Annotated in this window: 55 protein-coding genes and 1 tRNA gene (2 of these 56 cut by a window edge); 35 read left to right on the forward strand and 21 right to left on the reverse strand. The window is 70.2% G+C overall.

Translation table 11 applies throughout. The annotated features are described in order from the left end of the window. On the reverse strand, nt 1–324 hold the 5' portion of the coding sequence (locus ACWD0F_RS21465; RefSeq protein ID WP_449878006.1) for a universal stress protein. The gene continues 135 nt to the left of window position 1, outside the view; the window shows 324 of its 459 coding nt (coding positions 1–324); the start codon lies at nt 322–324; its stop codon lies off the left edge, out of view. Between the two features lie 84 nt (nt 325–408). Between ACWD0F_RS21465 and ACWD0F_RS21470 the strand changes: the two genes are divergently transcribed. Next, nucleotides 409–774: a hypothetical protein gene (locus ACWD0F_RS21470; RefSeq protein ID WP_449878008.1), complete on the forward strand. Its 366-nt coding sequence runs from the start codon at nt 409–411 to the stop codon at nt 772–774. On the opposite strand, the gene ACWD0F_RS21475 is transcribed toward ACWD0F_RS21470, so the two are convergent. Beyond that, nucleotides 735–1364, reverse strand: coding sequence for a DUF998 domain-containing protein (locus ACWD0F_RS21475; protein ID WP_449878010.1), 630 nt, complete (start codon nt 1362–1364; stop codon nt 735–737). The genes ACWD0F_RS21470 and ACWD0F_RS21475 overlap by 40 nt on opposite strands. 196 nt (nt 1365–1560) lie before the next feature. Here ACWD0F_RS21475 and ACWD0F_RS21480 point away from each other — a divergent pair, with 196 nt between their 5' ends. Then, complete coding sequence (locus ACWD0F_RS21480) at nt 1561–2535, forward strand: aldo/keto reductase (RefSeq protein WP_449878012.1); 975 nt, start codon at nt 1561–1563, stop codon at nt 2533–2535. Nucleotides 2536–2542: 7 nt separating this feature from the next. On the opposite strand, the gene ACWD0F_RS21485 is transcribed toward ACWD0F_RS21480, so the two are convergent. After that, nucleotides 2543–3487, reverse strand: a complete 945-nt coding sequence (locus tag ACWD0F_RS21485; RefSeq protein WP_449878013.1) for an anti-sigma factor RsbA family regulatory protein — start codon at nt 3485–3487, stop codon at nt 2543–2545. Nucleotides 3488–3667: 180 nt separating this feature from the next. Between ACWD0F_RS21485 and ACWD0F_RS21490 the strand changes: the two genes are divergently transcribed. After that, on the forward strand, nt 3668–4222 hold the full coding sequence (locus ACWD0F_RS21490) for a DUF1707 SHOCT-like domain-containing protein (RefSeq protein ID WP_449878014.1): 555 nt from the start codon (nt 3668–3670) through the stop codon (nt 4220–4222). Here ACWD0F_RS21490 and ACWD0F_RS21495 read toward each other — a convergent pair. After that, nucleotides 4192–5304 (reverse strand): aromatic ring-hydroxylating oxygenase subunit alpha, encoded by a 1113-nt coding sequence (locus tag ACWD0F_RS21495; RefSeq protein WP_449878016.1) that lies wholly within the window; start codon nt 5302–5304, stop codon nt 4192–4194. The genes ACWD0F_RS21490 and ACWD0F_RS21495 overlap by 31 nt on opposite strands. Before the next feature lie 243 nt (nt 5305–5547). Between ACWD0F_RS21495 and ACWD0F_RS21500 the strand changes: the two genes are divergently transcribed. After that, nucleotides 5548–5922 (forward strand): hypothetical protein, encoded by a 375-nt coding sequence (locus tag ACWD0F_RS21500; protein WP_449878018.1) that lies wholly within the window; start codon nt 5548–5550, stop codon nt 5920–5922. A gap of 91 nt (nt 5923–6013) precedes the next feature. Continuing rightward, nucleotides 6014–7477 (forward strand): DUF2079 domain-containing protein, encoded by a 1464-nt coding sequence (locus tag ACWD0F_RS21505; RefSeq protein ID WP_449878020.1) that lies wholly within the window; start codon nt 6014–6016, stop codon nt 7475–7477. Nucleotides 7478–7500: 23 nt separating this feature from the next. Here ACWD0F_RS21505 and ACWD0F_RS21510 read toward each other — a convergent pair whose 3' ends face one another. Further along, nucleotides 7501–8586 (reverse strand): glycosyltransferase, encoded by a 1086-nt coding sequence (locus ACWD0F_RS21510; protein WP_449878022.1) that lies wholly within the window; start codon nt 8584–8586, stop codon nt 7501–7503. Nucleotides 8587–8624: 38 nt separating this feature from the next. Between ACWD0F_RS21510 and ACWD0F_RS21515 the strand changes: the two genes are divergently transcribed. The 3 genes from ACWD0F_RS21515 to ACWD0F_RS21525 all read left to right on the forward strand — a co-directional run bounded on the left by ACWD0F_RS21515 (nt 8625) and on the right by ACWD0F_RS21525 (nt 14055). After that, nucleotides 8625–9443: a PIG-L family deacetylase gene (locus ACWD0F_RS21515; RefSeq protein ID WP_449878024.1), complete on the forward strand. Its 819-nt coding sequence runs from the start codon at nt 8625–8627 to the stop codon at nt 9441–9443. A 49-nt stretch (nt 9444–9492) separates the two neighbouring features. After that, a complete protein-coding gene (locus tag ACWD0F_RS21520; protein ID WP_449878026.1) occupies nt 9493–10554 on the forward strand; it encodes a lysylphosphatidylglycerol synthase domain-containing protein in 1062 nt (353 codons plus the stop codon). A gap of 78 nt (nt 10555–10632) precedes the next feature. After that, nucleotides 10633–14055 (forward strand): BTAD domain-containing putative transcriptional regulator, encoded by a 3423-nt coding sequence (locus ACWD0F_RS21525; protein ID WP_449878028.1) that lies wholly within the window; start codon nt 10633–10635, stop codon nt 14053–14055. On the opposite strand, the gene ACWD0F_RS21530 is transcribed toward ACWD0F_RS21525, so the two are convergent. Beyond that, on the reverse strand, nt 14024–14548 hold the full coding sequence (locus ACWD0F_RS21530) for a hypothetical protein (RefSeq protein ID WP_449878030.1): 525 nt from the start codon (nt 14546–14548) through the stop codon (nt 14024–14026). The two genes, ACWD0F_RS21525 and ACWD0F_RS21530, sit on opposite strands and share 32 nt — an antisense overlap. A gap of 162 nt (nt 14549–14710) precedes the next feature. On the opposite strand from ACWD0F_RS21530, the gene ACWD0F_RS21535 reads away from it, so the two are divergent. After that, nucleotides 14711–15226 (forward strand): DedA family protein, encoded by a 516-nt coding sequence (locus ACWD0F_RS21535; RefSeq protein WP_449878032.1) that lies wholly within the window; start codon nt 14711–14713, stop codon nt 15224–15226. Here ACWD0F_RS21535 and ACWD0F_RS21540 read toward each other — a convergent pair. Continuing rightward, nucleotides 15223–15408, reverse strand: a complete 186-nt coding sequence (locus tag ACWD0F_RS21540; protein WP_449878034.1) for a YegP family protein — start codon at nt 15406–15408, stop codon at nt 15223–15225. The genes ACWD0F_RS21535 and ACWD0F_RS21540 overlap by 4 nt on opposite strands. A 110-nt stretch (nt 15409–15518) precedes the next feature. Here ACWD0F_RS21540 and ACWD0F_RS21545 point away from each other — a divergent pair, with 110 nt between their 5' ends. Further along, on the forward strand, nt 15519–16370 hold the full coding sequence (locus ACWD0F_RS21545; protein WP_449878036.1) for a D-alanyl-D-alanine carboxypeptidase family protein: 852 nt from the start codon (nt 15519–15521) through the stop codon (nt 16368–16370). 6 nt (nt 16371–16376) lie between these two features. Here the strand turns inward: ACWD0F_RS21545 and ACWD0F_RS21550 are convergent, their stop codons facing one another. Beyond that, a complete protein-coding gene (locus ACWD0F_RS21550; protein WP_449878037.1) occupies nt 16377–16964 on the reverse strand; it encodes a hypothetical protein in 588 nt (195 codons plus the stop codon). A 154-nt stretch (nt 16965–17118) separates the two neighbouring features. Here ACWD0F_RS21550 and ACWD0F_RS21555 point away from each other — a divergent pair, with 154 nt between their 5' ends. Next, nucleotides 17119–17412, forward strand: a complete 294-nt coding sequence (locus tag ACWD0F_RS21555) for a hypothetical protein (protein ID WP_449878039.1) — start codon at nt 17119–17121, stop codon at nt 17410–17412. 14 nt (nt 17413–17426) lie between these two features. Here the strand turns inward: ACWD0F_RS21555 and ACWD0F_RS21560 are convergent, their stop codons facing one another. From ACWD0F_RS21560 to ACWD0F_RS21570, 3 genes are all read right to left on the reverse strand, one after another. Then, entirely contained in the window at nt 17427–17678 is a 252-nt protein-coding gene (locus tag ACWD0F_RS21560; protein WP_449878041.1) for a DUF4235 domain-containing protein, read from the reverse strand. A gap of 161 nt (nt 17679–17839) precedes the next feature. Further along, the gene (locus ACWD0F_RS21565) at nt 17840–18202 is read right to left on the reverse strand and encodes a DUF1036 domain-containing protein (protein WP_449878043.1); all 363 of its coding nucleotides are present in this window, start codon (nt 18200–18202) and stop codon (nt 17840–17842) included. Between the two features lie 3 nt (nt 18203–18205). Further along, nucleotides 18206–18406, reverse strand: a complete 201-nt coding sequence (locus ACWD0F_RS21570; RefSeq protein ID WP_449878045.1) for a hypothetical protein — start codon at nt 18404–18406, stop codon at nt 18206–18208. Between the two features lie 307 nt (nt 18407–18713). On the opposite strand from ACWD0F_RS21570, the gene ACWD0F_RS21575 reads away from it, so the two are divergent. Both ACWD0F_RS21575 and ACWD0F_RS21580 read left to right on the forward strand, forming a co-directional pair. Next, nucleotides 18714–18956 carry a hypothetical protein gene (locus ACWD0F_RS21575; RefSeq protein WP_449878047.1) on the forward strand — a complete coding sequence of 81 codons (243 nt, stop codon included), beginning with the start codon at nt 18714–18716 and terminating at the stop codon, nt 18954–18956. Then, a complete protein-coding gene (locus ACWD0F_RS21580) occupies nt 18953–19312 on the forward strand; it encodes a hypothetical protein (protein ID WP_449878048.1) in 360 nt (119 codons plus the stop codon). Before ACWD0F_RS21575 ends, ACWD0F_RS21580 begins: the two co-directional genes overlap by 4 nt. A 76-nt stretch (nt 19313–19388) precedes the next feature. On the opposite strand, the gene ACWD0F_RS21585 is transcribed toward ACWD0F_RS21580, so the two are convergent. Both ACWD0F_RS21585 and ACWD0F_RS21590 read right to left on the reverse strand, forming a co-directional pair. After that, nucleotides 19389–20195, reverse strand: a complete 807-nt coding sequence (locus ACWD0F_RS21585) for a TrmH family RNA methyltransferase (protein ID WP_449878050.1) — start codon at nt 20193–20195, stop codon at nt 19389–19391. After that, entirely contained in the window at nt 20188–20958 is a 771-nt protein-coding gene (locus ACWD0F_RS21590; protein ID WP_449878052.1) for a DUF4184 family protein, read from the reverse strand. The genes ACWD0F_RS21585 and ACWD0F_RS21590 overlap by 8 nt, the downstream gene beginning before the upstream one ends. 160 nt (nt 20959–21118) lie before the next feature. On the opposite strand from ACWD0F_RS21590, the gene ACWD0F_RS21595 reads away from it, so the two are divergent. The 11 genes from ACWD0F_RS21595 to ACWD0F_RS21645 all read left to right on the forward strand — a co-directional run bounded on the left by ACWD0F_RS21595 (nt 21119) and on the right by ACWD0F_RS21645 (nt 35506). After that, entirely contained in the window at nt 21119–21757 is a 639-nt protein-coding gene (locus ACWD0F_RS21595; protein WP_449878054.1) for a hypothetical protein, read from the forward strand. 225 nt (nt 21758–21982) lie between these two features. Further along, nucleotides 21983–23665: a substrate-binding domain-containing protein gene (locus ACWD0F_RS21600; protein ID WP_449878056.1), complete on the forward strand. Its 1683-nt coding sequence runs from the start codon at nt 21983–21985 to the stop codon at nt 23663–23665. Between the two features lie 127 nt (nt 23666–23792). Next, a complete protein-coding gene (locus tag ACWD0F_RS21605; protein ID WP_449878057.1) occupies nt 23793–25346 on the forward strand; it encodes a sigma factor in 1554 nt (517 codons plus the stop codon). Between the two features lie 308 nt (nt 25347–25654). After that, nucleotides 25655–26023, forward strand: coding sequence for a hypothetical protein (locus tag ACWD0F_RS21610; protein WP_449878058.1), 369 nt, complete (start codon nt 25655–25657; stop codon nt 26021–26023). Continuing rightward, the gene (locus ACWD0F_RS21615) at nt 26020–27150 is read left to right on the forward strand and encodes a GNAT family N-acetyltransferase (protein ID WP_449878060.1); all 1131 of its coding nucleotides are present in this window, start codon (nt 26020–26022) and stop codon (nt 27148–27150) included. Before ACWD0F_RS21610 ends, ACWD0F_RS21615 begins: the two co-directional genes overlap by 4 nt. A 262-nt stretch (nt 27151–27412) precedes the next feature. Beyond that, nucleotides 27413–28132 (forward strand): glycosyltransferase family 2 protein, encoded by a 720-nt coding sequence (locus ACWD0F_RS21620; RefSeq protein WP_449878061.1) that lies wholly within the window; start codon nt 27413–27415, stop codon nt 28130–28132. 11 nt (nt 28133–28143) lie between these two features. Continuing rightward, nucleotides 28144–29085 carry a glycosyltransferase family 2 protein gene (locus ACWD0F_RS21625; RefSeq protein WP_449878062.1) on the forward strand — a complete coding sequence of 314 codons (942 nt, stop codon included), beginning with the start codon at nt 28144–28146 and terminating at the stop codon, nt 29083–29085. Next, the gene (locus ACWD0F_RS21630; protein WP_449878063.1) at nt 29082–29885 is read left to right on the forward strand and encodes a polysaccharide deacetylase family protein; all 804 of its coding nucleotides are present in this window, start codon (nt 29082–29084) and stop codon (nt 29883–29885) included. Before ACWD0F_RS21625 ends, ACWD0F_RS21630 begins: the two co-directional genes overlap by 4 nt. Further along, nucleotides 29878–31194 (forward strand): lipopolysaccharide biosynthesis protein, encoded by a 1317-nt coding sequence (locus tag ACWD0F_RS21635; RefSeq protein WP_449878064.1) that lies wholly within the window; start codon nt 29878–29880, stop codon nt 31192–31194. Before ACWD0F_RS21630 ends, ACWD0F_RS21635 begins: the two co-directional genes overlap by 8 nt. Before the next feature lie 716 nt (nt 31195–31910). Continuing rightward, nucleotides 31911–34271, forward strand: a complete 2361-nt coding sequence (locus tag ACWD0F_RS21640) for a hypothetical protein (RefSeq protein ID WP_449878065.1) — start codon at nt 31911–31913, stop codon at nt 34269–34271. A 68-nt stretch (nt 34272–34339) separates the two neighbouring features. Then, nucleotides 34340–35506 carry a DUF418 domain-containing protein gene (locus tag ACWD0F_RS21645; RefSeq protein ID WP_449878066.1) on the forward strand — a complete coding sequence of 389 codons (1167 nt, stop codon included), beginning with the start codon at nt 34340–34342 and terminating at the stop codon, nt 35504–35506. Between the two features lie 13 nt (nt 35507–35519). On the opposite strand, the gene ACWD0F_RS21650 is transcribed toward ACWD0F_RS21645, so the two are convergent. From ACWD0F_RS21650 to ACWD0F_RS21660, 3 genes are all read right to left on the reverse strand, one after another. Beyond that, on the reverse strand, nt 35520–36908 hold the full coding sequence (locus ACWD0F_RS21650) for a GH39 family glycosyl hydrolase (protein ID WP_449878067.1): 1389 nt from the start codon (nt 36906–36908) through the stop codon (nt 35520–35522). Between the two features lie 141 nt (nt 36909–37049). Further along, nucleotides 37050–37802 carry an SDR family oxidoreductase gene (locus ACWD0F_RS21655; protein ID WP_449878069.1) on the reverse strand — a complete coding sequence of 251 codons (753 nt, stop codon included), beginning with the start codon at nt 37800–37802 and terminating at the stop codon, nt 37050–37052. A gap of 16 nt (nt 37803–37818) precedes the next feature. After that, the gene (locus ACWD0F_RS21660) at nt 37819–38844 is read right to left on the reverse strand and encodes a phosphotransferase family protein (RefSeq protein WP_449878071.1); all 1026 of its coding nucleotides are present in this window, start codon (nt 38842–38844) and stop codon (nt 37819–37821) included. A gap of 300 nt (nt 38845–39144) precedes the next feature. On the opposite strand from ACWD0F_RS21660, the gene ACWD0F_RS21665 reads away from it, so the two are divergent. Then, complete coding sequence (locus tag ACWD0F_RS21665) at nt 39145–40083, forward strand: GNAT family N-acetyltransferase (RefSeq protein WP_449878073.1); 939 nt, start codon at nt 39145–39147, stop codon at nt 40081–40083. Continuing rightward, nucleotides 40080–41201 carry a DegT/DnrJ/EryC1/StrS family aminotransferase gene (locus ACWD0F_RS21670; protein WP_449878074.1) on the forward strand — a complete coding sequence of 374 codons (1122 nt, stop codon included), beginning with the start codon at nt 40080–40082 and terminating at the stop codon, nt 41199–41201. The genes ACWD0F_RS21665 and ACWD0F_RS21670 overlap by 4 nt, the downstream gene beginning before the upstream one ends. Here the strand turns inward: ACWD0F_RS21670 and pdxR are convergent. Further along, nucleotides 41182–42582: a MocR-like pyridoxine biosynthesis transcription factor PdxR gene (pdxR, locus tag ACWD0F_RS21675; protein WP_449878076.1), complete on the reverse strand. Its 1401-nt coding sequence runs from the start codon at nt 42580–42582 to the stop codon at nt 41182–41184. The two genes, ACWD0F_RS21670 and pdxR, sit on opposite strands and share 20 nt — an antisense overlap. 71 nt (nt 42583–42653) lie before the next feature. Between pdxR and ACWD0F_RS21680 the strand changes: the two genes are divergently transcribed. From ACWD0F_RS21680 to ACWD0F_RS21720, 9 genes are all read left to right on the forward strand, one after another. After that, on the forward strand, nt 42654–43292 hold the full coding sequence (locus ACWD0F_RS21680) for a pyridoxamine 5'-phosphate oxidase family protein (protein ID WP_449878078.1): 639 nt from the start codon (nt 42654–42656) through the stop codon (nt 43290–43292). An 85-nt stretch (nt 43293–43377) separates the two neighbouring features. Further along, nucleotides 43378–45858 carry a protein kinase domain-containing protein gene (locus ACWD0F_RS21685; protein ID WP_449878080.1) on the forward strand — a complete coding sequence of 827 codons (2481 nt, stop codon included), beginning with the start codon at nt 43378–43380 and terminating at the stop codon, nt 45856–45858. Between the two features lie 112 nt (nt 45859–45970). Beyond that, entirely contained in the window at nt 45971–47650 is a 1680-nt protein-coding gene (locus ACWD0F_RS21690; RefSeq protein ID WP_449878082.1) for a serine/threonine-protein kinase, read from the forward strand. 22 nt (nt 47651–47672) lie between these two features. Next, the gene (locus tag ACWD0F_RS21695; protein ID WP_449878084.1) at nt 47673–49028 is read left to right on the forward strand and encodes a hypothetical protein; all 1356 of its coding nucleotides are present in this window, start codon (nt 47673–47675) and stop codon (nt 49026–49028) included. Between the two features lie 49 nt (nt 49029–49077). After that, complete coding sequence (locus ACWD0F_RS21700; RefSeq protein WP_449878086.1) at nt 49078–50394, forward strand: DUF2510 domain-containing protein; 1317 nt, start codon at nt 49078–49080, stop codon at nt 50392–50394. A gap of 67 nt (nt 50395–50461) precedes the next feature. Then, on the forward strand, nt 50462–51055 hold the full coding sequence (gene orn, locus ACWD0F_RS21705) for an oligoribonuclease (protein ID WP_449878088.1): 594 nt from the start codon (nt 50462–50464) through the stop codon (nt 51053–51055). A gap of 68 nt (nt 51056–51123) precedes the next feature. After that, a tRNA-His gene (locus ACWD0F_RS21710) sits at nt 51124–51199 on the forward strand. Nucleotides 51200–51354: 155 nt separating this feature from the next. Next, nucleotides 51355–51579, forward strand: coding sequence for a helix-turn-helix domain-containing protein (locus ACWD0F_RS21715; RefSeq protein WP_449878090.1), 225 nt, complete (start codon nt 51355–51357; stop codon nt 51577–51579). Between the two features lie 277 nt (nt 51580–51856). Then, complete coding sequence (locus tag ACWD0F_RS21720) at nt 51857–53077, forward strand: NAD(P)/FAD-dependent oxidoreductase (protein WP_449878092.1); 1221 nt, start codon at nt 51857–51859, stop codon at nt 53075–53077. Nucleotides 53078–53104: 27 nt separating this feature from the next. Here ACWD0F_RS21720 and lat read toward each other — a convergent pair whose 3' ends face one another. The 4 genes from lat to trhA form a co-directional block, all read right to left on the reverse strand. After that, nucleotides 53105–54379: an L-lysine 6-transaminase gene (gene lat, locus ACWD0F_RS21725; protein ID WP_449878094.1), complete on the reverse strand. Its 1275-nt coding sequence runs from the start codon at nt 54377–54379 to the stop codon at nt 53105–53107. A 98-nt stretch (nt 54380–54477) separates the two neighbouring features. Beyond that, complete coding sequence (locus tag ACWD0F_RS21730) at nt 54478–55017, reverse strand: HdeD family acid-resistance protein (protein ID WP_449878096.1); 540 nt, start codon at nt 55015–55017, stop codon at nt 54478–54480. Between the two features lie 47 nt (nt 55018–55064). After that, on the reverse strand, nt 55065–55430 hold the full coding sequence (locus tag ACWD0F_RS21735; protein WP_449878098.1) for a PPOX class F420-dependent oxidoreductase: 366 nt from the start codon (nt 55428–55430) through the stop codon (nt 55065–55067). Continuing rightward, on the reverse strand, nt 55427–55858 hold the 3' portion of the coding sequence (gene trhA, locus ACWD0F_RS21740; protein WP_449878100.1) for a PAQR family membrane homeostasis protein TrhA. Its footprint extends 216 nt past the window's final position; only the last 432 of its 648 coding nucleotides appear in the window; its start codon lies beyond the right edge, outside the window; its stop codon occupies nt 55427–55429. The genes ACWD0F_RS21735 and trhA overlap by 4 nt, the downstream gene beginning before the upstream one ends.

The raw sequence follows: 55858 nt of genomic DNA on the forward strand, positions 1-55858 counted from the left end.
GTCGATCTCGTCGGCCACGTCGACGATCGTCGACCACACGGCCACCGAGTCCACGTCGCAGCGGGGCACCGCGTCCAGCCCCGCCTCACGGGCCAGCTCGGCGCCGTGCTTGGCGAGCTCGCTCATCGCCTGCCCGATCGCCTCGTCCTCGGCCCCGGACTGGTCGATGGTCACCATGAGACCGGCGGAGGCCCGGGCGGAGGTCATCGCCAGCCGCTCCCACACCGTCAGCACGATCGCGGACTGGCCCCGCAGGAGCTCTCCCGCGTAGGTGATCGCGGCCTTGGCGTCGTCGGACCCGTCATAAGCGATCAAAATCGTCATTCCAGCCACTCCTTTATCAAGGTCAGGCTGTACCTCTTTCCCGGGCGGTCCGTTTCACGCCTGTGTCCGGGGTAGCCGCTTCTCATGGCCGTCACAGAATTCCATGACCTGCCTCTGGCGGAGCGCGACCAGGAGTGGGGCGCCGCCGAGGCGGACAAACGGGTGCGCGAGTGGGCCGGCGCCGAGGACAAGCCGAACGCGAAGTATCGCCGGGCCTTCGTCTGGTACGACGCCGACGACGCCGACGAGTTCGGAGCGTACAAGCTGCCGATCGCCGACGTCGTGGACGGGAAGCTGAAGGCGGTGCCCCGGGCCGTGTTCGCCGCTGCGGCGGTCATGGACGGCGCCCGTGGCGGGATCAAGATCCCGAAGAAGGACGTCGGTCCGGTCAAGGAGCACCTGGCGCGTCACTACGCCAAGATGGGCGAGGCACCGCCCTGGGAGCGCTGAGCGCGCGGCTTGAGCATCGACAGCCCGGCCAGCGCCAGCACCCCGATCTCGGTGACGACCACGGCCCGCTGGGTCAGCCCGGCGGGGATGTCGTCGTTGGTGAGCGGGATGCCGAGCATCCGCAGCACGTACGGGATCACCACCAGCAGCAGCGCGCCCAGTGCCAGCCCGCTGAGGACGCGCACCGCCCTGGCGTACCTGATCCGGGCCCTGGCCAGCAGCAGTCCGGCGACGGGCATCACCAGGAAGGCGGCGAAGGCGGCGTACCGGTGGATGCCGCCCGACATCGACAGCGGCACGCCGGGCCGGTCGGTCGGGAACGCCCCGATCAGGAACATGCTCGTCCCCCACGCCAGCAGCAGCACGACGACCCAGCGGCTCATCCTGGCCCGGCGCAGCGCCTCGGCGATCAAAGCGGAGCCCACGGCGAACAACGTCAGGGAGGCGGGCAGCAGCCAGCCGGACGCCTGGAAGGCGTACTCGCTGATGACGCTGTGCAGCGGGTCGAGGTCGGACTCCGCGTGCAGGGTGAGCATGGCGCCGGCGCCGGCGCCGATGGCCGTGAATCCGCTGACGAGTAATTCCTTCATGTCTCAAAGCTCGTGGAACACGGCGTCGCGGAGTATCGGAGATGGACCGGAAAGGGCCCTGAAGGATCCCCTGATGCCTGGGTCGCAGCGGCCCCTGAGAGGACCGGGTGACCTGCGCGGACACGACCCTGGGTAGGGTCTCCCCCCTCAGGGTGGGGGTGGGCCGCACTAAGAGATCATCACTGAAGGGGCAAGCATGAACACACGCACTCTCGGGCAAGGCGGCCCGCAGGTCTCCGCGCTCGGCCTCGGCTGCATGGGCATGTCCGAGTTCTACGGCCAGGGCGACGAGAAGGAGTCGACGGCGGTCATCAACCGTGCCCTCGACCTCGGCGTGACCTTCCTGGACACCGCCGACATGTACGGCAACGGAGCCAACGAGGAGCTGGTCGGCCGGGCCATCAAGGGCCGGCGCGACGAGGTGGTGCTGGCCACCAAGTTCGGCATCAAGCGCGAGGGCGCGGGCCGCCGGGTCGAGAACAGCCCGGCCTACATCAGGTCGGCGTGCGACGCCTCGCTGCGCCGCCTCGGCGTGGAGCACATCGACGTCTACTACATGCACCGCCGCGACCCGGCAGTGCCGATCGAGGAGTCGGTCGGCGCCATGTCCGAGCTGGTCGAGCAGGGCAAGGTGGGCCATCTCGGGCTGTCGGAGGTGAGCGCGGAGACGCTGCGGCAGGCGGTCGCCACGCATCCGATCGCGGCGCTGCAGAGCGAATACTCCCTGTTCACCAGGGGTCTGGAGGCCGAGATCCTGCCGGCGGCCAGAGAGCTGGGGACCGCGCTGGTGGCGTACTCGCCGATCAGCCGCGGGCTGCTGACCGGCGTGCTGCCGAGCGCGGAGGAGCTGCCCGCCGACGACTTCCGCCGCCACATGCCGCGCAACATCGGCGAGAACGCCGAGCACAACCGGGCGCTGGCCGCCGAGGTACGGACGATCGCCGACGCGTCCGGCCTCACCGCGGCGCAACTCGCGCTGGCCTGGCTGCTCGCCCAGGGCGACGACATCGTGCCGATCCCGGGCACCAAACGGCTGCGCTATCTGGAGGAGAACACCGCCGCCGCGGACGTCACGCTGACGTCCGAGCAGCTCGACGCCCTGGCGGCCGCCGTGCCCGCGGACGCCGTGCGCGGGGCCCGCTATCCCAGCATGGGCGAGATCGAGCGCTGAGGAGCCTTCAAGTAGCCGGCGGGCCGGCCGATCGCGGAATGTCGAAGTAGACGCGGATCGCGGTCGCGCCGGCCCTGGTGTGCACGCGGACGAGGTCGCTGAGCAGGTTGACGATGAGCAGCCCGCGCGAGCCCGCGTCGCGCGGGTCGACCGGCCGGCGGCCCACGAGCGGGTCGGTGATGTGCCCCGCGTCGCTGATCTCGCACACCAGCCGGTCACCCTCGGACCAGACCCGGAGCAGGCCGGAGCCGCCGCCGTGGTCGAGGCTGTTGGCGCCGAGCTCGGCCACCGTCAGCCGGATGTCGTCGAGCCTGTCGCTGCCGAAGCCCAGCGCGGCGGCCTCCCACGCGGCCAGGTTGCGCACCGCGGACAGGTTGCCGGCGTCGAACCGCAACTCCGCGAACCCGGCCGGCTCGTCGAACGGCCGGTTGTGCGCGAGGACCACCTCGTCCGGGTCATAGCCGGGGCTGGCCCACTCGTTCACGCAGTCGCGCAACACGGGGTGGGTGAGCTCCGCCTCGCGCAGGACCTCGGCGGTCAGGCGCTCGGCGTCGTACGGGCACAGGATGGTCACGTGCCGGCCGGTGAACGAGAGGTTGATCAGCGCCTCATGCTGGGCGGCCGCCGAATATTCCGTCGGGGTGCGCTCGGGCCAGATCGGCTCGCCGATGATGCGCACGTGCCGGTCGAGGTGCTGGTCGGCGAACTCGCGCAGCACCCCGGGGATGATCCGCCCCGGATTGCGCCCCGCGTGCCCCATGTCGAGCAGGCGCACCGCGGCGGCGTCCCGGCCGAGCGCGGTCTCGATCAGGGCCAGGTTGGCGGCGGGAACGGCGACCGCGACGGGCTCGCCGTTCGCCAGGCCCTCGCGGATGAAGGCGGTCGTGGCAGCGACGTACTCGCCGGCGTCTCGATAGAAGAGCGCCGGGTGCACGAAAGTTTCTGCCGACATCGCATTCACGCTACCCAAGGATGAGGACTTCACGGCAATCTGCTGGGTACCTAATATCTTGTGAAGAGAGTGCAGGTCATCCGCCGCCCCCGTCCCGCGATCCTTCCGGCCCCCCTTGATCTTCGGACCCCTTCCGGGCGACGACTCCCGTTCTGAGCGCCAGGAACCTATGCTCAGGATATGTCCGAATTGCAGATGCGGGTCTCCGACGAGGACCGGGAGCGCACCACGCAGCAGTTGCAGCGCGCGTTCACCGAGGGTCGGCTCACGCAGCCCGAGCTCGAAGACCGGGTCGAAGCGGCCCTCACGGCGAAGACCTATGGCGACCTGCTGGGCCTGATCAACGATCTCCCCGCCGACCAGCCGATCGCCGACGAGGTGGTCGAGCTGGAGTCGAAGAACGGTGCCATCAAGCGCACCGGCGACTGGGCCGTCCCCCGGCGGTTGCGGGTCGGCTCCAAGTACGGCAGCGTCGAGCTCGACCTGTCCGAGGCCCTGCTGGCGCATCCGGTCGTGGACATCGAGCTGGACCTGACGTACGGCTCCGCCAAGATCATCATGCCGGACGGCGGCGCGGTCAACGTCGACGCCTTCCGCAGCGAATGGGGCCACGTCTCGACCGCCGGCGTGCCGAGCAGGTCGCGCACCGGCGCCACCCTCGTGGTGATCAGCGGCCGGGCGAAGTACGGCGGCCTCACGGTGCGCTATCCGCGTAAGCGCTGGTTCACCCACTGATGGAACAGGGCGATGTGGTGCTCGCTCGGCACGAGCACCCCGCCCTCCCGGTAGGCCCGTGACGACATGCCGGGCTGGGTCCGCTCGCACGCGTCGAAGTCCTGCTCGTTGACCCGGTGGAACAGCTCGACCGACGCGCTCAGGTCGGCCCCCGAGGCGATCACGCCGGGATGATAGAGCCAGTCGCACTCCACCACCGTCCGGTCGGCCGCGAGCGGGATCATGCGGTGCAGGATCACGTGGTCGGGCACCAGGTTGACGAACACCTGCGGCTTGATGGTGATCGCGTAGTAGCGGCGATCCTGGTCCGGTGAGACGTCGGGCAGCTTGCCGAAGCCCGGCCTGCCGTCGACGGTGAAGCCCTCGGCGCGCTCGGCGAACTCGGCGCCGTGGCCCACGTAGTACTGGGCCGCGAAGCCGCCGGCGAACTCGGGCAGCACGGCGGTCAGCTCGGGGTGGATCGTGGCGCAGTGGTAGCACTCCATGAAGTTCTCGACGATGAGCTTCCAGTTGGCCTTGACGTCGTAGACGATCCGGCGGCCGAGGGTGAGCTCGCCGACGTGGTAGCGCTCGATGGCGGCGGGGTCGCCCAGCCGTTCGGTGGCCGCGTACGTGACCGTCTCCTCGAACGAGGGCGGCTCGGCGGCCAGGCACACCCACGCGTATCCCAGCCATTCCCGCAGGTGCACGGGCACCAGGCCGTACTCGACGCGGTCGATGTCGGGCATCTTGGCCAGGTTGGGAGCGGCGGCGAGGCGGCCGTCGAGATCGTAGGACCAGGCGTGGTAGGCGCATCTGATCGTCCGCTTCACCTCGCCTTCGGCCGCCACGCAGAGGCGGGCGCCGCGGTGCCGGCAGACGTTGAGAAAGGCGCGCAGCCGGTCGTCGCGGCCGCGGACCACGAGCACGTTCTCCCTGCCGACCTGGACCGTCTTGAACGCGCCCGGCTTCGGCAGGTCCCCGGCGCGGACCGCGCAGAACCAGAGGGTCTCGAAGATCTTCGCCTGCTCTTCGGCGAACAGCTCGGGGTCGGTGTAAGAGCGGCCGGGAAGCGTGGAGATCAAGCTCGACGTGGTGGTCAACCGACACCCCTTGTTGCGTATTACGCAGCGAGTTGCTCTATATGCGACATCGTCAGACGGCTTTCAGGAGACTGTCAAGAGGGGCTCCTGATTTTCCCCGGCCGCTGCCGGAGGCGATCGCGCAGGTCCCGCCGCATGGCTTTACACCGGCTTGATGCCCAGGGTGATAGCGGGGTGCAAGTGACGGTCAAGTAGGGACCCATAATGTTCCCTTCGTTCGCTACACCTACGAAGGGCACGGAAATGACACCCCCTCGTCGTCGTCTGGCCATCGCCGCCGCGACGCTCACCCTTGCCGTCGTCACCACTGCCTGTGGTGCCATCGGCCAGGCCGTCGACTGCAACACCGCCGCCACCGAGGCGAGCAAGATCGCCACCGAGTGGAGCAGCACGGTCACCAAGGACATCGGGGACACCACGGTCGTGCAGACGGCATCGAAGAGTGCGGCCGACAAGACCAAGGAGCTCGCCGGCAAGTACGACGGCGAAGTCGCCGCGGCGCTGAACGATCTCGCCGCCGGCTTCGCCTCCATGGAGAGTGGAGACCTCAACAGCGTCACCGAGTTCAGCGGCAAGGTGAACGGCTTCACCAGCAAGATCACGGCTGCCTGCTCCTGACGCGGGCCGCGGTCGCCGTTCCCTGCGGGGGGCAGGCCGGTATGGCGGCTGCACCACTTTGTGGTGATTCGTTCTAGTGTTGCTGCCCGTGATGGGCGAAACAGCAGTGGCGCGGGCGGGGACCGGCGCCACTGCCGCACGGAGGATCAGGCTCACCGGCCACCGCCTGCGAGTGGGTGCGATCGCGCTCCTCGCCGCGGTGGCCTACTCCGTGCTGGGCCTGGTCAAGCTGAGCACCTACCGGGCCAGCACGTTCGACCTGGTGATCGTGGACCAGGCGGTGCGCAACTACGCCGCCTTCCGGGCGCCGTACGTCCCGGTGCGCGGCATGTTCGCCGATCGGGGCATGGACTACCTCCAGCTCGCCGACCACTTCTCCCCCATCTACGCGCTGCTCGCGCCGTTCTACTGGATCCACGACGGGCCGCGGACGCTGATCGTGGCGCAGGCGGTGCTGTTCGCCGCCGCGATCCCGTTCCTGTGGCGCTACACCCGGCGCGTGCTCGGCGTCGCGCCGGCCTACCTGGTCTCGGTGGCGTACGCGCTGTCGTGGCCGGTGGCGCAGGCGGTCGTGTTCGACGCGCACGAGGTCATGTTCGTCCCCCTCATCACCGCGATCATGATCGAGCGTTACCAGGCCGGGCGCATGATGCCGGCGTTCCTGGCGATGGTGTCGCTGCTCCTGGTCAAGGAGGACATGGGGCTCGTCGTCGCCGGGATCGGCCTGTGCCTGTTCGTCATGGGCGAGCGGTTGAAGGGCACGTTCTGCGCGATGCTCGGCATCGGCGCCGTCCTGCTCGTCCGCGGCCTGGTGATCTCGGTCTTCGGCGGCGACGCCAAGGACTACTGGGCCTACGGGCACCTGGGCGACGACCTGCTCGGAGGCGTGCTGGGGATCATGCGCGACCCGCTGGCCGCCCTGCTGCTGCCGTTCGGCGAGGAGGCCAAGGTCGACACCCTGCTCCTGCTCGCGTGGCCGACGCTGCTGCTCTGCCTGCTCTCGCCGCTGTCGCTGATCGCCCTGCCGCACGTGCTCGAACGCATGTTGTCCGACCGCGTCCAGTGGTGGCAGGCCGACTTCCAGTACAGCGCGTTCACCGTGATCATCCTCTTCTGCGCGGGCGTGGACGGGCTGGCCAGGCTGCTGCGCCGGCTCGGCCGCGACGGCGACAAGTCGCTCAAGCTGGCCTGGGCGGCGGCGGTCTGCGTGGTCGCGCTCACCCTGGTCCCCAAGTTCGCGCTCGACCAGCTCTATCATCCGGCCTTCTACCGGGAGGCCAAGGCGGCCGCGGCCGAGGAGGCGGTGCGCAAGGTCCCGTCAGGGGTCACCGTCGAGGCCGTCAACTCCCTCGGCCCCGCGCTGACCTCCAGGACCACCGTGCTGCTGTGGCGGGGCCAGGGCCACGGCTCGCCGTGGGTGGTCGCGGACACGGCGCGCTGGGAGTTTCCCTTCGGCTCGCTGAACGACCAGATCGCCGAGGTCGCCGAACTGCAGGGCCAGGGCTACGTCAAGGTCTTCGAGCGCGACGGCTACGTGGTGCTGCGCTCACCGTGACGCCCTGGCCTGCTCGGCCGCGCTCACCGTGACGCCCTGGCCTGCTCGTACGCCCGGTCGAACCCGTCCAGCACCGTGGCCCACGAGCCCGCGGCCGGCGGCGTCGCCCGGTTGTGCGCGGCGATGGTCTCGCGCAGCCCCGCGTCCGCGCACAACCGGGCCACGGCCCCGGTCAGGTCGCCGAACGTCCGGCCGAGCAACCCCTCGACGCCGTTCTTGACGAAGTCGGCCACCCCGCTCTGCGCCCTGGCCACCACGGGCAGCCCGGCGGCCCGCGCTTCGAGCGCCGCGATGCCGAACGACTCGCGCGGCGCGGGCGCCACGAACACGTCGGCCGACTCCAGCACCTTGGCGATCTGCTCCCTGGTGTAGCGGCCCGGCAGCGAGACCCAGCCGGCCATGCCGTGCCTGGCCAGGAACCGCGCCATCTGCCCGCGAGCGGGCCCGTCGCCGACGATCGTGGCCCGCATCGGGATCCGGGCGGGCACCCGCGCGCGGGCCGCCAGGAGCAGCTTCAGCAGCCGCACGGGCTGCTTGCGCGGCGCCAGCCGCCCCACCGCCACGATGTGCACCTCGTCGTGCCGGTGCGGCGCCCCGGCGGGCGGCGCCCAGCCGGACAGGTCGAGCCCGTTGGAGACCACCCGCACCGGAACCTCCGGCCCGGCCACCGCGCGGATCGGCACGGCGGCGGCGTTGCTCACCGTGGTCGCCACCAGCCGCCACCGCTGCCAGCCGAACGCCAGCCGCAACAACCGGTAGAGCCCGCGCGTGACCGGATCCCACATGCTGTGCACGGTGACCACGCACGGCACCCCGGCCCGCGCGGCGGCCCGCACCCCCATCCAGGCGAAGGGCGAGACCGCGCCCGTGTGGACGTGCACCACGTCGGGGCGCGAGGAGGTGATCCAGCGCGTGAGATGCCCCACCCCGAACGGGTGCACCGGCAGGTCGAACGGCATCCTGGCGACGATCCTGCGCACACCCGGCAGCGGCTCGCCCCGGGTCGCCGTGGCCACCGACACCTCGTGGCCGGCCGCCCGCTGCTCGCGCACGAGATCGGCCACCTGCACCTCGATCCCGCCGAGTCGCGGCAGGTAACAGTCACTCACGTGAAAGATCCGCACCCCTCCCAGACTAATCTGGGCGTGTGCCTCCACGTACCGCTGTCTTCTTCCATGCTCACCCCGACGACGAGGCCCTGCTGACGGCGGGCACCATGGCGATGCTCGCGGCCGAGGGGCACCGGGTGGTGCTCGTGGTGGCCACGGCGGGCGAACGCGGCCTGGCCGAGATGGCGCCGGGCGACGCGCTCGGCGAGACCAGGCTCAAGGAGCTCTACGAGTCGGCCGCGCTGCTCGGGTGCGCCCGGGTGGAGTGTCTCGGCTACGGCGACTCCGGGCTGAGCCCCAAGGGCGGCGTCGCGAGCGAGCGGCCGGACAACGCCTTCATCGACGCCGACAGCGAGGCGGCGGCCAAGGCGCTGGCCGCGATCCTGCAGGAGGAGCGGGCCGACCTGCTGGCCATCTACGACCCGGCCGGCGGTTACGGGCATCCCGACCACGTGCAGGTGCACCGGGTGGGCAAGCGGGCGGCGGCCATCGCCGGGACGGAGATCGTCCTGGAGGCGACGGTCAACCGCGATCCGCTCGTCAGGTTGCTGAAGCTGGCTGGGCGGTTCTACAAGTTCCCGCCGGAGTTCGACGTGCGGACGTTCGAGAGCGCGTACTCGTCGAGCGACACGATCACGCACCGCGTCAATGTCCGGAAATATACGAAACAGAAGCGGGCGTCCATGGCCGCGCACTCCTCCCAGGCCAGCGGCGGCGACAGCGACCGCACGCTCGCCGTCATGCTCAAGGTCCCGGGCCCGCTCTACCGTCTCGTCTTCGGCACCGAGTGGTATGTTCGCCGCGACCTGCCCCCCGGCGCCCGCCTCAACCATCCCTTCGACCGGTGGCCCCCGTAGGACCCGCGCACGACGAGGCCGCCCCCGCCACCCGGCAGACTGGACCCCGATGAAGAACAAGTGGCTCCAGACCCTCCTCTCCGTGCTCTCGCTCGGCCTGGCCGTGCTGCTCGTGCTCTACCTGCCGCAGATCGTGCGCGCGCTCACCGGCAAGCCCGTCTCCTGGGCCGAGATCGGCGCGGTGTTCGGCGCCCTCGACGTGGGCGAGATCGCGCTGATGGCCGGGCTGTGGCTGCTGAGCCTGCTGGCCTACACGTTCGTGCTGACCAACTCCCTGCCCGGCCTGACCCACCCGCAGGCGCTGACGCTCAACGCGGCGGGCAGCGCGGTCAGCAACCTGCTGCCCTTCGGCGGCGCGGTCGGGGTCGCGCTGTCGTTCGCGATGACGAGGGGCTGGGGCTTCGCCAACCGGTCCATCGTGGTCATGACGCTGGTCAGCGGGATCTGGAACACCCTGTTCAGGTTCATCCTGCCGGCCGTGGGGATCATCGCGCTGCTGACGGCGGGCGAGGCGCCCAACTCGACCATCGCCGGCGCGGGCTGGACCGGCGCGCTCTCGATCCTGGCGCTCTGCGTGATCGTGGCGGCCGCCCTCTACTGGGACCGCGCCGCCGCCCTGCTCGGCCGGGCGCTCCACGCGCTCACCCGGCTGCTGCGGCTGAAGATCGACGCCGCCGGGGCCTTCCAGCGGCTGCGCGCCGACACCGCCGAGATCGTCAGGAAGCGGTGGCCGGGGCTCTCGCTCGGCATGCTGTTCTTCCTCGGCTTCCAGTGGGCGATCATGGCCGTCTGCATGCAGGTCACCGGCGCCTGGCCGGGGCCGGCCCAGTCGATCGCCGTCTTCGCCCTCTCGCGGGTGCTCACCAGCGCCCTGATCACGCCCAGCGGGGCCGGCATCATGGAGGGCGGAGTGGTCTTCCTGCTGACCTCGGCTTTCGGCGTGCCGGTCGCTCCGGCGACCGCGACCGCACTGCTTTTCGGCTTCTGGACTTACACTGTCGAGATCCCGTTCGGCGGCCTGGCACTGGGCGCATGGGCGCTGCTGCGCAGGCGCAACGGCCGGACCGCCGGCGCGGAGCCCCCGTCCGCGATCTCGAAGGCCCCTCAGTGACAATCTCAAACCCATCTCGTGTTAATCAACCACGGGCCTTGTGCGTGATTCGCAGGCCCGCATAGCGTGGCGGCTGACATGGTGGCGTTCCGGGTTCTGGGGCCAGTCGAGGCGTACGAACACGACGACGAACTCGACCTCGGCGGGTTGCGGCAACGGGCCGTCCTCGCCCGCCTTCTCGTGGCCAGAGGGCAGGTCGTTCCGGTCGACACGCTTCTCTACGATCTGTGGGACGACGACGCGGCCAAGGGCGCCCAGTCGGGCCTGCAGGTCTACATCTCCCGGCTGCGCCGGGTGCTGGAGCCCGGCCGCCCGCGCGGCGGCCCCAACCGGCTGCTGGTGACGGTCGCCTCCGGCTACGCGCTGCGGGTGGCCTCCGACCAGGTCGACGCGCTCAGGTTCGAGCAGCTCGTCCGGGCGGCGGGCGAGCACCTCGAAGAGGGCGACCCGCAGTCCGCGCGCGGCCGGCTGGAGAAGGCGCTGGGCCTGTGGCGCGGCACCCCCTACTCCGACTTCGCCGACCAGGCGTGGGCCGAGGCCGAGGTCAACCGCCTGGCGGAGCTGCGCCTGGTGGCGCGCGAGCGGCACGCCGACACCGGGCTGCGCCTCGGCATGCACGCCGAGACCGTGCCCGACCTGGAGGCCCTGACCACCGAGCATCCGCTGCGCGAGGAGGGCTGGCGGCTGCTGGCCCTCGGCCTCTACCGCTGCGGCCGCCAGGGCGACGCGCTCGCCGCGCTGCGCCGGGCGCGCAACATGCTGGCCGACGAGCTCGGCATCGATCCCGGTCCCGCGCTGCGCAAGCTGGAGTCCGACATCCTGGCGCAGTCGCCGGAGCTGGAGCTGGCCCTGCCCGCGCGGCCCCAGCGGGCCGCCGCGCCGGTCACCGACACCTGGCCGCCCCGGCCGGCCGCGCCCGTCGAGCCGCCGCCGCTGGAGCCCGAGCCGTTCGTCGGCCGCGACGCCGAGCTGGCCAGGCTGACCACGGCGGCCTCGCGCACCGGCAGGTTCCAGGTCGCGATCGTGGCCGGCGTCGCCGGCGCGGGCAAGACCACGCTGCTGCGCCAGCTCGAAGGCCGGCTCGGCGGCGACGGCTGGATCACCGCCTCCGGCGCCTGCCCCGACTCCAGCGCCACCCCGCCCGGCTGGGCCTGGGTGGAGATCCTGCGCGCGCTGACCGGCACGACCGGCGCGGGCGAATACGCGCAGCTCCTCGCCCCGCTGCTCGACGACGCCGCCCCCGACCCCGAAGAGGACGAGCTGTCCGGCGGCTTCCGCCTGCACCGCGCGGTCGGCGGCTACCTGGCCGGGGTCGCGCGCCGGGCACCGGTGCTGCTGACCCTCGAAGACCTCCACTGGGCCGACGACCAGACGCTCGCCCTGCTGCGCGCGCTGCCGAGCCTGCTGGCGACCAGCCGGGTGCTGCTCGTGGTGACGTGCAGGGAGAGCGAGCTCGACGACCGCCAGTCCGACGTGCTGGCCGCGCTGGCCAGGCTGGGGCCGCTGCGCGTGGGCCTGTCGGGGCTCGACCCGAAGGCCGTGGCCGAGCTGGTCAAGGCGACCTGCGTACGCGACATCGACGACGACGCCGTCGAGTCGATCGTCGAGCGCACCGGCGGCAATCCGTTCTTCGTCCGCGAGACCGTGCGCCTGCTCGACTCCGAGGGCGCGGCCGACCGGGCCAGTGCGACCGAGGTGCTCTCGCAGGTGCCGTCCGGCGTGCGCGACGTGCTGCGGCGGCGCATCTCGCGGCTGCCCGCCGGCGCGCAGCAGATCCTGCTGCAGGCGGCCGTCATCGGCCGCGACGTCGACCTCGACGTGCTGGTCACCGTGGCGGGCGACTGGGACGCCGTGATCGAGGCCGTCGAGGCGGCGCTGCTGGCCGGGCTGGTGACCGAGCCGGGGCCGGGGCTGCTCCGGTTCGACCACGACCTGGTGCGCGACACGATCTACTCCGACGCCTCCCGGCTGCGGCGCACCCGGCTGCACGCGGCCGTGGCCGCGGTCATCGAGCAGCGCACGCCGTCCGACGTGGCCGCGCTCGCCCATCACTACTTCCTGGCCGACGCGGCCGAGAAGGCGGTGCGCTACACGGGCCTGGCGGCCGAGCAGGCCGAGCGGCGCTTCGCCCACCGCGAGGCCGCCTCGCTGTGGGAGCAGGCCATCGCCGCGTTCGACCGCTCGCGCGGCGACGAGCAGAGCGGCGAGCAGAGCGGCCGGCCGGGCGGCGAGCAACGGCCCGAGCGCGCCAAGGAGCGGCTGCGGCTCATGTTGCGCCAGATCAGGGCACTGGCCCTGTGCGGCGACATGACGGCGGCCCGGCTGCTGCGCCGCCAGGCCATGGACGCCGCGCTGCCGCTGGGCGACCTGGAGATCACCGCGAAGGTGGCGGCCTCGCTGGCCGTGCCGCACAAGGGCATGGCTCGCGACTTCACCCGCACCGCGTGGGAGATCGTGGACGTCACCGAGAAGGCGCTCATCGAGCTGCCCGCCGGCGAGCAGCGGCTGCGGGCGAGCCTGCTGACCACCCTCGCGCTGGAGCTGGAGGGCTCCTCCTCGCCCGAGCGGGGGCGGCAGGCGTCGCTGGAGGCACTGGAGCTGGCCCGGCAGAGCGGCGACCCGACGCTGATCGCGGCGGCGCTGAGCGGCCGGTTGCGCCAGTCCTACGACATCCCCGCCGTCGACACCCGCGAGAGCATCGGCCGGGAGCTGCTGGAGGTCGCGCAGCGCTCCGGGCAGATGGCCACGCAGGCGCTGGCGCACCTGGTGCTGCTGGAGTGCGCGGCGGCCAGGGGCGAGTTCACCGTCGCCGACGAGCACGCCGCCGCGGCCGACCGCCTGGCCAAGCAGTACGACCTGTCGGCGCCCGCCGCGGTCGTCGTCTGGTACGCCGGCCAGCGGCTGATGATCTCGGGCGACTACACGGGCGCCGAGCGCGCCTACCGCGAGGCCATCAGGATGACCGCGCGGGTGGGCATGCTGGAGGGCCGCCAGGACCTGCCGCTGATCACCACGTTCTGCCTGCACCTGGTCGACGGCCGGGCGGCCGAGATGGTCGACCGGCTCGCCGAGGCCCACATGAACGGCGCCAAGTGGTCGCTCGACGCCTACGCGCTGGCCCTGGCCTCGGCGGGCCACCTCAGCGACGCCAAGGCCGTGGCCGCCACCCGGCCGCCGGTGCGCCCCGACTTCCTCTACGAGCTGGCGATGACGTGGCGGGCGCTGGCCGGGATGCTGCTCGACGACCGGGAGCGGATGGTCGACTGCTACGACAAGCTCAAGCCGTTCTCCGACCGGGTGGCGGGCGCGGGCACCGGCGTGGTCGCGCTCTGGCCGGTGGCGCTGACGCTCGGAGACCTCGCCGTCCGCCTGGGGCAGCCCGACGCCGCGCGCGACCACTACGCCAAGGCGCTGGAGGTGGCCGAGCGGGTCGGCGTGCCGCGCTGGGTGGAGGCGGCGCGCCGGTCGGTCAGCAGCTCACCTGGAAACGGTCGGTCTTGACGACCTTGGCGCCCTCGACGGCCAGCTCGACGCGGTACCAACCGGGGTTCCCCGAGATCTGGGGCCGCCACTCGACGGTCTCCGTGGCTCCCGCGAAACCGTCGTGGGCGGCGAGATAGGTGCGCCAGGTCTTGGTGGCCGGGCTCCAGCGGGCGAGCCGCCAGCCATACTGCACGGAGCCGGCGGGGTCGGGGTTGACGACCACGCCGCGGATCACGTACGACCTGGCGCAGGTGGTGTCACCGCTGGTCAGGACGCCGAGGGTGAGCCGGCCGGACTTGGCGGGGGTGTCCATCGCCTCGGTGACGGGCACCTCGCGGGCCGACAGGGTGATGGTCTGCGCCGGTCGGGTCTGCGCCTGGGCCGCGGTGGAGCCGGCGTTACTGTAGGCCGAGAGGCCGACGTAGGCACTGGTGAAGGCGAGGGCGGCCACGAACAGCTTGGCCGCGTTCGCGGTGCCACTTGCCAGGACGGCTGCGCTTCTCGTCGTCATCTCCAACACCCCTTTTGCTCGTTCTTAGAGTGGGGCTGGGTGGTTGAGCGCTGGTTGTCGGCTGGTTGCACCGTTTGCGAGGGCCTTGCAGCGTCCGGTGTGGCAATGACGTGGCCCGTGAAATAAGGTAAGCCTGACCTAAGGCTTGGGGAGGGGGTGACGGTGATCGACATTGCCGATCCCACGAGGCCGTTCTGGCTGGGGCTGCCGTACTGGCTGGTGGGCGCCGTCCTGATCCTCGCGCTGTTCGGGGCGTTCCAGGTCTACTACTGGGTCGGCCGCAAGCTGGGCGCGAAGCTCTACGACTCGCGCGTCGGCGTCCGGCTGGGCCGCGAGCGCATCGCCAAGATCGAGCGGGTCGTCGAGAAGTGGGGGGCGCTGGCCGTCTACGGCTGCTTCTGGGTGCCCATGCTGCGGCACACGCTGCCCTGGGTGGCGGGGGCGCTGCGGGTGTCCTACCCCTGGTACGTCGTCGCCAGTGCGCTCGGCTGCCTGACCTGGGCGCCGATCTGGTGGTTCGGCCTGACGGCCCTCGTGTGGGGCTGGCTGGAGCTGGCCGCGCAGTCGCCGGTGACGGCGGCGGCCGTGGCCGTGCTCGCCGTCGCCCTGGTGTCCTGGCTCGTGGTGCGGCGCAGGAAGCGGAAGCGGGCCGGCGAGGAGCGCGCGCTGGTGTCCTAGGCGGTGCTCTGGTCGTCGATGGCCGCGTCGGGCGCGTTCCTGCGGACGGTCTCGATGCCGTTCACGCAGGCGGCCTTGCTGGAATAGCCCTCCCCGACCGCCAGCGTCTGCCCGTTGTTCGCCACGAGCGCGAACCGGTAACCGCCGCGCTCGTCCTTGCTGATGACGAACCTGCCTGCCACAGCCCGCTCCCCCCGCCATGTCGGATCTATCATTCATTTACCCCTATCTGATGGGGCCATATGGCGTAGTTCAGCAAACGAACCCTTGATCTCCTGTCACCATGATTGGCATGCGTATTGGGGGATTCATCAGCTCTGCCGCACTCGCCGTGGTTGTGGGGGTGTCCTACCCGGCCGGCGTCGCCCGGGCCGCCGCGGACGCGCCCGCGATTCACGCGGTCTCAGCGTACGTGATCGATTCAACGGGAACGATCCACCTCGGCAAGCGGGAGACGAAGCGGGTCCCGGTGGCCAGCCTGGTCAAGGTCATGACCGCCTACGTGGTGCTGAGCGAGGCCCGGCTCAGCGACACGATCGAGATCACCGCGGCCGACGTCAAGTACGCGGCCAAGGGGGGCGCCGCCACGGCCGGCCTGCGCAGGGGCGAGCGGTTCACGGTCAGAGACCTGCTGTACGCCCTCCTGCTGCCCTCGGGCGCCGACGCGGCCAACGCGCTGGCCCGGCACTACGGCCCTGGCAAGGCGGCCTTCGTCGCCAAGATGAACCGCACCGCCCGCTCCCTCGGCCTGGACGGCACCCGCTACACGAACGCGGACGGCATGCCCACGCCGGGCGGCGGCGGCTACTCCACGGCCGTCGACCAGGCCAAGCTGGCCCTGCAGGCGCTGGAGAACAGCACGTTCACGACCGTCGTCGGGAGCACGGCGCGCAGGGTCGGCCAGACGGGCGTGCACCGGGCGCACACCTGGCGCAACCTCAACAAACTGCTCACCCAGACGGAGGGCGTCCTGGGCGTGAAGACCGGATACACGAACGCGGCCGGCTACTGCCTGCTCTTCGCCGGCGAGCGGGGCGGCAGGCGCGTGGTGGGCGTGCTGCTGCACGAGAGCCAGGACGGGCGCCGCTTCACCACGGCCGATCGGCTGCTCGACTTCGCCGAGGAGCAGATCGCCCTCGGCTGACCCGGATCAGCCGAAGGTCATGCGGCCGGCGCCGTCGAGGGTGCTCATCCCGCGCGTGAGGCAACCGAGGAGGGTGCCGCTGGGCGTGATGTCGCCGTGGAACGGCTGGTCCGCGAGCGGACCCGTGGCCACGGCGCCGGTGAGCAGGGTGTCGGCCGGGCGGTGCGTGGCGAAGTGGTCGGCCTTGACGCGGAGCTTCGAGGTGCCGATCGGACGGCCGTCCGCGCCGAACCAGGTGACGACGGCGCGGCCCCGGACATCCCGGACGCTGGTGCACGAGGTGGTCGAGACGGCCTTCAAGCTGAGCCAGCCGGAGCGCAGGGCGGTCGCCGAGCCGTCGGGCGACACGCAGTGGGTGAGCCGGAGATAGCCGCGCGCGGTGACCCGTCCCGGGGCCAGGGCGACCCGCGGGAAGAAGCTCAGCGGCCGGCCGGGCGGCGTGTCGGCGGCGCAGGTCAAGGCGGCGACCGTGACACGGGCCGGGGCCAGGAACGGCATCGCCGCCAGCACCCCGGCCGGGAGTGACACGGGCGGCGGAGCGGGGGCGACGGCCCCCGCCGCGGCCATGACGGTGACGATCCAGGGCAGATCCATGGGCTCTCCGGGAGACGGCTCAACGTAATCGAACGATCACATTGTGCATCGTCCACGGCGCCGCCCTCCGCGAAATCCCTTTCCGAGCGCGCTTGCCCGGACGATTTCCCCGGATAGGGTAGGGTTTCTCGCTTCCCCCGTAAGGACGAATCCCATGGCGGAATTCATCGAGGTCCGCACGACGGTCGAGGGCCACGAGCGGGCAGCCGCGCTGACTCACGGCATTCTCGACGCGGGTCTGGCGACCTCGATCGACATAGCCGAGGTGACGCAGCCCGCCCAGGCTGGTGACGAGACCACCTGGCAGCTCACGTTCATCACGACGGCAGCGCAGGTCGGCATCCTGGAGGAACGGATCAGGGAGAGCGGCCACGGCGGGCCCATCATCAGCCAGCCGGTGCTCCACGACCTCGACGCCTACCCTGATTGGCTGCCCGGCCAGCCCTGACCGAGCGGTGAAGATCAGCCCTTGACCGCCTTGCGGCGGAAGGTCTGCGCGCCCGCGCGGTGCACGGCGGCCTTGACCAGGCCGAAGATCGCGCCCTGGATCGCCGCGGCGACCAGGACCTCCGTCCAGCCCCGCGCCAGGTCGTCGGCGTCGGGCGCGTCGTCCTGGCCGGAGACCAGTGTCCAGACCCGCTTGAACAACGAGGCGGCCAGGGCGCCGCTGAGCATGCCGATCCCGAGCGCGGTGGCCTTCTCTGCAGACTTCATCTCTTTCTCCTCACGACGGTGTGTGCCCGTGCCCTCCGCCACACCGTTAAACGTCCACCCGGCCCGACAACGAGCCCAGTAGCCCCGGAGAGCTCATCGACGCCAGGACTCGGCGTACTTGCTCCAGGTGCCGCACCTGGCGCCGGTGTCGACCCACGGGTTCAGCCGAGAGGCTGGATGAATGCGCCAGTGCCGAGGTTGAGACGATCCACTCGGACGGGTCGCGAGCCGGTGGTGTTGATCAGATTGCAGGAGACGAACGAGTCTTGAGTGACGTACATGATGGGAGCATTCGGGCCACCGTCCCAGATCGCGCCGTCGTCGGCCTCCGCGTAGAAGTAGGCGGTTCGAGAGAGGGTCTTGAGGACGTATGCCTGCCCGCGGGGATCGATGGACCACCATCCTTCGGTGCGCCAGCGACCGAACTGCGAACATGTGTACGAAGCGGGGAACATGATGGCCACCCACAGCCGATGGCGGTAGTTGTTACGAAAGTACAATCTCGAATACTCGATCTTTGACACGATCTACTCCCCGGGCTCGCCGAATCGCTGGGAGAGCGGCCTGTCATCGATCTCCGCAGAGGGCGGAGGCGGCGGCTCTTCGTCGCTGACCCCGCCCTCGTGGTCGCTGGTGTTCCTCGGCTTCCGCGAGGGCGCCACCGTCAGCCCGCCTTCTTCCGCCATGGCGCCGAACGCCGTCGTCGGATCGGGCTCACGCTCCGTCATCCGAACCTCACTTTTTCGCTGGTTCCGTGCGTTGGACAATCGAAGAATGCCCGCCGCGCCCTGCGCCAAGCTCTGCGAGCACCCATGACAGAACCAAGGATCAGCAAGTCCTGAATCAATTAAAATGGCGACCGGGATAAAAAGGATTTTGCATTCTCTACAGATCTCTTCCCGGCTGGTTCAGCTGTCGTCCGTGGGGTACGGGACCAGCGATTCAGCTCAGCGGTTCGGACGGACCCTCCTTTCTGTGACCCTGAATCGTTTGTCTTGCCGCAACAGATCGTGGGTCCGGTTAGGAGAGATCACGATGGAAGCCGAGTCTTCCCGGGTTGCGCCGCCGACTGATTTGGGTGGTGAATCGGCCGTTGCGGACACCGGTTACGACGAGATCCGTGATGACGTCGAAGTGCAGGAGGCGGAACTCGTCCCGGTCGAGACGTCAGTCGGGGAGTTCGATCCTCAGCAACAACCTGCACCTGCTGGTCCGATCAGACTGATCACGCCGAACGAATCGACGGCGAACCCCGATTCAGGGGGCGGTCTGCGATGACGCTTTGGCTCGCCAATCAAACGTCATCGCGCATCGCGGCGGCAATCACGTTCGCAGATCGTTCCCTGTGCGGTGGCGAAGGTGGCGATTACCATGTCCGCGGCTGGTGGAACATCGATGTTGGTGTTCGAATCAAGGTAGATGACAGGGATCTGAAGGACGTGGGGCGTTTCTGGTATTCCCACGCCCACTCGGTGAGCGGACAAACCAAGGCGTCACCGTTTCAGTATCCCTGCCCCCCTCAAAGATTCGACCGTTGCTGGCTGATCTGGGTCTCGGACGGAACACAACGCTTCTTCAAAGAGCACGTCGTGACCACGGATAACCTGACCATCAACTTCACGCAAGCCGGCTAGCCGCGTGTCTCGGGCTACGCGCGTGTCTGGTCGAAGGCGCAGCACGCGGTCAAGCGACCTGCGTAGCGGCCAAGTTCTATGACCGCATCAACCCATGGCAGGCGATGGCCGCTGCGGCGACGACGTTCAGAGAGTCCACCCCTGCGGCCATCGCCCCCGCGCTCATGGGGATGCACACCGCCTCATCGGCCTCCTCCAGCCAGTGCGAGGACAGGCCGTCGCCCTCCGAACCCAGCAGCAACGCCACCCGATCGGACATTTTCACCGTATCTATAGGTATGGCTGTCTGATCCGGAGTCAGGGCCAATGTCTGGAAGCCCGCCCCCCGCAACTGGGCCAGCCCTTCGAACCAGTTGTCCATCCGCGCGTACGGGATCGAGAACACCGCGCCCATCGACACCTTGACCGCCCGCCGGTACAGCGGATCGGCGCACCGAGGCGACAGGATGATCGCGTCCACCCCCAGCGCGGCGGCCGATCTGAAGATCGCGCCGACGTTCGCGTGGTCGACCAGGTCCTCCAGGACCAGCAGGCGCCGGGTGTACCCCTTGAGCAGGCTCTCCATGGCGGGCAGCGGAACCCGTTCCATGGAGGCCAGGGCGCCCCGGTGGACCGGGAAGCCCGCGATCCCCGACATCATCTCGTCGCTCACCACGAAGACCGTCGACTCGCCGAGGACGTCCTCCAGTGCGGGCAGCCAGCGGCGGGTGGTCAAGACCGACCGGACCGGGCAGCCGGCGCCGATGGCCCGCCTGATCACCTTCTCGCCCTCGGCCAGGAACAGGCCGCGCTCGGCTTCGAGGCTTTTGCGCAGCTCCACGTCGCGCAGCCGGGTGTAGTCGGTCAGGCGCGGGTCGTCGGCGTCGGTTACGTACTCAAGCACCTTCCGATACTGCCATGCGCCGCCTGACCTGCCAGACCACCGCGTACCCCGTCAGGACCAGGCACAGGCCGATGAGGGTGCCCGCGCCCGTCTTGGTGAGCACGCTGGGAACGCCGAGCGCGGGGATGGGCTCGTCCACGAGGGGCCACAGGAACGCGCCCGCGATCGTGCCGATCGAGCAGGACGCCATGACCGTCCAGCGCACGCGGCCCGAGATGCGCAGGCGCCTGGGCACGGCCACCGACGCCATGGCGGACAGCCGGCGCCAGCCCCACCAGAGCACGAGGGCCAGGCCGATCGCGGACGAGACGTACTGCAGCAGGCGGAAGAGCCTGATGACCCCGAAGACGGACACCGACAACCAGGCGCCCCACAGGCCGGGGCCTGCGGAGTGGGTGAAGGAGTCCCAAAAGACGTGGGTGGCGGCGCCGGTCACCGCGCCGGCGGCCATGGGCAGGAGCCGGAGGCGTTCGGGGACGAGCAGCGCGGCGCGGCCGGCCAGCGACGGCGGGAGCAGGGAGATCAGCGGCTCCCTGAACACGAAGTGGAACAGGGGCAGGAGCACCAGCACCGCGAGCGGGTCGATGGTGAGCACGCCGAGCCAGGTGTGCCAGACGTCGTAGTCGGGCAGGAACGGCAGGAAGATCGGCAGGTCGGGCACCATCGCGCCGAGCGCCAGCGCCCATGGATCGACGACCTTGCGGACGCGTCCGGAGGAGACCAGCGGCAACACCGCGGCGATGTGGCTAGGTGTGAACGGCACAGACATCTCCCAACGGCGCAAGCCGGTCCCCGAGGTCGATCAACGCTCATTATCTGGCGAAGCTTGCCCCTCCTTCGCCGATGCGACACGAGGTCACTTAGGGTAGTTGATACGGTACGTGGTGCTGTCGATGGCCTGATAGCCGGGGATTCGGGGGTTCATGGTGTCTGAACAGCGGATTCATGAGCATCCGGCCGCGTCAGCAGACTGGTTGCGCGCCGCCGGGACCGCCCGGTCGCTCTCGGTGGTCACGCTGGTCTGGCTCGCCGTCGAGAGCACGCTCGGCCTCGCGGCGGGGCTGGCCGCTCATTCCGTCGCGCTCATCGGATGGGCGCTCTCGGCGTTCGTGGAGGCCGCCGCCAGCCTCATCGTGGTGTGGCGTTTCACCGGCGCGCGCACCCTCTCGCCGAGCGCCGAGAACACCGCCAGGCGGGCGGTCGCGCTGAGCTTCTGGTTGCTCGCGCCCTACCTCGTCATCCACGTGGCGCACGATCTGGACGCCGGGCACCGGGCCGTGCCGAGCGTGCTGGGGATCGTGGTGACGGCGGTCAGCCTGGTCAGCATGCCGGTGCTGGGCCTGGCCAAGCGGCGGCTCGGGGCGCGCCTGGCGTCGGCGGCCACGTCCGGCGAGGGGACCCAGAACCTGATCTGCGCGGCGATGGCCGCGGGGGTCCTGGCGGGGTTGTGGCTCACCACTCTGGGGTGGTGGTGGGTGGATCCGGCGGTCGCGGTGGCGCTGGCCGGGGTGGCGGTCCGAGAAGGCGCGCGAGCTTGGCGCGGTCACGTATGTTGTCATTGACGGCCACTGTGTGTGATCACTGCATCAAAAGAGCTGTTTTGCCACACTAGATGCACCGAGTATCGTTCCCCGAGTATTGCGGAGTATCTCCCGCTAGGGTCTCCGGAAGGTCTCGATCACACCAAAGAGGACATCGTGGGGCGACACCGCACAGACGAGCTCGATGGCGGATACCGAGCAAACGAACCCCCCAGCCGCAGGCGGTCCCGCAGCGGTCGTGGCAGGGTGCTCGTACCGCTGGCCGGGGCCGTCGCTCTCGCCGTGCTCCTCGGTGTCGCGGCCTTCGTCATCTTCAACCGCGACCATGACTGCTCCAGCGGCAAGCTGGCGCTGCGCGTCGTGGCCACTCCCGACATCCAGCCCGCGCTCAACAAGATCGCCGGCAACTACAACAAGGCCATGCACTCGATCGACAGCAAGTGCGTCGAGGTGACGGTGGCCAAGGAGGCGGCGGCCAGGACCGCGAACGCGCTGGCCGCCGGCAAGGTGAGCGCCGACTTCTGGGTCGCCGACTCCAGCCTGCTCATGGAGAGCATGCGCACCCTGTCCAACGGTACGGCGCTGCCGCAGATCGAAGGCTCGATCGCGGCCTCGCCCGTGGTGCTGGCGACGGCCAAGTCGGCCGCGGCCAAGCTGGCCGGAGCCCTCCAGCCGAGCTGGGCCAGCGTGATCTCGGCGGCGAACGTGGCGAACGTGGACGGGCCGGGCAAGAAGGTCCGCGTGCTCGCCCTCGACCCGCAGAAGAACTCCGCCGGTCTGGCCGCCCTGCTGGCCGCCGCCGGCACGGCCAAGGAAGCGGGCCAGGACAAGGAGCTGGTGGGCGCGCTGAAGGAGTTGTCGGACCAGCTCGTGTCCGACTCGACGGCGCTGCTGGCCAGCCTCACCGTGAAGTCCGGCAACAGGGTGCCCATCGGCGTCACCTCCGAGCAGGCCATCTACTCCCACAACGCCAAGAAGCCGGAAGCGCCGGTGGTCGCGCTCTATCCGAAGGAAGGCACGCTCAGCCTCGACTACCCCGTGACGATCCTCACCAAGGACCCGGGCGTGCAGAAGGCCGCTGCGGACTTCAAGCAGAACCTGAGCACGGAGTCGGCCAAGAAGATCCTGCGCGAGGCCGGGTTCCGCGACACGGACGGCAAGGCGGGCGACGCGCTCTCCAAGGACAAGGGCTTCACGCCCGAGACGCCGGCCGCCCTGGACCCGCCGGACGGCGCGACCGTGGCCCGGATGGTGCAGACCTGGTCCCGGCTGAACCTGGGCACCCGCCTGCTCACCCTGCTCGACGTCTCCGGCACGATGGCGCTGCCGGTGCCCGGCACGACCATGACCCGCATGCAGGCCATCAACAAGATCGCCACCGAGGGCTTGGGCCTGTTCCCCGCCGCTTCCGAGATGGGGTTGTGGACGTTCTCCACGCATCTGGACGGGAAGGGCAAGGACTGGAAGGAGCTCGTCTCGGTCGGGCCGCTCAGCGAGTCGGTCGACGGGACGCTCCGCAAGGAGACGCTGGCGAGGAACTTCTCCCAGGTCGAGGCGAAGGCGACGGGCGACACCGGGCTGAACGACACCGTCAAGGCGGCGTACGGGCAGCTCACGAAGTCGTACCAGGAGGACAAGATCAACACGCTGCTGATCCTCACGGACGGCGCGGGCAACGACGATCCTGACGGCGGCGTCAAGAACGCCGAGCTTCTGCAGTACCTGAAGAAGACCTACAACGCGAAGCGGCCCATCAGCATCCTGCTCATCGCCTTCGGCCCGGAGGCCGAGAAGGGCAAGGAGCAGATGGACGCGCTGGCCAAGTCGACGGGCGGCGAGGCGTACATCGCCAAGAACGTCCTCCAGGTCCGCGACTTCTTCCTGCAGGGCATGGAACGCCGCCTCTGCACCCCCAACTGCGACGGCTGACCCAGCCCGCCTCACGGAGTGAGGCCATAAGCATGCCTATTGGGCATGGGGGGCGAACCTGGACGAATGATGCCGCGTCCTCTCCGCGTGGGGCTTGAGCGCCCGTCGTACCTGCGGGGAGGAATCCGTGGCTGGATGGCCGACCGTCGATCGCGCCGACGACAACGAGCTGGTCGGGGCGTTGCGGCGAGCCGACACCGATGCTCCCGCCAAGCTCTACGACTCCTACGCCGAGCGGCTGCACGACTACGCCTTCTCCCTCTCCGGCGAGCGGGGCGTGGCGACGGACGCCGTGCACGACGCCCTGGTCACCGCGCAGGGATGCGTGCACCGGCTGAAGGAGCCCGCCCGGCTGCGCGCCTGGCTGTACGCGCTGACCAGGTTCCAGGCGCGGGCCAGGATGGCGCACCGGAGCGGCGCTCCCACCGAGGGCCTGCCGCTGCCGGACCTCGACGAACAAGAGGACCCCGAGCTGGCCGACCTGGTCCGCGAGACGCTGCGCGAGCTGCGCGGGTCCGAGCGGGAGGTCCTGGAGTTGTCCCTGCGGCACGCGCTGACCCCGTCGGAGGCCGCCGCGGTGCTGGGACTGACCTCCCGGCAGGCGGCGGCCCGGCTCGGCAGGGCCAGGGATCACCTGGAGAACACCGCCGCCGCCGTGGTGCTGGCCAGGACGGGCCGGGCGCACTGTCCCGACCTGTCGGCGATGGTGGACTCGTGGGAGGGGCCGCTCACCCCGCTGCTGCGGCGGCGGTTGTCCGGGCACATCAGCGGCTGCGAGGTGTGCACGGAGAGGCGGCATCGGCAGGTCTCGGCGGGGCGGCTGCTGGACATGGTGCCGGTGGCGTACCCGCCGATCTCGTTGCGCCGGCGGGTTGTCGACACGTGCGTCAACCCCGAGCGGGACCAGACGCGCACGCTGATCACCGATCGCGGGGACACCTTCGACCGGACCGGGTTCCCCGTGACGGCCGAGCGCCGCTCGCGCCGGCGCCGGCCGCACCGCCTGGCGCCGGTGGTGCTGGCGGGCGCGTGCCTGCTGGCCGCCACGGGGGCGGTGGTCGTGATCAACGGGCGCGACACCTCCACCGGCACGGCGCTGCGTCTCTCCCCCTCCCCCACGCTCTTGGTCGAGCCGGCTCCCACGCCGGAGCCGGTGCCGGATCAGGACGAGCTCACGCCGTCGCCGAGCCGTGCCCCGTCCAGCGGCAGGCCCACCCCGAGGCCGAGCGGGCGGCCGGCCGGCACCCTCCCGGCCACCAGGCCCGCCGCCGCGCCGACGGCCACCCGGCGCAGGCCCGCGCCGGGCGCCCGGTTGTCCGCGTCGTGCCCGCAGATGGCCGACGGCCTGGGCAGGATCGGGCTCAGGGCCCGGAACGCGACGGTCTCCTGGCTGGCGACCGCCTCACAGGGGCTGGACGTCTTTCCGGTGAGCGGTTCGATCAGGACGGGCGGGTCCGTGGTGGTCTGGGCCACGGTGGTCGACCCGGACGTGTCCGGCAGCGGCCGGGTCACCTTCACCTCCAACGGCGGCACCGCGACCTGCTCGCTGTCCTGGGAAGGCGGCCGGTCGCAGACGTCGGAGCCGCCGACCGACGAGCCGACCGTGTCCGCGGAACCGTCCGAAACGCCCACGGTGCAGCGGAGCTCCTCCGTGGACGACCTGGATCCCCTGAACGAGTGAACCCGGACGAGTGAAAAGGCAAAGACCAGGCCAATTCACAGGAGATCCACAGCCACAGACGACAAAAAGGGATAATTCGGACCCTGACTCGAAGATGCCCGGCCACATAGGGCATTCTGGTGTGCTTGGGGACGTGTCCGGGGCGAAGAACACTTGACCATGTGTTGAAACTCACATGAGAAATCTCGGCTTGCTGGTAAACCTGAGCGCGTCGCCAAGCGTCGGCATTGACGTGTCCAGGCGCGGATTGGTCCCATGAACTGCGACCCATCGCGCCCCAACCAGCAAGAGCAGGAGAGAAACAGGAGATGCTCAAGCACCGCAGAGCGCTGGCATGGCTGCTGGCGCTGGCCTGCATCGCGGGAGCGATAGTCGCGCTGTTCGACATAGAGACGCCATTGCGCCCGTTCCTCATCTCCTTGTTCCTTCTCGTCGTTCCAGGGTCGGCCGTGGTGGGACTGTTGCGCGATCGTGACCCACTCGCCGCCCTGTCGGTGGGAGCCGCGGCAAGTCTTGTGATCAACGTGCTCCTGGCCCAGGCCATGCTGCTCTTCAACGCGTGGTCGCCCCGAGCCGGTGTGGCGACGGTGGCAGTGCTCGGCGGGTTCATGTACGTGCTTCGCGTGTTGTACCGGGGGAAGAGCATGCAGACCGAACAGGGGGCCAGGGCAAGGTGAAGATCCAGATAGTCCGGCCGGGGGATCTCGGAGACTCAGAGCGCGCGCGGTGGCGTGAGCTGCAGAAGGCCGACCCGAGCCTGGACAACCCCTTCCTGTCGGTGGAGTTCGCCGTCGCGATGGACCGCTTGCGCGACTACGTGAGGGTGGCGGTCATCTCCGACGGGAGCCACATCGCCGGCTTCTTCCCGTACGAACGGCACAGCTTCGGCATCGGCAAGCCGCTCGGCGGCTTCCTCACCACGTGCCATGGTCTGATCGCCGCCCCGGATCTGGAGCTGGACGCCAAGGCCCTGCTGCGGGCCTGCAAGCTCAGCGTGTTCGACTTCGACCACCTGGTGGCGGGACAGCCGACGTTCGCCCCGTATGAGACGGACGTGCGCCCGGCCCCCGTGATGGACTTCACCGCCGGGTTCGAGACCTGGATCGAGCAGGTCAAGGTCAACTCGCCGAAGAACCTCAAGACCGTGCGCTACAAGGAGCGCAAGCTCGGCCGCGAGCACGGCGACCTGCGCCTGGCCTGGTCCTCGCCCGATCCCGAAGTGCTGCGCACGCTGCTGGCCTGGAAGTCGGACCAGTATCGAAGAACCGGCCGGGTGGACAGGTTCGCCCAGCCGTGGATCGTCGAACTGACCGACATGATGCATGCCGAAAAGTCATCGGACTTCGCCGGCGTCCTCACCATGCTCTATGCCGGGGACGTCCCGGTGGCTGGGCATTTCGGCCTCCGTACGGCGACCACGCTTGTAGGGTGGTTCCCCGCTTACGACACCGAGTTCGCCCGTTACTCACCGGGCATCGTCCATCATCTGCAGATGGCCGAGGCCGCCGCGAGCGACGGGGTGCACATGGTCGACATGGGCAAGGGTGGCAAGGAGTACAAGGACTGGCTCAAGAGCGGCGTCCTCTACGTCGCCGAGGGCCGCATCTCGCGACCGTCCGCGACGGCGGCCGTTCACTGGATGGGCCGAACTCCTTTCAACAAAGCCCGAACAATTGTCCTGGACCGACCGTCTCTCTATAGAGCGGCCGACCGTGTCCTCAAGGGCTTCGGGCGGATGCGCACCTCGATGCAGCAGCAAGAGTCACCCAACGCAGTCTCAAAGGAACCAACGGGAGCGAGCTGAGCAGCGCTCCCGGCACCCCCCGGCACACACACCCTCACTCTCCAAGGACCCGTTACATGTACCGCCCACCGGCTTCGCCGTTCCCGCTGCACCCGGGAACGGCTCCGCCCGGTGCACGTGGCGGCGTCCCGGAAGGATTTCCCTCGCCATGAGTCCCGAGATAACCAAGCACAACGGCAAACCGCATGCCTCGCCCTTGCGGTCCATGCCGCCGCCCACGAGCTTCACGCCCGTCACGCCTCACCTGGCCATCTCCCCAACGGTGAGCGTCGTCGTGCCGGCGATGAACGAAGCCCAGAACCTGCCGCACGTCTTCGCCACGATCCCGCAGTGGGTCGATGAGATCGTGCTCGTCGACGGCAATTCCGTGGACGAGACGGTGGCCGTGGCCAGACGGCTGCGGCCGAACGTGAAGATCGTGATGCAGACCGGCAAGGGCAAGGGCGACGCCCTGGCTGCCGGGTTCGCCGCGTGCACCAGCGACATCATCGTGATGATCGACGCCGACGGCTCGACCGACGGCCGCGAGATCATCTCGTTCGTCGGTGCGCTGGTGACGGGCGCCGACTTCGTCAAGGGCTCGCGCTACGCCCCCGGCGGCGGCAGCGACGACCTGACGCTGAACCGCAAGCTTGGCAACAAGGTCCTCACCGGGATCGTCAATGTCATGTACAGCACCAGATACACCGACCTGTGCTACGGCTACAACGCCTTCTGGGCCCGTCACCTCGACGTGCTCGACCTCGATTGCGACGGCTTCGAGGTGGAGACGCTGATGAACGTCCGCGCCGCCAAAGCCGGGTTGAAAGTGCACGAAGTGCCGAGTCACGAACGCACCCGCATTCACGGCGAAAGCAACCTGCACGCCGTACGGGATGGTTTCCGTGTGCTCAGGACGATTCTGAGGGAGTGGCGTCGCCAGCCCACTTCTCCGCAGCCTGAGCCCACCGCCACCCCTGCCGTTGACCGAGGCGTCGCTTAAGAAGGACCGTTGTGAACACGTCTGTTGTCATCTGCGTCTACACCGAGGACCGGTGGGAGGACATCAGGCAGGCAGTCGAGTCGGTCGAGAGCCAGACCCGCCCGGCACACGAGCTGATCCTGGTTGTCGATCACAACCCCGACCTGCACCTGAAGCTCAAGCGCGAATATCCACGGGCCATCGTGGTGGAGAACACGCACGAGCAGGGGTTGTCCGGGGGCAAGAACACCGGTGTGGCCACGGCCCACGGTGAGATCGTCGCGTTTCTCGACGACGACGCGGTCGCCGATCGCGGGTGGCTGGAGGCTTTGGAGGAGGGCTTCCAGGAACCCGGCGTGGTGGGCGTGGGGGGTCGCACGGAGCCGCTGTGGGCGTCGGGGAGACGGCCGCGGTGGTTCCCGTACGAGTTCGACTGGACGGTCGGCTGCACCTACCGCGGCATGCCCGCGGTCAGGGCACCGATCCGCAACGTGATGGGCGGCAACGCCGCCTTCCTGCGCGAGGTCGTGTCCGAGGTCGGCGGCTTTCACAGCGGCATCGGGCGCAGCGTGCAGGGCCGCAAGTCGCGCCCGCTCGGGTGCGAGGAGACGGAGTTCTGCATCAGGCTGAGCCAGCGCAGGCCGGGCTCGGTGATGTTGTTCGAGCCGCGGGCGCTGATCGGGCACAAGGTGTCCAGACAGCGCGAGCGGTTCGCCTACTTCAGATCCAGGTGCTACGCGGAAGGGCTGTCGAAGGCCCTGGTGACGCAGGAGGTCGGCACCCAGGACGGGCTCGCCAGCGAGCGCGCGCACGCCATCAAGACGCTGCCGCTCGGGGCGCTGCGCGGGGTCGGGGAGACCTTCCGCGGCGACCTCGGCGGGCTCGGCAGGGCGGCCGCGATCGTGATCGGGCTGGCCTGGACGACCTGGGGGTACGTCGTCGGTTCCGTCCGGCTGAAGGGGGCGCGATCATGATCCGGGTACCGATCCTGATGTACCACTCCGTCACCGACAGCCCCAACGACGACACCAAGCCGCACTCGGTCCGGCCCACCGACCTGGCCGAGCAGCTCGCCTACCTGTCGGAGAGCGGCTTCACCCCGCTCACGCTGGGCGACCTGGTGGCCTCGCTGAACAACAACAACGGCCGCCCGATGCCCGACAAGCCGATCGTGCTGACGTTCGACGACGGTTACGCCGACTTCCACGGCCAGGCGCTGCCGCTTCTGGAGCGCTACAACTTCCCGGCCACGGTCTTCCTGACCAGTGGCTGGGTGTCGGACGCGGGCAAGGAGGCCGCGGGCCGGCCGCTGGACGACATGCTGTCCTGGGGCCAGGCCCGCGAGGCCGCGCAGACCGGCATCGAGATCGGCGGCCACAGCCACAGCCATCCCCAGCTCGACCAGCTCCGCGAGGACGAGCTGCGGCAGGAGCTGCGCAAGAACAAGGGGCTGCTGGAGGAGAAGATCGGCGCGCCGGTCGCCACCATGGCCTACCCCTATGGCTACTCCAGCGCCCGTGTGCGCAGAGAAGTCCGCAAAGCCGGATATTTCGCCGCGTGCGCCGTGAGCAACGCCATCGCCGCGGACCGGCACGACATGCTCGCCATCCCCCGGCTGACGGTCGGCAAGGGCGCGACCATCAGCATGTTCAAACGCGCCGTGGAAGGCAACGCCATACCCCTCATCTACCTGCGCGAGCGCGTCCTCACCAAGGGGTACGCGGTCGTGCGGCGGACGAGGTACGGGCTGCGGCGGGTGCGCGGAAATGTCTAGCCTCTGGGAGAGGGTGCTCCGCGACCTGCGTAACCCGCTCTTCCGCCAGGGCTACGCGCTCATGACGAACACCGTCATCACCGGTGTCCTCGGCATGGGCTACTGGCTGCTGGCCGCCCACTACTACACGCCGGAGGAGTTCGGGCGCGGGCAGGCGGTCATCACGGCCATGCGGCTGTTCGCGTCGCTGACCGCGCTCGGCTTCGTGGGCGCGCTGGCCCGGTTCCTGCCGGTGGCGGGCCGCCGCACCACCGACCTCGTCCTGCGCGCGTACGGCCTGGCCGCCGCCACGGGCGGGGTCGCCGCCATCGGGTTCCTGCTCACGCTGCCGATGTGGGGCAAGACGTACTCGGTGCTCGCCGGATTCGGCCCCGGGCTGTTCTTCCTGGCCTCCGTGGTGGTGTGGGCCGTCTTCACGCTGCAGGACGTGGTGCTGACCGGCCTGCGCAGGGCCACCTTCGTGCCCCTGAACAACCTGATCTTCGGCCTGGTCAAGATGGGGCTGCTGGTCGCGCTGGCCGGGGCCCTGCCCACCGGCGGGATCTTCGTCTCGTGGGTCATCCCGACGGCGCTCGCGCTGATCCCCGTCAACTGGGTGATCTTCGGCCTGGTGGTGCCCAGGCACGTCAAGCAGTCCGACGCCGTCACGCAGCCGCCCCGGCTGCGGGAGATCGGCAGGTTCCTCGCCGGGGACTTCCCCGGGACGTTGTCGATCCTGGCGATCGTCTACCTCGTGCCCGTGGTGGTGGCGACCCAGGTCGGCGAGGCCACGTTCGGGCGCTTCTCCATGGCGCACACGCTGGCCAGCATGATCGAGCTGCTCGCCATGAACATGGCGGTCTCGCTGACCGTCGAGGGCTCCTTCGACCGCGGGCGCCTGGCCGAGAACTGCCGCCACGCGCTGCGGCGGGCCTTCATGATCGTCACCCCGATCATCGCGGTGGTGGTCCTGGGCGCGCCGCTGATCCTGACCATCTTCGGCTCGGAGTTCGCCGACGAGGGCACACTGTTGTTGCGGCTGATGGCGGTGGCCGTGCTGCCCCGCGTGCTGATCGAGGTCTATCTGAGCGCGCTGCGGGCGCAGAGCCAGGCGCGGAAGCTGGCCATGGTCCAGATCGGGCTGGCCGTGCTGGTGCTCGTGTCGACCGTGGCGCTGTTCCCGGTCGCCAACGTGAACGCGGTCGGGTACGGGCTGCTTCTCAGCGAGATCCTTGTTGCAATCTTGATCTTTGGAAATCTACGTAAAATTCTCAGATACGACGAAAGCGGGAAGCCGGCCGTCACCCAGGGGTCGTCCGGGGCCGCATGATGGTCAACGTGAGGCAACGGGACGGCGATGGCAGCGCAGCGGGGATCACCGGGTCCTCGGACGCGCATGCGGACAAGGAGGAGTCAGACGTGCCCTTCGATCCGGAGGCTACCGGGATCATCCCGAAGCTGACGTTCGCTTCTGAGGGCTCGTCCAAGGACTCTTCAGCCGAGGACTCCGCAGCGGGCGCCTCGGAGCGTGGCTCGGAGAGCGCCTCGGAGGGCGGCCCAGGAAGCAGCCCTGAGCGTGCTTCTGAAGACGGCTCAGCGAGCGGCCCTGCGAGTGACTCGGAGCGTGGCCCCGTGAGCGGCCCCGTGAGTGGGTCGGCGAGTGGGTCGGAGCGGGGCTCGGCCGGCGCTTCGGAGCTTGCCGAGGTGGAGGCCGACAGGACCACGGCCCTTCGGTTGCCGGCGCCTTTGCACATCGGGCATCCGCCCACGGTGGATGAGGCCGCCGACGCCGCCGGGACCGTGACCATGGCTGTGCAGCGGTCCCCCGAGGCGCCCGCTGGCGGTGCGCCCGCTGCCGGTGCGCCCGCTGCCGGTGCGCCCGCTGATGCGGCCGAGAAGGGTGCGGCTCCGTCAGAGGAGGCTGACACCAAACCGGGTCTGATACCGCCCAAACCGGCCTCCAAGCCGGCGGCCGCGGCGCCTGTCAAGGACACGTCCGCTGCGGGGACAGCGCCGGTGAGTTCTGCTGGGGCTTCGCCTCAGCGGGTGAGTGCGGCGTTGCGGGCTCCGGCCGGGCCAGCGACGACACCGGCGCCGCAGCCGGGCGGCCCTCCCGGGAGCGCCCCGCCGCAGCAAGCACCCCAGCGGGCACCTCAACCGGCCACGCAGCAGCAGCCGGCGCCGCACACGACACCCCAGCAGACGCCACAGCAGACGCCCCAGCCTGCACCCCAGCAGGCGCCCGGCAAGCAGCGGGCCGCCGGTGGGCGGCTCGGGCGGCTGATCGCGAGTGCGCCCACGTGGCTGCCCGTGCTGCTGGTCCTTGAGGGCCTGGGCATGTACATCCTCGCCCTCAAGGTCGCCCCCGGCCCCCTGCGCGGCGTGGACCCGACGAAGATCGACGGCCTGGGCCTGATCTCGGCGCTTCCGGCCACGGCGTTCATCGCCATCCTGATCATGCTCGCGTCGTTCTTCGTCACGGTCGCCCAGAGCACCGACCGCAAGTTCCTGCTCCTGTTCCAGATCGCCGCCATCACGTTCGCCCTGCACGGCGCGGGCGCGCTGGTGGCGGCGGAGCCGCGCTTCCCGACGGCCTACATCCATGCCGGTTTCGTGGAGTTCATCAGCAGGACCGGCGAGTCGGCCATCAGCATCGACGCCCGCATGGGCTGGCCGGGCTACTTCGCGCTGTTCGCGTTCGTGACGAGGGCCGCCGGCATCACCGACATGACGACGATCCTGCAGTGGACGCCGCTCCTGTCGAACCTGCTCTACCTGCTTCCGTTCGTGCTGATCCTGCGCCAGGTCGTGGCCACCACGCGGGCGCGGTGGTTCGCGGCGCTGCTGTTCGTGCTGGTGCAGTGGATCGGGCAGGACTACTTCTCCCCGCAGGGCTTCACCTTCGCCCTGTATCTGGCGTTCGTGGCGATCTTGTTGCGCTGGTTCGGCCGCGTCGAGCAGCGCACCAAACCGATCCCGGCCAAGGGGCTGCGCAAGCTGATCGGCCGGCTCGACGCGATGACGCCGGGCGAGCTCGCCAACACCGGGACGTTCCGGGCCGACAAGCTGCTCATGCTGATGATGTTGCTGGCGCTGTTCCTCGCGTCGGTGGCCTCGCACCAGATCACGCCGTTCATGATGCTCGGCGTGATCACCGCGTTCCTGATCTTCAAGCGCACCACGCTGACCTGGGCGCTGCCGTTCTTCCTCGGGCTGGTGGTGCTGGCCTGGATCAGCTACATGACGGTGGGCTTCTGGTCGAGCCAGATCGACACGATCTTCGGCGGCCTGGGCAACTTCCTGCAGAACCTGCGCAGCAACACCGGCGACCGGATCGAGGGCAGCGACCCCGCGCACGCGATGGTGCTGCAGGCGCGGCTCGGCATCCTCGCGGTGATCCTCAGCCTGGCGGCGACGGGGTTGTTCCGGCGGTTGCGGCGCGGGGTGTTCGACCGGTCGGCGCTGATCCTGCTCTGCATGCCGGTGCTGGCGCTGGGGCTGCAGAACTACGGCGGCGAGATCGGGCTGCGGATCTACATGTTCGCGCTGCCGGGCGCCTGTCTGCTCGCCGCGTACGCGTTCTTCCCCAACCTGCCCTCCGACAGCGCGGACGTCCGCGAGGAGACCGTGCCGCTGCGCAAGCGGAACGTGCGCTTCAACCCCGAGCTGACCAAGAAGATCTCGCTCGTGCTCGCCGCGTGCTTCGCGGTGTTGTTCGCGATGGCGTTCCTGCTGGCGAGGTACGGCAACGAGAAGTTCGAGCGGGTCACCACGGGCGAGGTGGCGGCCCTCGACTACATCTACCAGCACGACAAGCCCAGCGCGAAGGTGCTCTATCTGGTGCCCAAGGTGGGCCAGGAGGTCACGCCGACCCTGCCCTGGGGCGAGCGGGACATCGAGCTGGTCAACTTCAACGTGCAGGCCCAGGTGTACAAGGACCCGACGCAGATCGCGGCCTCGGTCCAGGCGCTGAAGGAGCAGCCGCGCAACTCGTACCTGATCGTGAGCCGCGCGCAGGTGAGCTATCTGCAGCTCAACGAGGGTTATGCGGAGGACTGGGGCGAGAGATACCGCGCGGCGCTGGACGCCTCACCCGACCTGAAACGGGTGTTCTCCAACGAGGACGCGGCGCTCTACACGTGGAAGACGTTCGTCAGGGGCACCGAGGTCCCCGAGCCGATGCCGTACAAGGGCCGGGGCGATCCCACCTCGCCGTGGACGCCGGTCGGGATCGGGGCGCTGGGGGTGACCTGGGCCGCGCTCTTCTCCTACGAGATCATCCGGCTGAACGGTCCGAACCGGGCCAGGAAGGCGCGCCGGCGTCTGCTGTATCTGGCGTGCCCGGCGTTCGTGGTGGCGCTGGCCGTGATCGTCGAGCGGTTCATCTATATCGCACAAAATAACTAAATTCACAGGAAACCCACAGGCTATGCGCAATGATGTCCCTGGTGAGGGCACAGGAGACATCTCCCGCTATGTCGGATGTACGACTCGCGGCCGCGCGGATCGCGTCCGTCGACGCGCTGCGCGGGTTCGCGCTCCTCGGGATCCTCCTGGTGAACATCGCCTTCCTGGCCTCCGGCTTCCGGATGGCCGGGCTGGCGGAGCCCGCGTTCGACTCCTCGCTTGACTGGGGCGTGCGCTGGGTCGTGACCCTGTTCGCGGAGAACAAGTTCTACCTGCTGTTCTCGTTCCTGTTCGGCTACAGCTTCACGCTCCAGCTCGACTCGGCCGCGCGGCAGGGGCGGCCCTTCGTGCCGATGTTCCTGCGGCGGGTGGCGGGGCTGCTCCTGCTCGGGCTGGCGCACGCCGTGCTGCTGTTCCCCGGGGACATCCTGACGACGTACGCGGCCGTGGGCGTGGCCCTGCTGATCTTCCACCGGATCACGCCGAAGACGGCGATGCTCCTGGCCGTCGCGCTGACCGCGCTGCTGGCCCTCGGATTCGTCCTGCTGGCGCTGCTGGCGGCCTCAGGGCTCGACATGAGCGGCACGCTGGCCGACAACGCCCAGGAGGCCGCACAGTCGCGCACAGCGCTCGGCGGGGGCGTCTGGCAGATCGTCGGCGAGCATCTGCGGAAGCTGTCGCTGATCATCGTGGCCCGCGTCGTCTTCCAGGGGCCCGCCGTGCTGGCCGCGTGCCTCATCGGGCTGGCGGTCGGCAAGCTGGGCGCGCTGCGCGACGTGCGGGCGTACACGGGCACGCTGCGCAGGATCCAGTGGGCCGGGTTCACGATCGGGCTGGCGGGCGCGTTCGTCTACACGATGTCGGCGTGGGGCGCCGGGGTGCACAAGTTCTGGGGCGAGGCGGTGGACCTGGTGACGGCGCCGCTGCTGGCGGCGGCGTACGCGGCCACCTTCCTGCGGCTGCTGCCGCACCTGCCGCGGCTCGCCCGGGCGCTGGCGGCGCCGGGACGGATGGCGCTGTCCAACTACCTCGCCCAGTCGCTCATCTGCGCGCTCATCTTCACCGGGTACGGGCTGTCGCTCGTGGACCGCGTCAGCCCGCCGGCCGAGGTGCTGATCGCGCTGGCCATCTTCGCCGCCCAGGTCCTCTACAGCCACTGGTGGCTCCAGCGGCATCGTTACGGGCCCGTGGAGTGGCTGCTGCGCTCGCTCACCTACTGGCGCAACCCGCGCTGAGACGGGGGTCGCCTCAGGCGGTGCCGCGGCCGGCCCACTTGATCTCGTACGGGGCCAGGGTCATCTGCTTGCCGTCCACCGTCGCCGTGACGTCGCGGTCGGAGGTGTTGACCATGACCATCTGACGCTCCTGCGCCAGCACCTTCACCTGGGGATCCGACGACCGCACCTCGACCGGCCGCACCCCGGCGGGGAACCATTTCGTGAAACCGCTCAGCAGGCCCGCCATCGGCAGCTCCCCGCCGACGTTCGGCGGCCAGAGGCAGCCGGGGCAGTCGCCCTCGTCCTTCTGCTGCGGATTCCAGTAGAGGGCCGTCGTCACGCCGCTCCTGGCGAACTCCATCAGCGTCACCGCCTGCACCGCGGTACGCCGCTGCTCGGTCCAGCCGGAGTTCTCCGGCTCGACGTACCATTCGGCCCACCACACCGGCAGGTCGTCGCTCTGCTTGCGCAGCCACGTCGTGATGGCGCCGAACTTCTGCTGCGCCGCGAAGTCGTCGGGGACGTTGCCCTTGTCTTTCGTCATGGACGCGCCGTCCACCACGATGAAGTCGGCGCCCTTCTTGTGGTCGATCCAGTACTGGATCGCGGCGAGCGCCCGCTGGTCGACCGTCCCCCAGGGACCGGTCACGTCCGAGAGCTCGCCCTTGGAAGCGCTCTCGATCGGCATGTACGGCCCGCCGACCTGAATATCCTTGTTCACGGCCTTCAACGCCGTGTAGACCTTGTTGTACATCTCGGTGTAGCCCACCGCGTCCCACCGGTTGGCGTTCGCGTCCCAGAAGCCCTTGAACTCGTTCCACACCAGGTAGTGCTTGACGGTCGGATACTGCTTGGCGATCCGGGCGGCCAGCGCGGCGTAGTCGTCGAAGTGCTCGGGGTCCGGGGCGACCGTGTGGTTCTTGCTCCAGTCCGTACGCCCGGCCTGCCCGCCTTTCATCCAGTCCGGCGCGCAGCAGAGCGTGATCACCGGCATCGCCCGCGAGGACGCCATGAACGTCAGCCGCCGGTCGAGATCGCGGAAGTTGTACTGCCCAGGGCTGGGCTCCGGGTTGCCGACGCCCCAGCCCATGACGTGCTGGTTCTGCACCATCGGGACCCGCCCGAGCAGGCCCCTGACCTGCTCGATCACCTGCTCCGGCTCGTTGTCCGCGCTGTATTGGGTGTGGGTGACACCCCAGCGCGGCCAGCTCTCGAGAACCGGAGGCGCCGCGAGGTCGGGCGCGGGCTGGGCAGGCACGGTGGTGGCGACCTCGTCGCCCTTGAACCCGGCGCGCGACTTCGTCAGGCCCGAGGCGTAGATCATGATGCCCGCCACGAGGATGACGGCCAGAATGCCGGCTCCCACGGCGATCGGCCAGGGCGATCGTCGGCGCGCGTGTCGGCCGTCGGTCGGAATCACTGAAGGCTCCTCAGACTCATGAACGGGCAGGCGGTCACGAATTTACAAGGGCCCGCGAGCGCACGAGCCCCGGAGAACGTGAAGGGCCAGGCGAGTGCGCCCGGCCCTTATCACGCTAATCGTCCCGCTTGCAGCGCACCGTCAATCGCCCTGCGGCGGCCGCTGACCCCCCACGGGACCGGGAACTCCGGCATACCGGTACGGCACCGGCTGCCGGCCGGGCTGCACGATCAGCAGCGCGCCCCCGGTCTCGGCGTAGAAGGCGGACTCGACGGCGGCGGCCACGTCCTCGGCCGTGAGCAACGGGAACCCGGCGTTGACGAACATCTCCCGCGCCTCGGCCACGAGCGGCGTGTCGGTGAAGCCGGGGCAGACGGCGCTGATGCGGATCTTCTGGGCGGCCAGCGGCTCGACCAGCGCCCTGACGAGGCCCACGACGGCGTGCTTGGTCATGGTGTAGACCGGGTCGCCGGAGAAGGCGACGAGCCCGGCCAGCGACGAGGTGGCCACGATGGCCCCGCCGCCGGAGCGGACGAGCAGCGGGACGCTGGCGCGCACGCCGAAGACCACGCCGTCCATGTTGACCCCGACCACCTGGCGGTAGCGTTCCAGGTCGAAGTCCGTCAGATCCACCCGCCCGGAGATGCCGGCGTTGAGGTGGACCAGGTCGAGCCGCCCGTAGCGCCGCTCGGCCAGCGCGACGGCCTCCAGCGACGCCTCCTCGGTGGAGACGTCGGCGGCCAGCCAGGCGCCGTCCAGCTCCTTGGCCAGCCGCTCGACGCCTTCGCCGTCGCGGTCGACGAGGACGCACCTGACGCCGCCCGTGGACAGGCGCCGCGCCACCGCGGCCCCGATGCCGCTGGCCGCTCCGGTGATCAGTGCAACTGTGCTCATGACGCTCCTCGGGGGGTCAGGGCTGGTCGAGCATGCGGTGGGCGCGGGAGATCAGGGTGGGTACGGCGGAGCCGATGCGCTCGAATCCCTCCCCAACGGTCTTACCCTGCTTGAACCGGGCGTGGATACCCTCCACGATGACCGCGAGCTTGAAATTGCCGAAAGCGACGTAAAACCCGAGATCCGCGATGTCGCGACCCGACACCTTCGCGTAGTGCGCCGCGAACTCCGCCGCGTTCATGAACCCAGGAGCGACCGTCACGTCCCCCGCCACCGGGATCCCGGCCCGCTCCTCGTCCCCGCGATCGTGCCAGTACGTCAGCGTCAGCCCCAGGTCGGCCAGCGGATCCCCGAGCGTCGACATCTCCCAGTCGACGACCGCCTCGATGCTCAGGTCACCGAGGCTGATGAGCGTGTTGTCCAGCCGGTAGTCGCCGTGCACCAGCGTGCCGGCCGATTCGGCGGGCAGCCGCGCCCGCAGCCGCTCCACCAGCCGGTAGTACTCCGGCAGGTCGGCCGTCTTCGACCGCTCCCACTGCTGGCACCACCGGTCGAGCTGCCTGGCCATGTATCCCTCGGGCCGCCCGAAGTCCGCCAGCCCCACCTCGCGGTAGTCGACGGCGTGGATGGCGGCCAGCACCTCGGCCAGCCGCTCCGACAACCGCCGCGTCTGGCCGGCCGTGGGCTCCCCCAGCTCCTCGCGCGTCCGCACGGCGGCGCCCGGCACATACCCCATGAGATAGAACGGCGCCCCGATGACGTCCTCGTCACCGCAGAAGGCCACCGGCTCGGGGACCGGCACCGGCGTCGGCGCCAGCGCCGAGATCACCCGCCATTCCCGCCGCATGTCGTGCGCCGTGGGCAGCACGTGGCCGAGCGGCGGACGGCGCAGCACCAGCCGGCGCTCGGGGGTCTCGACCAGATAGGTCAGGTTGGATCTGCCGCCCGAGATGAGCGAGACGGCCGAAGGCTCGCCCGCGTCGGGCACGTGCCGGCCCATCCACGCGATCAGATGGGGCTGATCGATCCCAGGTACGGTCATGGCCATACATTAGAACGCCACTCGGTCCTGAATGCTAGCTGGGAATATCGTAACGTTCCGGACCTGCGGTTATGAGCTCTCGCCAGATCGTTTACGCTTGACCGTACACGCCTGCCCGCATGCTGGAAGGCGTGTGCATGCCGACAGTAGGAGCCCATGCGCGTAACCGTTGCTCTCCCCCGTGAGCTGGGACAATCAGAGCTGAGCCGATGGCGGGCCCTGCAGCAGTCAGACACCGCCTTCGATAACCCTTTTTTGTCGCCCGAATTCACGATCGCGGTGAGCGAACTTCGCGACGTCGTGCGAGTCGCCATTATCTCCGACGGTCCCGACATTGTCGGGTTTTTCCCCTTTGAGCGACATCCGCTCGGGATCGGCAAGCCGGTGGCCGCGGGGCTGACCGACGCGCAGGGGCTCGTCCTCGCCCAGGGCGTCGAGCTCGACCCGCGCCGGCTGATCAAGGACTGCGGGCTGGCGGTCTACGAGTTCGACCACCTCATGTCGGGGCAGCCGCTGCTGTCCGGGCACTATGAGCGGCATCCGTCGCCGATCATCGACCTGAGCGACGGCTATGAGACCTACGCCGGCTGGCTGCGGGAAAACTCCGGCAAGACGTACAAGACCACCCTGGCCAAGGCGCGCAAGCTCCAGCGTGAGGCGGGGACGACGCGCCACGTCTACGCCACCACCGACCTGGAGCCCCTGCACACGCTGCTGAGCTGGAAGACCGACCAATATCGCCGCACGGGCCGCACCGACAGGTTCTCCCACCGGTGGATCGTGGAGCTGGTCGAGCGGCTGCTGGCCACCCAGTCCGACGACTTCGCCGGGGTGCTGGACATGGTCTACGCGGACGACCGGCCGGTGGCGGGGCATTTCGGGCTGCGCACGCGTAAGACGCTGGTCGGCTGGTTCCCCGCCTACGACCCCCATTTCGCGAAATACTCCCCCGGCCTGATCCACCACCTGGGGATGGCCGAGCACGCCGCCAAGTCGGGGATCCAGATGATCGACATGGGCCGTGGCCAGAAGGAGTACAAGGACAAGCTCAAGACCGGCGAGCTCCAGGTCTGCGAGGGGCGGGTGGCCCGGCTCAGCCCGGCGGCGGCCGTGCACTGGATGGTGCGCGTGCCGGCGCGCAAGACCCGCGCCACGGTCCTGGCCAACCCCTTGCTGCTGAAGACCGCGGACAAGGCGTTGAAAACGTACGGCAGACTCCGTAGTGTCCTGCAAGGGTGAAGCTCATCGCAGAGCGCACGGGCCGTCACTGCCTGTCGCTACCGTCCAACCGCGTCGGCCTCTACCTCGCACTACGCCACTGGTGCACGCCCGGCCAGCGGCTGCTCATGTCGCCGATCTCGGCTGACGAGATCCTCTTCCTCGTGCTCGCCGCCGGACTGCGACCGGTGATCGCGCCGCTCTCCCCCCGCGACGGCAACATCGACGTCTCGCGGGTCGATCTCGCCTCGGTGGACGCCGTCCTGACGACCAACCTGTACGGCCTGCCCGACCGCGTCTCCGCATTCGCCGGAAAGATCCTGATCGAGGACGTGGCGCACGCCATGGAGACCGCCGTCGGCGGGCGCCCGCTGGGGACGTTCGGCCAGGCGGGGGTCTTCAGCCTCTCCAAGCACGCGAGCGCGGGCTCGGGCGGCGTCCTGGCCGTCGAGCACGAGTCCGACCTGCGCGCCCTCACGCAGGCCCGCGACGCGCTGCTGACCGGTGGCTCCTGGCGGGCCGACCTGCTCAGCGTGGCCACCTCGATGGCCCGCCAGGGAGCGCTCAAGCTCGACCGCGTCCGCCCGGCGCTCAAGCTCATGCGCGCCCTCGGCATGCAGGAGGAGCGCGACGGCTACCGCATCGCCCTCGACCCGCAGGGGCTCGCGGAGGCGCTGCGGCACGTGCCCGCGCTGCCGCCCTTCGACCAGTGGGTACGCGCCGACCTGCACCACTACCGCGCCCGGCGCGGCCGCCTGATCCAGTGGTACCGGTCGAGGCGCCTGGCCAAGGTCCCCGCCGACCGGCCCCGGCGGCTGGCGGGCGTCGAGCTGCTGGCCGGGCTGCCCACGGTCGCGCCCGCCGTGCGCGACCACCTCGACCAGCCGCTGTTCCGGGTGCCGCTGCTGGTCCGCGAGCGCGACGCGGCCATCGCCGAGCTGGAGCGGCGCGGGGTCGCGACGGGCTACCTCTACGACCCGCCGTACGACGACTACGCCCCCGCGTTCACCGTGGCCTCCCCGCATCCGGGCCCGGCCCGCTGGTGGGCCCGGCACGTGCTGCCGGTGGACCCGCTGTACGCCACCCGCGCCCTCCCGGTCCTGCGTGAGCTGAAGCCGCCTATAGAGGAGCAGACCTGACCGGCTCCGCCTGAGCGTCCTGGATGAGCCCGGCGAGCACGGCGCAACCGCGGCGGACCTCCGGGAGCGAGGCGGAGCCGTACCCGATCACCAGGCCGGTCAGGCGGGCGCGGCCGTGGTGGTGGCGCTCGGTCGCGTCGAGCAGGACGCCGCGCTCCCTGGCCCGCTCGACCACGACGGGCGCCACGGCCGCGGGCAGCTCCGCCAGGACGTGCAGCCCGGCCGTGTCGCCGCGCAGGCGGCAGACGGGGCCGAGGAGCTCGACGACGGCGGCGCGGCGGCGGGCGTACTCCAGGCGCATCCTGCGCAGGTGCCGGTCCAGGTCACCGCGCTCCAGGAGGGTGGCCACGGCCTGCTGCACGGGGCCGCTGGTGCGGTCGGCCACCGCGCGGCGCAGGCCGGCGATCCTGCCGACCAGCTCCGGCTCGCCCACCAGCCAGCCGACGCCCACGTCCGGCGCGAGGATCTTGGAAAGCGTGCCCAGGAGCACCACGCGGGAGGGGTCGAGGCCGTAGAGGGCGGGCAACGGGGCCACGTCGTAGCGGAACTCGGCGTCGTAGTCGTCCTCCACGATGGTCGCGCCCGTGCTCCTGGCCCAGGCCAGCAGGCGCTCCCTGCGCGGGATCGGCAGCCGGCCGCCCAGCGGGTACTGGTGCGCGGGCGTGGTGTAGAGCACCCGCAGATCGCCGGGCAGCTCCTCGACGATCACGCCGTCCTCGTCCACCGGGCACGGCACCACCTGCGCGCCCCTGGCCGCGAACACCGTGCGCGCCACGTGGTAGCCCGGGTCCTCGACGCCGGCCCGCGCGCCCGAGCCGAGCAGGGCCAGCGCGCACAGGTCGAGGCCGTTGCCGGTGCCCCTGGTGACCAGGATGTTCTCGGGGCCGACGGCCATGCCTCTGGCCCGCCTGAGGTGGTCGGCGAGCAACTCCCGCAGGTGCGGCAGTCCGTAGGGGTCGGGCTCGGCGCCGGGCGGCAGGTCGGCGGCCTTGCGCCAGGCCCGCTTCCAGGCCGCCCGGTCGTAGTCGCGCACCCATGGCTCGCCGGGCCGCAGGTTGATCGCGTCCACCGGGGGCGGCTCGGGCGCCGGCACGTACGGGCTCTCGCGCGGCGGCGGCGGCCGTTCCATGTCGGCCACGAACGTGCCCGAGCCGTGCCGCCCGTCCAGCCACCCCTCCGCGTAGAGCTGCTGGTACGCCTCCGTCACCACGGTCCTGCTGACCACGAGCTGGGTCGCGAGGGCGCGCGTGGACGGCAGCCGCTCGCCGGAGGCCAGCGTGCCGGCCAGCATGGCGCGGCGCAGCCAGTCGGCGAGCTGCGTCGTGAGCGGCGTGCCGGAGCGTCGTGATAGAGATACGGGCAGGTCAACGTGGGTGCGCACAGAAGTGGTCTTCGCGAAGGGGTCGGTAGTGGCCCTACAGAATAGGTCCACTTCGTCGTTACGGTCGAATCATGCTCTCCACCACACCCCGCACCACGCTCGGCCGCGAGAAGCAGCGCGGCAGCACCGACAGAGACGACCTGTACGAGGTGCTCGACTCCGGACTGGTCTGCCACCTGGGCGTGGTGGTGAACGGCCACCCCATGGTCGTGCCCACCGGCTACGGGCGCGTCGGCGAGACCCTCTACCTGCACGGCTCCACCGGCGCCACGTCGCTGCGCACGGGCGACGGCGGCGAGGTGTGCGTCACGGTCACGCACGTGGACGGCATCGTGCTGGCCCGCTCGATCTTCCACCACTCCGTCAACTACCGCTCGGCGGTCATCTACGGCGCGGCCCGGCTGGTGACCGATCCCGATGAGCGCATGGAGGGCCTGCGGGCCCTGTCCGAGCAGCTCGCCCCGGGCCAGTGGGACTACGTCAGGCTTCCCTCGCGCAAGGAGCTCGCCGCCACGGCCGTGCTGGCGCTGTCGCTGGAGGAGGCGTCGGTCAAGATCCGGCGCGGCGGGCCCAAGGACGAGGAGGAGGACTACGACTTGCCGGTGTGGGCCGGCGTGCTTCCCCTGGTCACGTCGTGGGGCGAGCCAGAGCGTGATTCTCTGCTCCCAGAAGGTATCGATACGCCTGTTCACATCCTCCATCGGGAGTAGTTCCATAAATTCGGCACCACCTGGAAAACCTGACCCCTTGATCGCACGTCTCATCTGGTGGGCCGGCTCCGATGGGAGAGGCAAAATGGAGTGGAGCGCTCCCGGATATACCGAGATCAAGCGAATTGGCGTGGGCGCCAGCGGGCGCGTCGCGCTGGCCGTACATGACGAGACCGGTGTGCAGGTCGCGATCAAATACCTGTCCGAGGAGTTACGGCGCGATCCCGCCGCCCTGGCCAGGTTCCAGTCGGAGGCGCGGCTGCTGACCACGTTGCGCGATCCGAACATCGCCACGATGTGGGAGTACATCCAGGACGCCGGCGGCGCGGCCATCGTGATGGAGCTGGTCAACGGCGTCTCGCTGCGCGCGCTGCTGCGCGAGAACGGCGTGACCGAGCCGGAGGCGGCGCTGGTCGTGCTGAAGGGCTCGCTGCTCGGCCTGGCCAGGGCGCACGCGATGGGCCTGGTGCACCGCGACTACAAGCCGGAGAACGTCCTCGTCCGCGACGACGGCGTGAGCAAGCTCGTCGACTTCGGCATCGCCGTCCGCCAGGGCACGGCCTCGGTTCCCGAGGGCACGCCTCCGTACATGGCGCCCGAGTTGTGGGACGGGCGGCCCGCCTCGCCGTCGACCGACGTGTACGCGGCCACCGCCGTCTTCTTCGAGTGCCTGACCGGCCACCGGCCCTACCGCTCCACCGAGCCCAGCGTGCTCGGCTACCAGCACGTGCACGCCCCCGTGCCCTTCCACGACGCGCCGGAGCCGGTGCGCGGGCTGATCAGGCGCGGCCTGGCCAAGGATCCCGCGCAGCGGCCGGCGAGCGCCGAGGCGTTCGTGACGGAGCTGGAGAGCACCGCGCGGGCGGCGTACGGGGAGGACTGGGAGGAGCGCGGCAAGCGGCGGCTGGCCGCGCTCGTGGCCCTGCTCGCCCTGCTGCTGCCCATGCCCCAGGGGCCGCCGCCCGAGGTCTCCACGTCGCTGGCCAGGACCGTGTTCAGGAAACTGCGCTCGAACGGGCTGCAGTCGAGCGCGGTGCGGGTCGCCATGGGCGGCGTGCTGGCCACGGTGGTGACCGTGGCCGTGGTGGTCGTGCTGACCAACCGGCCGCAACCGCCTGCGGAGGGGATCGGCGCGGCGGCGGCCGGCCCGCCGTCCCAGGGCACGACGGAGCCTGCGGCGATCATTCCGTCCGCCCCGGAGACCACCCCCGAGCCGACGCCCGAGCCGACGCCCGAGCCGACGCCGGAGCCGACGCCGGAGACGACGCCCGAGAGCACGCCCGAGGTCGCGCCGCAGGAGTCGCCGGCGGTGTTAGTGCCCGAGGAGACGCCCACGAGCTCCCTCGCGCCGGCGGCCACCACGCCGGCCGAGCGCCCCAAGGCCACCCCGACGCGGACCAGAACCCGCACCCCGACCGCGACCCCGACACGAATCAGAACCCGCACGCCTACGTCCACGCCGACCCGGACCAGGACGCGCACCCCGACGCCCACGCCGACCCCGACGCCAACTCCCACGCCGACACCGACGCCCACCCCGACCCCCACCCCGACCCCGACCCCGACCCCGACGGTCCAGACGCCGGCGCCGGCCACGACGGTGCTCGGCGTGACGCTGGGCCGTCTCACGGTCAGCGAGGGCTCGGTCGCCGGTGGCACCGTCACCCTGACCACCAGCGGCACCGGCACCGTCATCGCCACCGCCACCTGGACGGCCCCCGGCACGAACGGCCGCACCCAGCGCCTGCGCCTGAGCGGCGCCAGGTCCTACACCCAGGCGCTCACGTGGTCCATGGGCGAGCGCGCCTGCGGCGGGCCGGTCACGCTGACCGTCACCACCTCCCCCGCCGCGCCCGGCGGCGCCAGAAGGGCCTCGCAGCCCCTGCCGGCCTGCCCGACGAGGGTGACCGGGCTGCGCGTCAGCCTGAACGTGCCGGCGGCACCCGGCCGCACGGCCACCGCCCGGGTCAGGCTGACCGCCAGCGGCCCGGCGGAGATCCCGGTGCGGGCGGAGTTCGCGGTGAACGGCGACTCGGTCGCCACCCGTTCGGCCACCCTGTCGGGCCGGACCGCCTACTCGCGGGCCTTCACCTACACCTTCAGGACCCGCCCCTGCGGCTCGACGTTGTCGGTGCGGGTGAGCGCGGGCGGCAGAACGGCCACCGCGCGGGCCACGGTGACGTGCCCGGCGCAGGTGCGGCGGGTGTCGATCGTGCGGGCCGGCCCCGGTGACGGGCTCACCGCGACCGTCTCGGTGACCACGGCGAACACCCAGCCGGTACGCCTGACCGTGCGATTCTCGGTCGGCGAGGGCGGCGATTCGCAGTCGGCCACCCTGTCCGGCGAGACGACGTACACCCAGACCTTCGTCTACCAGGGGAAGATCTCCTGCGGCATGAAGTGGTCCGTGACCGCCTCGACCGACCCGGCGGCGGCCGGCGGCAGCGACAGCGCGAGCGGGACCACGGCCGCGTGCCCCTCCGATGATGAGGAAGAGGAGGAGCCGGAGCAGGAGGAGACCGCCACCAAGACCCCGCGCCCCGAATCTTCAGAGAAGATCGAATAGCCAGGTAAGACACACTTATCGGGATATCAGTAGCGGGAAAGCGGTTCCCTCTGGTTAAGCTACGGACCGTTTGATGAGGGTGGGGGCCCAAACAACTCCAGAGGAGACCGTTATGTACGGTGATGGGCAGTGGGGGGTCCCTGGCTACACCGAAGTCCGCGAGCTCGGCTCGGGATCCGCCGGACGTGTGGTGCTGGCCAGGCGCGACCACGACGGCGTCGAGGTGGCCATCAAGTATCTCAGCGACGAGCTGAGAGCGGACGTGGGCTTCGTCGCCCGCTTCCGGCATGAGGCACGACTGCTCGGCACGCTCCAGAGCGTGCACCACGCCAGGCTGATCGACTACGTCGAGACCGGCCACGGCGCGGCGATCGTCATGGAGCTGATCAACGGGGTGTCGCTGCGCGAGATGCTCCGGTCAGAGGGCCCCACGGGCCCTGAGGCGGCCCTCACGGTCCTGAAGGGCTCGCTCCAAGGTCTGGCCTCCGCCCACGCGATCGGGGTCGTGCACCGCGACTTCAAGCCCGAGAACGTGATGGTGGAGGGCGAGGGCACCAGCAAGCTCGTGGACTTCGGCATCGCGGTCCGTGCGGGCGAGGGCGCGAGTGCCGCGGGCACGCCGCCGTACATGGCGCCGGAGCAGTGGTCGGGCGGTCCAGCGGCGCCGTCCACGGACGTGTACGCGGCGACCGTGGTGTTCTTCGAATGCCTGACGGGCGTCCGGCCCTACCGCGCGCCCAACCTCGCCGCGCTGGCCCGGCAGCACCAGAGCACGCCGCCGCCGGTCGACGACGTGCCCGCGCCGCTGCGCGGCCTGATCGAGCGCGGCCTGGCCAAGCACGCGGGCGATCGGCCGCCGTCTGCGGAGGCGTTCCTGACCGAGTTGGAGGCCGTCGCGGCCGGGGCCTACGGGCCGGACTGGGAGGAGCGCGGCCGCCGCCGCCTGGCCGCCCTCGCGGGCCTGCTGGTCCTGCTCTTCCCGAGCGCCCTGGAGGAGCCGGGGCTGGTGCAGACCGCGCTGGCCGAGACCAGGTTCCGCGACCCGTCGCGCATCCTGCGGAAACTGCCCGCGAAGGTCGCCATCGGCGCGGCCACCGTCGGCGTGCTGGCCGCCGTGGCCGTGGTCGTCGTCAACGCCTCGGCCGGGGAGCCCGTGCTGCGGGCGCAGACCAGTCAGGTCACGCCGACCACGGCCGTTCCCGCCACGCCGGAGCCGGCCGAGACCGAGCCCGAACCCGAGCCCACCCTCGACGAGACCACCCCGGATCCCACGGTCACGCAGAGCGCCGCGCCGCCGCCCGTGCTGCCGACGGCCACCCGGCCCGTCAGGACGCCCTCGCGCAGGCCCACGCGCCGACCCACGCCGACCCCCGTCAAGACGCCTGCCAAGAGCACGAAGCCGACGCCGACCGCCAGCCCGACCCCCGATCCCGACCTGACCGGCCAGATCAACGAGAACGGCGACGGCACCGCTCCGCCCACCCCGCCCAGAACCACGCCGCCGGCCACGACCCGGCCGCCGCGCCCGGTCCCCACAACGGCCGAGCCCTCGCCCACCACCACCAGGACCGTGGAGACCCCGACGGACAGCGAGGTGCCGACCAAGGGCGAGCCCACGGGCGGCAACGAACCCACCGGCGGCGAAGAGCCGGTGCCCCAGGAGCCACGACTCGACAGTGCGAGCAAGGCTCAGGCGGCACTGCTCGCACTCGGCCTGGTGACGTCCGGCGCCATTCCGGTCACACTTGCGGTGAGACGCCGCATGGCGGGCCGCCACAGAAGGAAGCGTTAGAAAAGCGCCGGGGGGCGAGGGGATGACCAACCCTGGACACGGTATCGCCGGATTCCGGCTTACCGAGCACACCTGGATGACCGAACTCGGCAACTGGATCGACGCCATCTCACCCGACGGCCGCAGGGCGGGGGCGTTGTTGTTCGACCCGAAGATCATCGGGTCTCCCGGCGTGCGCGACCGCGTGGTGGCCGCGGTCATGACCGACCAGCGGCTCGTGCTGGGCGGCATGACCGGGCTGATCCCGGTGGCGGACGTGGTCGCCGCCGGCGACCAGGTCTGGCTGCTCACCGGGCAGGCCGTCAGCCCCACCCTGGGCGATCTGCTCGCCGCCGGGCCGATCGATCCGGGCGGCGCGGCGTCGGTGCTGGTGGAGACGGCCCACACCCTGGCGGCGCTGCATGCCGCCGGGATCACGCACGGCTCGGTGCACCCGGGCACGGTGGTGGTCACGGCGGAGGGCGCCGCGCTGCTGTCGGAACGCGGCCTGTCCGACGCCATCCGCGCCCAGGTCTCCCCGCGCGAGCGGGACGCGGCGGGATGGGCGTCGCTGGCCCGCGGGCTGGCGGCCGCGTTCGGGCCCGGCTCCTCGCGGGCCGCCGAGTTGTTCGAGCGGGTCGCGGCCATGGCCGGCACGCTGGGCCTGGCCGCCGCCCGGGACACGCTGGTCGCGGAGCGGGCGGTGCTGCCCGGCGGCGTGGTCAGCAGGGACCGGCTGGCGCAGGCGGCCCGGGGCAGGTCGGCGTTCGCCCAGGCGCCGGCGTACGCGCGGGCTCCGATCGTGCCGAGGGACGAGGGCGACATCGTCACGCTCCTGCACGTGCCCGGCCAGTCGGCAGGACCCGTGCGGTTCGGGCCGGGCATCGGCACCCAGCCGCAGGGGCCGGAGACGCCGGCCGAGCGGATCTGGCGCGGCGGCCGGGACGAGGCCGCCACCGAGCAGCACCCTGGCGCCCGGCTGACCAAGGCGTCACGCAAGCGCCGGCGGCGCACGGTCCTCGCCACGGCCGTCTTCGCGGCCATCATGGCCGGGGCGGTCCTGGCCTGGTTCAAGCTGGGCAACGCGCCGGCGCTGGCGGTCACCTCGATCAACGTGGTCGCGCCGAAGAAGACGCAGCGCTGCGACAGCGTCGTGCTGATCAACGCCAAGGTCGTCACCAACGGGGCGCCCGGCCAGGTCACCTACGAGTGGCGCAAGAACCTCGACAAGGTCGTCGTGAAAGGAACGCTGCGCACGAACGCGGATCAGACGTCGTACACGGTGCCGCTGCGGTGGTCGCTCAGCGGAAAGAGCAACGTCAAGGCCACCGCGACGCTGAAGATCCTCACTCCGGGGCCGGTGCGCACGGACAAGGCGAGCTTCACGTACAAGTGCTGATCTCCGGCCAGCAATGCATATCAAAGCGGTTCTTACTAATCTGGCGAACATGACCACGCAGACCCCCGCGGGCTGGTACCCGGACCCCTACGGAGAGCCCCAGCTCCGCTGGTGGGACGGCAACCAGTGGACCGACGCCACGCACGCCCAGGAGCAGGGTCCTGGCGGGCCCCAGCAGCCGGCCTCCGGCCCTCAGCGACAACCACAGTCCGGCCCGGTGGGCCCGGCGGGCCCTTCCGGTCCATCGGGCGCCTCCGGCGGCCACGACTGGTCGGCGACGCCGGCGAATCCCACGCTCCAGTTCGGCCAGCCGACCTACGGCCAGCCCACGTACGGCCAGCCTTCGGGCGGCCAGCCTTCAGGAGGCCAGGCCTCAGGCGGCCAGGCCTCCGGGGAGCAGCCCGCGTACGGGCAACCCCCATCAGGTGGACAGCCCGCGTACGGGCAACCCCCATCAGGCGGCCAGCCCGCGTACGGGCAGCCCCCATCAGGTGGACAGCCCGCGTACGGGCAGTACGGGCAGCCCACGGGTGAGCAGCACGCCTACGGGCAGCCGTCCGTCCAGTGGGGTGGCTCGCCGCTGCCCGGGCCCGGCTACGGGCCGCCGCCCAAGCAGAGCAATCCGCTGCCCTGGGTGTTCGGCGGGCTGGCGGCGCTCGTGGTCGTCGCGCTGATCGTGGTGGCCGGGATCTTCTTCATCAACCGGAGCGACAGCACGGAGGTCGCGTCGCCTTCGAGGCCGAGCGACACGTTCGAGACTCAGGAGCCGCCCAGCAACGAGCCGCTGCCCAGCCAGCCGCCCGGCCAGAGCGCCGACCTGCCCAAGGCGGACGGCGGCCGCGTCACCGACCCGAAGGCGGGCGTCTCCTTCGAGGTGCCCGACAAGTGGACGGTCCCGCGGTCCGCCGAGATCAACAACGGGCAGCCGACCGAGCAGCAGTGGTCGGGCGGCGTGCAGGGCATCTCGCAGCAGGACTACGAGGGCACGAACGACTGGGTCGGCAACGTCTACACCTCGGTGCTGAACGAGCTCTATCCCTACAGCGGCGCCTCAGGCATGAGCGAGACGGCGAAGACGGTCTTCGTCGACTTCTCCACCAGGTACTACACCCTCGCGCACGAGAGCAAGATCCTGCAGGACAAGGCGATGAAGATCGGTGACCGTGACGCCTGGGTGCTGCAGTTCGAGCTCGACTTCACCAAGGTGTCCGAGGAGAAGGGCTACAAGTGGAAGAAGGAGAACGGCGCGATCGTGCTGATGGACCGCGGCGCGGGTGAGAGCCCGGCACTGGTGTACGTCTCCGTTCCCGACAATATGGGCACAGACGTGGTCGGCAAGGTCCTCAGCTCACTCAAGCCCGCATGACCAGTGGCACTAGGCTGGAGGGGTAGAAGCGGGCGGATTGCTCCGAGCCGCTGGGCGAGGAGATCGAATGAGTGACTTGCTGGTCTGGATCGACTGTGAGATGACCGGGCTCGACCTGAGCCGCGACGCGCTCGTCGAGGTGGCGTGCGTCATCACCGACAGCGAGCTCAATCAGGTGGACACCGGCGTCGACGTGGTGATCAAGCCGCCGCCGGAGTCGCTGGAGCAGATGTCGCAGGTGGTGCGTGACATGCACACCAACTCGGGGCTGCTGCCCGAGCTGGCCGGCGGCGTGACCTTGGCGGAGGCCGAGTCGCTCGTGCTCGACTACATCCGCCGGCACGTGCCCGAGCCGAAGAAGGCGCCGCTGTGCGGCAACTCGATCGGCACGGACCGCACGTTCCTGGCGCGCGACATGCCCGGGGTGGACGGCTATCTGCACTATCGGATGGTCGACGTCTCGTCGATCAAAGAGCTGGCCCGCCGGTGGTATCCCCGGGTCTATTTCGCCGCGCCCGAGAAGCAGGGCGGACACCGGGCTCTGGCCGACATCACGGAGAGCATCAGGGAGCTGCGTTACTACCGGGCGGCCATCTTCGTGGGCCAGCCGGGGCCGGATTCGACGACCGCCAGATCGCTGGCGGAGCGGGTCAGCAACTAAAGGAGTGGCGTAAAGACTCCCGAACCCCGCTACACTTTTCCTGTGCCGCCACGACAGCGGCGGCCATGGTGGGTGTAGCTCAGTTGGTAGAGCGCCAGGTTGTGGTCCTGGATGCCGAGGGTTCAAGTCCCTTCACTCACCCCAAGCGCGAACGGCCGGTCCTTCGGGACCGGCCGTTGTCGTTTTCTCCCGACAACGGCCCCAAATTATGACAATGCGAGTTATGCTCGCTGTCTACCGTTAACGCCGGAAGCACGGGGGCCGGCGATGTGACCGTCTGCCCGCCCCCCGGAGGCCGGATGAGAGTCGACGACGCAGCGTTCGACAGCGTGCTCACGTCCCTGAGCAAGCGCGAGGCCGAAGTCATGGACCTGATCGCCACGGGCCAGTCGAACGGCCAGATCGCGCAGCGCCTGTTCCTCAGCGAGAAGACCGTCAAGAACCACGTCAACCGTATCTACGCCAAGCTCGGCGTCGCCTCCCGGGTCACCGCCATCGGGCTGTGGCAGTCGCGCCAGGAGTAAGCCTCACCCGGTTGGGCCAGGCCCCTTCCCGGCCGCCCCCTGATCACGGCCGACATCGGCCTTTTCGGCGTGCCCGGAAAGCGGGAGGCGGGCCTCGGTGACCGTGCCCCGGACGCACACCCTTTCGGCAGTGGTCGAGCCGGACCTCCGCGTCGGTGGCGCGTCCCGCGCGCGGGACGTTCGCCGGCCGTCGCGGTGCGAGGCTTGCAGGGTGGTTTAGGAGATGCTGGTGGTGCTATAGGCATCCATGACGGTGTTCGCGGGGAAGGACCTTGTCATGGTGCAGAGAGCGCGTGTCGTGGTCGTGGGAGCCGGCTTCGCGGGACTGGCCGCCACCCGGGAGCTGGCGAAGGGCGGCGCGCTGGTGACGCTCGTCGACCGCAACCCGTACTCCACCTTCCAGCCCCTGCTCTACCAGGTCGCCACGGCCGGGATGGGCACGTCCGACGTGTCCTATCCGACCCGCACCTTCGCCGCCAGGTGGCCTAACGTGCGGGCGCGCCGCGCGGTGCTGCGCAAGGTGCTGCCGGACGAGCGGCGCGTGGAGTTCGATGACGGGACCGGGCTCGACTACGACTATCTGGTGGTCGCCACCGGCGTCACCACCAACTGGCTCAACGTCGAGGGGGCGCGCGAGCACTCGCTGCCGATGTACTCCCTCCATGACGCGGCGGAGTTGCGGCGGCGCCTGCAGCACTATCTGGAGGACACCGCGACGGGCAAGCGCCCCAGCATGCACGTCGTGGTGGTGGGCGCGGGCGCGACGGGGGTGGAGACGGCGGGCACGCTGGCCGAGCTGCGCCGGCGGACGATGCCGCTGACGCATCCCGAGATCAGGCCGGACCAGACGAGCGTGACCCTGGTCGAGCGCTTCGACTACGTGCTGGCCCCGTACAAGCCGCGCCTGCGCGACCAGGCGGCCAAGGCGCTGCGCGCACGGGGTGTGCGGCTGCGGCTCGGCTCCACGGTCGCGGCGGTGGAGGCGGACGCGGTGGTGCTGGCCGACGGCACGAGGCTGCCGAGCGACGTGACCGTGTGGGCGCTCGGCGTCACCGCGCCCGAGCAAGTGTCCGACTGGGGGTTGCCGCAGGGCAAGGGCGGCCGGGTGACGCTGACGGAGGCTCTGCACCTGCCCGGCCATCCCGAGATCTTCGTGGCCGGCGACCTGTCGGGGCCGCCCGACGCGCCGCCGCAGCTCGCCCAGCCGGCGCTGCAGATGGGCAAGCACGTCGGACAGCAGATCATCGCGGCCTCGCAGGGCAGGCCGCTGGAGCGGTTCACCTATCGCGATCCGGGCATCATGGCCACCGTCGGCAAGGCGGAGGCGGTGTTGCAGCTCTCCAACGGGCTGACCATGCACGGGTTGCCGGCCTGGCTGGCGTGGATCTTCGTGCACGTGGCCTACCTGCTGGGCGGGCGCAACCGGGTCAGCGTGCTGCTCAACTTCTTCTGGCGCTACTTCGGACCGCGCCGCAGCGCCACCAGCATCACGCAGTGAGCGCCCCCGGCCGCAGCGCCACCTGCTTCACGCGGTGAGCGCCGCCGACAGGGCTTGGAGGCCGTGGTCGATGTCGGCCTCGGGGATGTTCAGCGCGGGGCGCAGGCGGACGGAACGCGGCCCGCAGGGCAGCACCAGCACCCCGTGATCCTCCCTGAGCCGGGTCACCAGCGCGTCGCGCGCGGCCTGGTCCGGCAGGTCGAACGCGCACATCATGCCCCTGCCGCGCACGTTCGACAGGGACTCGGGGCGCTCGGCCTCCAGTTTGGTGAGGCGTTCGAGCAGCAGGTTGCCCAGACTCCCGGCACGGGCGATCAGGTCGTCGCGTTCGATGATCTCCAGGATGCCCCGGCTGCGCACCATGTCCACGAGGCCGCCGCCCCACGTCGAGTTGATCCGGCCGCTCTGCTGGAACACGTTGTCCGGCACCTGGTCCACCCTGCCGCCCGCCATGATCCCGCCCACCTGGACCTTCTTGGCGAACGCGACGACATCGGGAGCGAGCCCCAACTGCTGGTACGCCCAGGGCGTGCCGGTCGTCCCGCCGCCCGTCTGGACCTCGTCGAGGACGAACAGGGCGTCGTACTCGTGGCACATGTGCTGCATGGCCTGCAGGAACTGGGGCCGCATGTGGTTGTCGCCGCCCTCCCCCTGGATCGGCTCGGCGATGAAGCAGGCGATGTCGTGCGGATGGCGCTCGAACGCGGCACGCGCCTGCGCGAGCGCGCGCTCCTCGGCCGCCGCCACGTCGCCGAAGTGCACGGCGGGCACGTCGATCCGCGGCCAGTCGAACCGGGGGAAGCGGTCGATCTTGCCCGGCTCGGTGTTGGTCAGGCTCATCGTGTAGCCGCTGCGCCCGTGGAAGGCCTTCGTCAGGTGCAGGACCTTGGTGCCCAGGTCGCGTGACCTGCCCGCGGCCTCGTTGCGGCGGCTCTTGTAGTCGAAGGCGGTCTTGAGCGCGTTCTCGACGGCGAGGGCACCGCCTTCGACGAAGAACAGGTGCGGCAGCGCGGGGTCGCCGAGCACACGGACGAACGTGTCGACGAAGTCGGCCAGGTGCTCGGTGTAGATGTCGGGGTTGGCCGGCTTGTTGCGGGCGACCTGGCCGAGCAGGAGGGCGAAGTCCGGGTCGAACGGCGGGTTCACGCCGAGCGGGGCGGAGGCGAAGAAGGTGTAGAAGTCCAGGTAACGGCGGCCGTTCCGGGCGTCGACGAGCCAGGAGCCGTGGCTGAGCTCCAGGTCGAGAACGAGGCGGTAGCCGTCGACGAGCAGGTGGCGGGCAAGGCGGGTGTGTACGTCCATGGCCTCTCCACAACAGGTCGGGCGAACTGCACGTTCCTCTCGGGAACGCCGACTTATACGCAAAATTTACGGCATATCACTACCCGAAGAGAAGTTCTTCACGCGGAAACGCCGGGCGCGTGTTTCTTCACCTGGAACGACAGGACGACCATGGCGATGCCGTACAGGATCGCGAAGACGGCGACCAGCCAGGCGAGGCTGAGCAGGCCCGCGCCTGGCCAGACGAGCAGCAGGACGCCGAAGATCACCGACAGGACACCGCCGACGATGAGCATCCACTCGGTGTCGATGACCTTGCGCAGATGGATGCCGGCCACGATTTCGGAGACGCCGGCGATGATGGCCCAGAAGGCCACGATGTAGAGCAGGGCCAGGGAGGTGATGCCCGGCCACACAAATGCCACTATTCCGGCCAAAATGCTGACAATTCCGGAAATGATGAGCCAGGCCCTCGATCGCACTCCGTGCCGGAACCCGGCGATCAGCTCGAACACCCCGCTGACCAGCGCGTACGCACCGAAGCAGATCACCAGCACGAGCACGGTGATGCCCGGCCAGAGCAACGCCAGAATGCCGAAGATGATCGCCGCGACACCGCGTACGAGCAACGGCCACCACGATCGCGAGATATCTTCCATGCTGGTCTGTTTTTCCGAGACGTCCTAGAGAACAGACCAGCATCGGGTCAAAAGTCGGTGATCCGCACGGCCACGGTCCCGGCGCTCCCCCGGCGCAGCTTGCTGCCGAGCAGCGTGAGGCGCCCGATGAGCCCGTATTTCCGGCCGAACAGCCCACGCACCCGCTCGGTCCCCGCCGCGTCGAGCAGCTCCGCCCTGCCCTTCACCGGCTCGGTCTTCAGGGTGCCCCGGAAGTCGCAGCCGGCCACGGCGACCTCGGGGTTGTTCCTGATCCGTTTGACCTTGCCCGAGTCGGCCGGGGTCCAGACGACCACCGCGTCACCGTCCTGGGCCACCCACAGGGGGGTCGCGACGGGCGTGCCGTCCTTACGGTAGGTGGTCAGCGAGATGTACTGCTGGGTGCCGAGGTTCACACATGGGAGTAGACCACGATCGAGACCGCGATGTACTGCACGAGGTAGGCGGCGATGGTGAAAGCGTGGAAGACCTCGTGGAAGCCGAACCAGCTCGGCGAGGGATCGGGGCGGCGCAGGCCGTAGACGACGGCTCCGGCGGAGTAGAACACGCCGCCGATCGCCACCAGCACGACGGCGGCCACGCCCGCGCCCTCCAGCAACTGCGGCATCACGAAGATCGCGGTCCAGCCCAGCGCCAGGTAGAGCAGGGTGTAGAGCCAGCGCGGGGCGGACATCCAGAAGACCCGGAACAACACCCCGGCCAGCGCGCCGCCCCAGACGGTGGCGAGCACCGCCACCCTGGCCACGCCGTCCATCGCCAGCAGGGCGAAGGGCGTGTAGGTGCCGGCGATGATCAGATAGATGTTGGCGTGGTCGGCCCTGCG

Source organism: Nonomuraea sp. NPDC002799, from assembly GCF_053592075.1.

What these genes read in the sequence shown, in the direction of transcription:
- ACWD0F_RS21580 (WP_449878048.1), top strand. Translation starts at nt 18,953, where the DNA reads ATGACGCTTTGGCTCGCCAATCAAACGTCATCGCGCATCGCGGCGGCA.
- ACWD0F_RS21530 (WP_449878030.1), bottom strand. Translation starts at nt 14,548, where the DNA reads ATGACGACGAGAAGCGCAGCCGTCCTGGCAAGTGGCACCGCGAACGCG.
- ACWD0F_RS21560 (WP_449878041.1), bottom strand. Translation starts at nt 17,678, where the DNA reads ATGAAGTCTGCAGAGAAGGCCACCGCGCTCGGGATCGGCATGCTCAGC.
- ACWD0F_RS21680 (WP_449878078.1), top strand. Translation starts at nt 42,654, where the DNA reads ATGCTCTCCACCACACCCCGCACCACGCTCGGCCGCGAGAAGCAGCGC.
- ACWD0F_RS21610 (WP_449878058.1), top strand. Translation starts at nt 25,655, where the DNA reads ATGCTCAAGCACCGCAGAGCGCTGGCATGGCTGCTGGCGCTGGCCTGC.
- ACWD0F_RS21505 (WP_449878020.1), top strand. Translation starts at nt 6,014, where the DNA reads ATGGGCGAAACAGCAGTGGCGCGGGCGGGGACCGGCGCCACTGCCGCA.
- ACWD0F_RS21550 (WP_449878037.1), bottom strand. Translation starts at nt 16,964, where the DNA reads ATGGATCTGCCCTGGATCGTCACCGTCATGGCCGCGGCGGGGGCCGTC.
- ACWD0F_RS21635 (WP_449878064.1), top strand. Translation starts at nt 29,878, where the DNA reads ATGTCTAGCCTCTGGGAGAGGGTGCTCCGCGACCTGCGTAACCCGCTC.
- ACWD0F_RS21720 (WP_449878092.1), top strand. Translation starts at nt 51,857, where the DNA reads ATGGTGCAGAGAGCGCGTGTCGTGGTCGTGGGAGCCGGCTTCGCGGGA.
- ACWD0F_RS21570 (WP_449878045.1), bottom strand. Translation starts at nt 18,406, where the DNA reads ATGACGGAGCGTGAGCCCGATCCGACGACGGCGTTCGGCGCCATGGCG.
- ACWD0F_RS21695 (WP_449878084.1), top strand. Translation starts at nt 47,673, where the DNA reads ATGACCAACCCTGGACACGGTATCGCCGGATTCCGGCTTACCGAGCAC.
- lat (WP_449878094.1), bottom strand. Translation starts at nt 54,379, where the DNA reads ATGGACGTACACACCCGCCTTGCCCGCCACCTGCTCGTCGACGGCTAC.
- ACWD0F_RS21500 (WP_449878018.1), top strand. Translation starts at nt 5,548, where the DNA reads ATGACACCCCCTCGTCGTCGTCTGGCCATCGCCGCCGCGACGCTCACC.
- ACWD0F_RS21715 (WP_449878090.1), top strand. Translation starts at nt 51,355, where the DNA reads ATGAGAGTCGACGACGCAGCGTTCGACAGCGTGCTCACGTCCCTGAGC.
- ACWD0F_RS21655 (WP_449878069.1), bottom strand. Translation starts at nt 37,802, where the DNA reads ATGAGCACAGTTGCACTGATCACCGGAGCGGCCAGCGGCATCGGGGCC.
- ACWD0F_RS21545 (WP_449878036.1), top strand. Translation starts at nt 15,519, where the DNA reads ATGCGTATTGGGGGATTCATCAGCTCTGCCGCACTCGCCGTGGTTGTG.
- orn (WP_449878088.1), top strand. Translation starts at nt 50,462, where the DNA reads ATGAGTGACTTGCTGGTCTGGATCGACTGTGAGATGACCGGGCTCGAC.
- ACWD0F_RS21490 (WP_449878014.1), top strand. Translation starts at nt 3,668, where the DNA reads ATGTCCGAATTGCAGATGCGGGTCTCCGACGAGGACCGGGAGCGCACC.
- ACWD0F_RS21525 (WP_449878028.1), top strand. Translation starts at nt 10,633, where the DNA reads ATGGTGGCGTTCCGGGTTCTGGGGCCAGTCGAGGCGTACGAACACGAC.
- ACWD0F_RS21575 (WP_449878047.1), top strand. Translation starts at nt 18,714, where the DNA reads ATGGAAGCCGAGTCTTCCCGGGTTGCGCCGCCGACTGATTTGGGTGGT.
- ACWD0F_RS21730 (WP_449878096.1), bottom strand. Translation starts at nt 55,017, where the DNA reads ATGGAAGATATCTCGCGATCGTGGTGGCCGTTGCTCGTACGCGGTGTC.
- ACWD0F_RS21485 (WP_449878013.1), bottom strand. Translation starts at nt 3,487, where the DNA reads ATGTCGGCAGAAACTTTCGTGCACCCGGCGCTCTTCTATCGAGACGCC.
- ACWD0F_RS21595 (WP_449878054.1), top strand. Translation starts at nt 21,119, where the DNA reads ATGGTGTCTGAACAGCGGATTCATGAGCATCCGGCCGCGTCAGCAGAC.
- ACWD0F_RS21700 (WP_449878086.1), top strand. Translation starts at nt 49,078, where the DNA reads ATGACCACGCAGACCCCCGCGGGCTGGTACCCGGACCCCTACGGAGAG.
- ACWD0F_RS21475 (WP_449878010.1), bottom strand. Translation starts at nt 1,364, where the DNA reads ATGAAGGAATTACTCGTCAGCGGATTCACGGCCATCGGCGCCGGCGCC.
- ACWD0F_RS21690 (WP_449878082.1), top strand. Translation starts at nt 45,971, where the DNA reads ATGTACGGTGATGGGCAGTGGGGGGTCCCTGGCTACACCGAAGTCCGC.
- ACWD0F_RS21520 (WP_449878026.1), top strand. Translation starts at nt 9,493, where the DNA reads ATGAAGAACAAGTGGCTCCAGACCCTCCTCTCCGTGCTCTCGCTCGGC.
- ACWD0F_RS21480 (WP_449878012.1), top strand. Translation starts at nt 1,561, where the DNA reads ATGAACACACGCACTCTCGGGCAAGGCGGCCCGCAGGTCTCCGCGCTC.
- ACWD0F_RS21630 (WP_449878063.1), top strand. Translation starts at nt 29,082, where the DNA reads ATGATCCGGGTACCGATCCTGATGTACCACTCCGTCACCGACAGCCCC.
- ACWD0F_RS21470 (WP_449878008.1), top strand. Translation starts at nt 409, where the DNA reads ATGGCCGTCACAGAATTCCATGACCTGCCTCTGGCGGAGCGCGACCAG.
- ACWD0F_RS21660 (WP_449878071.1), bottom strand. Translation starts at nt 38,844, where the DNA reads ATGACCGTACCTGGGATCGATCAGCCCCATCTGATCGCGTGGATGGGC.
- ACWD0F_RS21685 (WP_449878080.1), top strand. Translation starts at nt 43,378, where the DNA reads ATGGAGTGGAGCGCTCCCGGATATACCGAGATCAAGCGAATTGGCGTG.
- ACWD0F_RS21555 (WP_449878039.1), top strand. Translation starts at nt 17,119, where the DNA reads ATGGCGGAATTCATCGAGGTCCGCACGACGGTCGAGGGCCACGAGCGG.
- ACWD0F_RS21645 (WP_449878066.1), top strand. Translation starts at nt 34,340, where the DNA reads ATGTCGGATGTACGACTCGCGGCCGCGCGGATCGCGTCCGTCGACGCG.